Below are 57,671 nucleotides of genomic sequence, written 5' to 3'. Positions count from 1 at the left end.
AATCTACTGCTGGTAAGTCAATATTTAATGTAGAAATTGTAGTAGAGTACATGGCATGTGTGTGCACCATTGCGTTAACATCTTCTCTATTTTGATAAACGAGTGAATGCATTTGATATTCACTAGAGGGTTTCCATTTCCCTTGGATTACATGTCCATTTAAATCCATTATTACAATGTCATCTTCTGTAATAGTATGATATTCAAGTCCACTCGGCGTTATGGCCATATAACCGGAATCTCTATTATAAATACTAATATTTCCCCCCGTTCCTACTGTTAAGCCTGTATCAATCAATTTTTTACCATATTCTACTAACGTTTCTCTTTCTTTTTTTAATAAACTCATTTCCATAACCTCCGAATGAAGCTTCTTTAATTATTTGTAGTATGTTTTGATTTACTATCAAACCATTGATTTAAATAACTTTTTCAATATCTGTAATACTAGTATCTCGCGGATTCCTTCTGTACAGACGGCGTTAAAGGCATCTTTAGCAAATGAGAAACATCTTCTTCCTTTACGCCAAGTTCAGCAAGCGATTGAGGAATTCTAATATCCTTACTTAATGAGCCACAGCCTCCATAGCTGCTTCTTTAGCTTCTAGTAAGTTTAATAATTTTACACCGATGACCTTAGCTATATCTCTATACTTTTCTTGTGTATCATCTGCGTTATATTTTAAAATTGGAAGAAGTATCGCGCAGGCTACACCTGGCTGCATATACCAAGCGATAAGTGAGTGTGCCATATAAATAAACATTAGAAAAGCCATACCCGCAATATATTTTAATTAAATTATCCAATTCGCTATTTCATTCCTTATAGTTGGATAAAATATGATATTTTTTGTTTTATTGTTTATTGCTAAATAACTCCTTTTTTAAGAATTAAATTACCATAGAGAGCTGTTTCACCTGTTAAAACGATGGCGAAGCAGTCCTTGGAGTGCTCATAAAACTCGAATCGCTCAAATTCCTTTATTTTAAACCGTGGATAAGCCAGTTCTAACTTTTCTTTATATTTATCCCAAATGTCAGGGATAATATCATCGCCTGGTTCTACTTTCATGAGCCCTGCCTGATAGTCCGAATAACTATCTAAAGGAAATAGTTTTAAAATACTTTCAAGTAGATCAGGTATGTTCAATCCGTCTGCTCGGACCACTCTTTTCCCTAATGCATGAGCAGGGTAATTTGCATCAGATAATACTATTTCATCACCATGACCCATTTCCATTAATACTTTCATCAATTTAGGACTGAGATTTTTAGGAATATTTTTCAACATGATTTAATTCCCCCACTTTTTTTATCCAATAATCTTCAATTTCTTCAAGGGTTTTACCTTTTGTTTCAAGAACCTTGAAGTGAATATAGAAAACAGCTATTAATGAAAGTGCTCCATAAATATAAAATACGTTAATACTAATCCACTCTAGTAATATTGGAAATGATAATGAAAATATAAAATTTAGTGCATATTGGGTGAAAGTTATAATTCCAACCCCTAAAGCTCTGGCTCTTAAAGGTAAAATTTCCGGTACATAAGACCAAAACACAGGTCCTAAGCCAAAACCAAACATAAACACGTAAAAGAAAATAAGGATGACAGCTATTGTTGCATTGTCTGAGAATAAAGGTAGCCCCAAACAAGGAATAACTTGTCCAGCTAAACTAATCATTAACATTTTTTTCCTTCCCAATCTGTCAATGAACGGCAGGGAAATAAGCGTTGAAAGAACTAAAGCAATTCCTACACCATAGTTTGCAACAATACTTGCGTGAGCTAGTCCCATATTGGCAAACATTTCAGGCGCATAGTAAACTGCCGCATTAATTCCGGTGAAAACCTGAAAAAATGTTAACGTAAATAGTAATAGCAAAACGGGACGAAACGTTTTAAATATTTCCTTCAAACCAGCTTCTTGTTTCTGTAAACTTTTTTTAATATCTGTGATTTCATGTTCAATTTCTTTATTTGAGACTCGAACTTTCTGTAAAACGTTTCGTGCTTTTTCTTCTTTGCCATCACGTATTAACCAACGAGGGCTTTGAGGACTAATTAACATCCCTATTGCAAAGACGACAGCAGGAACGACCCCCAAACCGAGAGTCCACCTCCATGCATCATTTACAATATTGTAGGCCCCTACAGCATAAGACGATAAAATCCCCACATTAACACTTAGCTGATATAAAGAAGACATCAAACCACGAATATGGGCGGGCGCAAGCTCAGACAAATAAATTAACCCATACATATTAGCAATTCCAGCAGCAATACCTAGCATGAACCGATACGCCATAAGACTATAGACATTTGTTGCAATGGCACATCCAATGGACCCGAGAATGAATATTACCCCTGCAATGATTAAAACATTACGTCGTTCAATCTTTTTTTCCAAAGCTGTGAAAACAATAATAGCAGGTAGAGCACCTAGTAATAAGAAACTTACCACTAATCCTTTTTCAGCCGCATTTAATCCAAACGCATCTGTTATGGAAGGAAGTGCTAAAGCAATGGCACCGGAATCATATCCATAAAGTAATCCTGCAAAACCTCCTAGAATTGCAAATAAATATACAATAGGAGCTGTTTTTGGTTTTGTCTTTGTCATTAAACTAACTCCTTTCATTTATAATTCGTTTTTATATCTAGATAATTTTGATACATCTTTTCATATTTTAAGGAAGATTTAGGCTCATACATGTTTGTGTCAAAAGAATTCTTAATAATACTAGTAAACTCACTTTGATTGTGAATTTTATCTTTAGCATACAATTGGGATAGAATGTTCCCTGCTGCACTAGCTTCAATAGGTCCTGCCACCACCTTTTTATTACATATATTGGCAGTCAGTTGACATAATAAATGATTTTGAGTTCCTCCACCGATCATATGAATTGTTTCCATCGTTTTATTAGTTACCTTCTCAATACTTTCAATTGTTTCACGGTAAGATAATGCTAAACTGTTTAAAACTGTATTAACCAGTTCACCTTGATTTTCTGGAATGGCTTGATTTGTTTTTGAACAATATTCCTGAATACGTTTCACCATATTACCTGGACTGGAAAATATGGTATCATTCACATTTATGATAGAAGGATCTGACCTTGTATTTAATGCCAATTCCGTCATTTTTTGATAGGAAATAACCTCTTTTTGATAACTCCAATTTCTCTTTAACTCTTGAAGAATCCATAGACCTGTTATATTTTTAAGAAGACGGTTCGCTTTCCCCAAGCACCCTTCATTCGTTAATCCCTGTTTAAATACTTCCTCTGTTAAAATTGTATCTTCTGTTTCACATCCTACTAAAGACCAAGTTCCACAGCTGATAAAGATAGAATTTTCCTTATTTTCGTAAGGAATAGCCAAAACCGCGCTTGCTGTATCATGAGAAGTTCCGGCAACTACATCGAATTCTTTAAGTTGAAAATCTGTTGCAATTTGCTTTGAGATTGGACCAATCACAGTTCCGGTAGCAGTAATTGGTTTAAACCATTTTTCAGGAATATCTAAGTCCTCAAATACTCTCGTTGACCAATTTCTTGTTTCTCCATTTAAAAGTCCACTTGTGCTAGCAATAGTAAATTCATTTGTTTTTTTGTCGGTTAATAAAAAATTAAATAAATCCGGCATAAACAGAACGGAATCAACTATCTCTTTAAGATATGGTTTTTTCTTAATATCAGCATAAATTTGTATCACCGAATTAATGACACTCGGCTGGACGCCTGTCTCCATGAAGAAGACCTTTTTAGTTATTGTTTGATAGAAATCTTCCTCAACATCGTACATGCGTTTGTCACGATAACAATGCGGAAAAGAAATGATGTCACCGTATTTATCCAGATAGCCGTAATCTACCCCCCAAGTGTCTACACTTATACTTTGTATCGAATCATCTTCTTTTGAAGCTATTTTTATTCCATGTTTTATTTCTTGAAAGAGTTTTAAAATGTCCCAATACAAGCTATTATTAGCTTGTATTGGGCTGTTTACAAATCTATAAATCTCTTTTAAGGAAATTTTCTCTCCATCAAAATAACTTTCCATCACTCTTCCAGAATTAGCTCCTAAATCAATGGCTAAAGTTTTATATTGAGTCATATGATTCACTCCTACTTTTCTTAGAAAACTTTGGCTTGTCGCCAAGTCTTTAGCAAAAGCTGTAGTTTTTCTTATACTATAAATCCTAAAATTTTATCTTTCCTGTAGTATAAAAAAGCATGGTTATTTATAGAGTGGCCCAAAATTTGTACATGCACGATAATCAGCGCTCTCCAAGTCCTCGGTTCCTAATAAAGACCATGCACGAGGGCGGAAAATATCTTCTTCAGGAACATTATGCATATTGACTGGAATTCTAAGAATAGAAGCCAAGGTAATTAAATCTGCACCTATGTGACCATAGCTAATCGCACCATGGTTAGCTCCCCAGTTATTCATTACATCATAAACAGATTTAAATGCCCCTTTTCCTGTAAGTCTTGGAGCGAACCAAGTTGTAGGCCAAGTTGGATCTGTCCGTTCATCTAATGTTTTATGAACGTCTTGCGGCAAATCAAGTGTATAACCTTCAGCGATTTGCAAAACAGGACCTATTCCTTTAACAAGATTGATTCGTGTCATCGTTACTGGCATATCCCCTTTAGTCAGATAATTTGTCGAAAAACCTCCCCCTCTAAAGTATTCAACCGAAGCTGGACGGAATTCTGTATTGGCTAACATGGCGTTTTGTTCATCTTCCGTAAGCTCCCAGAAAGGCTTCATGACTGGTTTACCATTATCGGTTGCTTGTCCAGTTCCATCTAATGTCGCAGATCCTGAATTGATCAAATGAAGGAAACCATTTTCAGCATGACCTGTCATTTTTGTTCCCGTAACACTTTCAACAGCTTCGGGACTCCAGTAAGTGCGAACATCGGCAAAAATTTGTGGTGTATTGGTTAATAGATAATTGAATAACATACTTACGCCATTCAGGCTATCATTTTCTGTTGCAAAAACATGTGGTGCACGGCGACCATTCCAGTCAAATTGAGTGTTTAAGAATGTTTCTAAGAAATCTCCATTCGGAAAATGGTCTGTCCATTGACGTTGCCCTTGAAACCCACCCACAATAGCATTATGTCCTTCAGCCTCTTCAACAAATCCTAATTCTGCCAATCGTGGATTTCCTACCAATAAATCACGAGCAATTAAAAACATTTTTATTGAAATTTCCCATTGTTTATCTTTTTCTTCTTTAGATAGTTGTAATTTAGCTGGGTTATTGTCTTTCCCTTCTTTACAATTTTCCTTAACCCAATTTATTGCTTGTTTAAATTCTTCTTTATCGTATATTTCTTCGTCTATACGACGAACAATTTCACTCATATCGACATATTCATTACGCATTCCTAAGAAGTCTTGAAAAAAGTCTTCGTTGACAATGGATCCACCTATTCCCATAGCTACAGATCCAATAGATAGATAAGATTTTCCTCTCATAAGTCCTGAGGCAAGAGCTCCTTTAGCAAACCGAATTATTTTTTCAATAACATCCTCAGGGATTTCTTTACTTTCTGCATCTTGCACATCTTTCCCATATATACCAAAAGCCGGAATTCCTTTTTGCGCATGAGCTGCTAAAACAGCAGCAAGGTAAACAGCACCTGGTCTTTCAGTTCCATTAAATCCCCAAATTGCATGTGGAATATCATGTGTCATATCCATTGTTTCACTTCCATAGCACCAACATGGCGTAACAGTGATCGTTCCACATATATTTTCCTTTTTGAATTTTTCATGAGATTTTGCAGCTTCATTAACGCCCCCAATTGTTGAATCTGAAATAACACATTGAACAGGAGAACCATTGGGATATTTAAGTGAACGACTAATCAATTTTGCAACGTTTTCTGCCATAAGCATTGTTTGTTCTTCGAGTGACTCACGAACACCTCTTCTACGTCCATCAATTGTTGGGCGAATACCAATCTTAGGGAAGCTTTTACTATTGTCCATTTTCATTCTCCTTTTAATAAATATCTTTTAATAGTGATATACTAAACTCATAGAAAACAAAGCTGTTTTTTTACAGCGCTTTCAATTAACTATCTGTTATTCGAATTTGTGCTAAACCGATTGTATCGGTGGATTAGCATGAATTACAGCCACCTTCTTCATGATTGTTCATTAAATCACTTTAATAACTTCTCTTTCCCATCTAACTCTCTTTCTTTCACTTCAACCCTTCTTTACAACTGAGATCATAACTTTACAATTTTAATTGGCTTTGCCAAAGGTGTTATGTTCGTTAGTATAACGTTTACATTTCGTGTAAATCTTACAAGTTAATTAGGACCATTCCATTCTCCTATTTATGAAATTAATCACATATTTTCTACTCGCTTATATTTATCATCCCTCTCACATAATGATATTTCGCTGTTCATTCATGCACATACCCTTTCAAATAATGATATACTGATTACGATTCTTATTATATAGCTCACAGGTAACGTCTGAGAATACTTGGTGTAGAAGATGAATTTTCATCATCATACTTGTTCTTAATTATTCATTTTCATTCATATTCATTCAAAGAAAACGCTTTATATTTACTTTTTTCGTGTTGTGTCTTTAAATAAATTCAAAATAGTTCATTTAGGTGGGGATATCGATGTTAAAAAATGAGCGCTTAGAAAAAATCATGAATATATTAAAGACTAGAAAAGTAATTTCTACAGAAGAACTCCAATCGAAAGTATATTGTAGTCGATCCACGTTGAGAAGAGATTTAATTGAATTGGAAAAAATGAAACAAGTAAAACGAAACCACGGAAGTGTTTCACTTGTTTCATCGGAAAATATAGAGTTTTCTTATATTTCGAGAGTAAATGAGAAAAGTCAAGAAAAAAAATACCTGACTGAAATTGCTGAGGATTTTATAGGAAATAATCAAGCTATTTTTTTGGATGCAAGTAGCACAGTGTATTTCTTGTGTGAAGTATTTGAAACGAAGTCCAATCCAATTGTTATAACGAATGGATTACAAACAGCCCAAAGGTTAAATATGTTTCAGAATGTGACGACCTACTGTTCTGGAGGTGAATTAAAGTTTGCTTCCAATGCAGCGGTCGGAGAACTTTCCACTCAATTTTTCGATCACTTCAAAGCTGATATCGCTTTTATTTCATGTAGAGGTGTTAACACGGAGGGATTATTTGAAGCAAATCAGCGACAAGCCCTGGTAAAACAACGAATGATTAAAAATGCAGATAGCACCATCTTATTATGTGATCATAGCAAATTTAATACATCTCATTTTTTTAAACTAGCTGACTTTCACCTAATTGATTCTATTATTACGGATAGAAAACCTGATAAGGCAATTTTAGATAGGATGACTAAAAGTGGCTGTGAAGTACTCTGGTAGAATCAAAGTTTAAAATAAACCTTTTGTTAAAGTTTTAAGAGCTTAGTAAGCGATCTTTCCATTCTTAAAGGTAGTGATAACATACTGTTAGGAATAATGGATCTAACATATTGCTCATCCTCTACTATTCTGTGATGATAAGGTCAGCAACTAGGATTTTCATGATACAATTGCTATTAGAACATTCCATAAAGTATTTATACAATAGGTGATGATGGAAATGATCCTTTTACAGACTTTGCTTAACTACAATCATTTGTGGAAGAATATTGTTTAACTCATTTAAAAACCGAATATCTTTTAATTGTATTTTAATTCTAACCCAAAGCTATCCACGATGCGGAAATGAGGGTAATCACCTAAATAAGTAAAGAAGCTGATACAATGGACTTTCATTATATCAGCTTCATCGTTTATAAATTTACGTCCCCATTATTTGTATATCGTAGTACCTGTTTTACCTAAAATCGCTTCCTTAGCTTTATTTAATGAGGTGATGATTGCTTTTCTTCCTGAACGTCCCTGCACAAATTGAATGGCGGCCTGAACTTTAGGAAGCATACTGCCGGGTGCAAAATGCCCTTCAGCAATATATTTCTTTGCTTCAGCAATCGTCATTTGTTCAAGATCTTGTTGATTAGGCTTTCCGTAATGAATCGCTATTTTCTCGACAGCAGTAAGAATAAAAAGAAAATCAACATCTAATTCATTTGCCAGACACTGACTAGCAAAATCTTTGTCAATTACCGCATCTACTCCTTCTAAAACATTTGCTTCCCTCTCAATTACAGGAATACCACCGCCACCAATGGTAATCACAATATGTCCGGCATCTACTAAATCAGCAATAACTTCTTTTTCTGCTACTTTAATTGGAAGAGGAGAAGGGATTACCTTGCGATATCCTCTTCCGGCATCCTCCACATAGACATCATTTGTTTCTTTCATTAATTTTTCCGCTTCATGTTTAGATAAAAAGGATCCTATTGGTTTAGTCGGATTTTCAAAAGCTGGATCATCCTTATCGACAATAACTTGGCTAATAATAGTTGATACAGATTTACGGATTGACCGATTTAATAGTTCTTCTCGTATGGCATTTTGTAAATGATAGCCAATATACCCTTGACTCATAGCTCCGCACTCTGCAAATGGCATTTTAGGAATATTAATATTTGTTTTGGAGCCATAGTCAAATGCTATATGAATTGCTCCTACTTGCGGCCCGTTTCCATGTGTAATAATAACATGATGCCCTTGCTCAATCATATCTACAATTGGTTTAGCAGACTCTCGTACAAGCTCAAGTTGTTCTTTGGGGGTATTACCAAGTGCATTACCCCCAAGAGCAATTAACACTTTACCCATTGATGCCACCCTCCCCGTAAACTTCATAAAAACGCATTAGTCCCTTTTCAAAACATTCCTTTGGTGGGTGAACAATACCTGCACCAATTTGACCAACTCCTGCAACTTTACTTGCCATCCCAGTATTAATAACAGGTAAAATTCCCGTCTCAATTACTTTTAATACGTCTATGCCAAATGCAGTGCCGCGGAAATCTAGTGTTGGAATGGAATAATTACTGTTTTCACTAACTGTAATATCATACATTTGTTCACTATAATGAATGGCATCTGCTACTTCACCACCAACAAATTGGACAATTGCTGGAGATCCACCCATTGCAAAACCGCCAATCCCCATCGTTTCCGTAATCGCACTATCACCAAGGTCAGGTGCAGCATCGTCTTCTGAGAAACCAGGGAAAAATAGTCCCTTTACAAAATTAGCTGGTGCAGTAAACCACTCCTGTTCACCAAGGCCGCTAATACGAATACCAAATTCTACACCATTACGCGCCATTGTAGTGACAACTGTAGAATAAGGGATACCATGTCCTGCATCTAAAGAAGCTTTACAAGCCGGCATAGAAAGGTTTAAATAGTAATGTTCATTATTCTTAATAAACTGCATTACCTCACGTAATTGTTCTTTATCCAAATCCGTTTGTAAAAAGTAATCGGTAATATCACGATAAAAAAGACTGGTAGAAGCTTTGTTACGATTATGGCATTCATCTCCCATATGCAATGCTTGGGCAGTAATTGATTTAAGATCTATGCCATCGCTTAATGCCAATGCTTTTTTCAATGCTTTTGCATAGACGTCTTTTATCCATTTCAAGCGATGAATTACATCTTCCGAAAAAGCGCCAAATCGTAGTACTTTCCCTAACCCTTCATTTACTGTACAATATGCTTTATTTCCGTGAGTTCTATTTTCAACAACATGAACTGGCATGGAAGGAGATACAATACCTGCCATCGGTCCAACTGCTGAAAGCTCATGACAGGGAGAAAACTCAATTTCTCCTTTTACGACTAAAGCTTTTGCTTCTTCTTCGTTATTGGCTAAGCCTTCGTAAATTAATGCTCCGATAATTGCTCCTTGAACTGGTCCAGCCATATTTTCCCATGCAATAGGAGGACCCGCATGAAGAATCATGTTGCTATGCATCCCCGGAATCACATTTTTGGCTAAGTCAATATCTACTAAAAATGGATGAGCCGCTTTTATTCGGGAGATCGCTTCTTTATTAGCATTGACTACTCTTTCATTATCTTGGAAATAGTCTAATGCATTAATTAATTCCATATTTCCTCCAGCAGGTGGCTGCCAATCAAGTTGAATTGCTTCTGTTCCTTGTAAGTCCAAATCATCTTTAAATGTTGATGTACCAATATTAATAACATGTAGCTTTTCTTTAAATAGATCTTGGATGTTACTCATATTAATTTACCTCCTTAACGAGCATCGTTGCAATTTTAGTTGCCATCTCATTACTGTCAGCTACACGTACCCCTATAGCTTCAAGCTTCCTCTCTTGTTGTTGATAATCTTGCTTATCTTTTGAAGTTCCACATATATATGCAACAATTGGTAAATGTCTTCCTGCTTGTGCTGCAATTTGTTTTGCTTCTTGAAGAGACTCTAAGCTGACCCCAACCGGATCTTCATGTGAGCCGTATCCCAATTCAAAATCCAATAATAAAACAGCTGTTTCAGGATCTTTAGCCTCTGCAACAATTCGTTCATTTCTTAATGTTGGATCAATCATTGGATGTGGTTTACCTTTCGTAAATTCATCATCACCTAAATCAAGTAACGTGTGACCTGTAGTAGTATGAACTTCACTTAATTTTTCCGCTTGTTTTTTAGCAACATTACTTTTTACTTTTAATCCAGCATCACGAATGAGTGATAATGCTTCTGAAGTTAAAGTACCACCACAGAAAAGCCCTCTAATATATTGTTGTGAATCTGCTAATTTTTTCTGTTCAGCTTTTACCCAGTTAGAAGCTGCTTCATCAATTTCTGTATCCATCTCTTTTTCCGGATCAACCAATTTTACAGCTTTACGTGCAGCATCGATTAAAGTTGGAGAAAATATGGCTCCTGCCTCTTCAACAGCATGTGCATCTCTATCTAGGAAGCAGACAACTACCGGTTTTTGACATTTTTTAACCTCGGCCAGAATTTTTTCTTGAACCTTTGGAGCTGGCGGCTTAGAAATTAAGGTAATCACTTTTGTTTTTTCATCAGCTTCTAATGCTTTAAGCCCTTGCAGCATCATGATACCGCCAATCTCCTCATGAAGATCACGACCACCTGTTCCAATTGCTTGTGTAATCCCGTAACCAAGCTTGTCTATTTGCACCGTAACCTCTTGCAGTCCTGTACCTGATGCAGCTACGAGACCTATTTCTCCTTCACTCACCTTATTTGCAAAACATAATCCACTATGATTTATAATTGCCGTTCCACAATCAGGACCCATTACAAATAAACCTTTTTCCCTACCTAATTCTTTTAGTGATTTTTCATCCTCGATAGAAACATTGTCACTAAAAAGCATAACATGTATACCTTGTTTTAATACTTGTCTAGCCTCACGTGCAGCATACTCACCCGGAACAGATATAATAGCCATATTAGCTTCTGGCATCGCATTTATAGCTGCATGAATTGTTTTAACTGGTTGGTTACCATTTTTTTCTTTTTTGGACTTTTTAGCAGTTAATTCTGATTCAATAAATCCGATGACTTCTTCTACACGCTCATCCGTTACAGCTTTTACAGCAATAATTAGATCATTTTCTGTTGCAGCCTGTACCTCTTGTGTCATTAATCCAATATTATTTAATAGCTCTTTATTCATTTGTGTAGCCATTGATACAACCGCTTGTTCTACACCATCATATTTTTTAATTTTTCCAGATAAAGACATTAATGTAACGGAATCGTGATATGCATTCGCTTCTACTTTTACAATTGAAGCCATTCGTATTTCCTCCTTCATGATTTAAAGTAAAACTTCATTCAGTAATGGTTTTCTTTCATCCCCTGCTGATAAAATAAAGGCTAAAATCTCGGTCATCCTTAAAAAATCGCGAAGTATCGCTGTCGTTGATTTCCTTGTCCTTGAAAAAGAAATAACACTTTTTCTGCGTGCGAAGTATCGCTGTCGTTGATTTCCTTGTCCTTGAAAAAGAAATAATGCTTTTTCTGCGTGCGAAGTATCGCTGTCGTTGATTTCCTTGTCCTTGAAAAAGAAATAACACTTTTTCTGCGTGCGAAGTATCGCTATCGTTGATTTTCTTGTCCTTGAAAAAGAAATAACACTTTTTCTGCGTGCGAAGTATCGCTGTCGTTTATTTCTTTGTCCTTGAAAAAGAAATAAAACTTTTTCTGCGTGCGAAGTATCGCTGTCGTTTATTTCCTTGCCCTTGAAAAAGAAATAATGATTTTTCTGCGTGTGTAGTATCGCTGTCGAAGCTTTTCTTGTCCTATCAACCCAGAACACATTAGGCATGTAGGTGTCGTTATCTCCCACTTAAACTTCTTCGTAACTCTTGAATTAAAAATCTTACATCACCTTAGATGGGAGATAAAGGGGAAAACCTCTTAATTGTAGTTAATTCTTTATACGATTTTTCTCGTTATTGTTTTTACTCATTTTCAAAATACCTTCCACGAAAAATTTCCGTGTGCGATTGATCTCCGAATTTAATACAGTTAAAACCCTTTCAACATCCAAAAAAATGGATTAATTTGTTACTAATCAAATCTCTTATCTTCAAGCAAAATTTGCTGCTTTAATAATTGCCGGTATGCAAAGCTTACGCCGATTAACATATCGGTACCGGAAGTTGAGCCAATAGATAAAACTTGCTGTAATTGGTTCATTGGATGAGTATCGATATGTTCTAGTAAGTCAAGTAAAGCGTCATTGACATAACCTAAACAGCAATTTTCTAACATAAAATAACTAACATCTGTTGTTCTTCTTTTTAAAATGGATAAATCAACTTTGCCGTTGTTCATAAAATCCTGATATAAAGAAAAACCAAAATATTGCCATGTTGACAGTAAACCAATTAGAAAATCATCGCCTGATGGAGTTAATCCAACTCCTAAACCGGCAAAACGATACACAAATTTTTCTAGTAGTTGTTTTTCTATTTCTTCTGTAATGGTTTTAAGCCCATTTACAAATGGGCAGAAATAAATATTATCGATGCTGCTTTCACTTCCCGCTTCACCTTTTACAATAAAATCCTTCCAAGCAGATAATAGTCCACTGTCTTGTCCATTTGCTTCGATAAATGCATCGATATAAGCTAAATGTGACTCTGATAATTCTGGTTTCACTTGGGAAAGGGATGAAAGCTCCCTTTCCCACCTTTCTGAAGTCGTATAGCTCCATTTCCAATCTTTTATTTGAATTGCTTTATATCCTACTTTTTTGACATGATTACTGGGGTTTATAGATGAACACATAGCATTAAAGCTGATTTCATCTGTTGTTTTCATCATTTTTGGAGCTTGAATAATTCGATCTTTTGCTAGAGAAAAAAGCATGCTGCCATCATTGGAAACAAAATTTATAACTTTGTCAAAAATACTATGAACTTCTCCAATTTGTTCACCTGTTTGAAACTGGTTGAACCAATCAAGTAAATGCTTATCCATTACATGGATTTGGCAATGCTTATCTTTCATAAAAATCACCAATTATCTATGAATTAAACTCGTTTAATTCATCTTTATCTCGATAGAAGTAAAGTGCTAATAGAGTAATCCCCATTGCAAGATAACCTAATGCAGCTGTCTGACCTGCACCAAAACCAATTTCAGGAGCATGAATCAAGCCAACAAAGGATAGAGCAGCAGCTACAAAGCTATATACAGCAGCAAGTTTATACTTTTTATCAATTAAAAAAATGACAATTGTAATTAACATCATCGATACGAGAATATCGGAAGAACCTAGCGTATCCCAGCCGACATATTTAATACCATTATTGGCAAGTACATCAAAGCCTACTGTTGCTGCATCTGTACCTGCTGCAGCTAAAGCATTGTCGACCTGTTGAATAATATAACTTGCTACAAAAGGAGTTAACCCTAAGAACATTGCCGGCATATGTTCTACTTTTGCAGTACTATATGCTTGTGTACCAATCGTCATCGTAATATATACGAGGATTGGCAGTAAAGCAACTAATGGAATAATTGACATCATTAGCGGCAATAAACCGATAAAGGAAATAATGATAACCCCAACACCTGTCGCCATCGAATAACCTACACGAGCACCGGCCTTTTTCCATCCGGGATGTCCAATATAAATAATCGTTGGAAAAACACTTCCAAGTGCTGCTCCAAAAAGGGTTAACAATCCTGGAACAAGCAGTGATAAAGTCGTAGGGTATTTATCTCCACCAACTTCAGCACTCTCAATATTATCCAAACTTTCAAGAAAATCATAAATTGCTAAAGGTATAGCAGCAGCTAAAAATGGTGATAAATAGGCAAAACCTTCAGCCAAATGTCCTAATGCAAAGCTAGGATACGCAAGGGAGAATCCACTAGCTGCCTCTTTTACAGCAGCTACATCCATGTAACCAGTGACCCAAGCAAGGATCATTCCAATTAATATAGCTAATAACCCAGCTGGAATATTACCTGGTAATTTTTTATGGGCTAACCATCCAGCAAGAACAATGACTAATGTTATCAGCCCAATATAAGGGGTAGTAAATATTTCTCCCATTGGATTCATAGCAATATACGTTAAAGCAATACCTGCCAAGGAGCCTAGCAAGGCACTACGTGGAATATATTTTTGAATATAAGGACCGACAAAAGCACCTAATGTCATGATAATTCCTTGGACTAAATTCCAAGCAATACCTACTGACCATGCCAGCACCCAATCTTGGGTGTTGGCATATACTGGCAGCATAACAGCAAACGATACTACAAAATAATGCGGTACACTTAACCCATATGGCAGTGCAGTAACATCATCACGGTTTTCTCTTAATGATTTGCGTCTAGCTTGAATAGCGAAAAAGATTCCGCCAATCCCAATGGTAAGCGCAGCTGCAGGAACTATATGCCCATATACAATATCTCTCGGCATGTTGATGGCAACAAGCAGTCCGATTGCAGCAAGAAAGTTCGTTAGTACATTACTAAACAGTCCGAAAAATCCATTGATGTCTCCTTTTACAAACCATGGGGTACCAAGGATTTGTTTAGAGTTACTCATATTCTCTTCTCCTTTCTGCTATTCACTGAGTGCTTCAAGTAAGTTTTTTGATGGAGCAGTCCAGCCGAATATCCCACCTTGTTGATGAATCATGCGTATAGAATCTTCGTGATCTTTCGGGTCAAAAGCAGCTGAACAATCTTCTAGTAATAAGCAATCAAAGCCACGATCATTTGCTTCTCGAATCGTTGTTTGAACACAGACATGTGTAGTAACTCCGCCAACTAATAAATTTGTAATTCCTTTATTTCGCAAAATTATCTCTAAATCTGTCTGGAAAAATGCTCCTTTACCAGGTTTATCAATGATTACTTCACCTTCAACTGGAGTAAGCTCATCGACAATATCATGACCATATTCACCACGAACTAGAATTCTTCCCATAGGACCTTCATCGCCAATACCAGCTCCTTGCTTTCTGCCACGAGCTAATTTATTTGGCGGGCAATCAGATAAATCTGGACGGTGACCTTCACGAGTGTGAACTACAAATAACCCTTTTTCTCGAGCCACTTCCAACACATTTTTAATGGTTGGTATAATTGAACGAGTTAATGTAATATCATTTCCTAGTTTTTCTCCAAAACCACCTGGTGCACAAAAATCTCGTTGCATATCAATAATCACCAATGCTGTACTATCCAAATTAAATTCAAAGTTATAAGGTTTTGCTTTTACAGAAAATTGTTTACTCATTTACAATTCCTCCAATTTTTTTGTGTTTTGTTTCACATGAATAATTAGTAAAATTATCCCTACTACTGCATAGCTAATGGCTGTTTCCAAGCCAATACCTATACCAATTTCTTTATAATGAATAATGCCAAAATATGATAAAAACGTACCAACCAAGCATACAACTGCACCATTCTTAAAGTTTTGATCAATAATAAAAACAAGAATGCTTGACCATATCATACCAATGATAATAGCACCTGTTCCTAAACTAATAAGCCCGCTATACTCTAAACCGGCAGTTGCTATGGCAGCATAACCAACCTCTAGAGCCGATGTATCCGCACTTGTGAAAGCGGTATCAACAATGTTTTGTCCCCAATTAGCAATCCAAGGGATCATAGCTAAGATAACGGCTGGTGCATATTTCATATCGACATGCTGAAAAGCCTGAGCTCCGATAATTAATCCAATATAGATGAGGATTGGTACAATAGCTTCAAGCGGAATTATTGTTAACAGTAACGAAATTAAACCAAGCCAAGTTAAAACTAATACAGATAATCCAGTTGCCCATGTATAGCCGATTCGCGCTCCTGCTTCCTTCCAACCAACATGACCGATAAATACTGCAGTTGGAAAAGGACTTCCAAACAGGCTTGCTAATATCGTCGTTGAGCCATCAGCAATTAAAGCATGTTTGGTATTATAACTGTCACCTGCCACTTCTGCACTTTCAATATTATCAATGGTTTCAAAAAAATTATAAATCCCTAGCGGAATTGCAGCGATTAAAAATGGACCTGCTGCAGAAAAACCGTCAATAATTCGTTCTATTGAAAAAGTAGGTACATTTAGCTGTACTTGTTTCACAGACTCCGTAACAGCAATCATGTCCATATTTCCAGTCATCCATCCAATAATAGTACCTATGATGATAGCAAACAATCCAACTGGGATCCGAAACGGCAACTTCACTTTACCAAACCAACCAAGAAATATAATTACTAAGGAAATAAATCCAATATATGGGAGATCGAACGTTTGCATTGCTGGAGTCATAACGATAAAAGTAAGTGATACTCCTGCCAATGAACCTAACATAGCCGCTCTCGGCAATACTTTTCGTACTTTTGTTCCAATCAAGGAACCTGATAATTCAATAATTCCTTCTACAAACCCCCAGGCTAGCCCGGCAAACCAAGCAATATAAGGATCTCCCGTTTTCCAATACACTGGTCCCATAATGAGAAACACAATTAAAAACATATGGGGAACACTTGTACCAGAAGGTAACGCTGTGACAGTATCTCTTCCTTCCTTTTTTGCTAATCCATAAGCCATCCAGCTATATATAAAGCTGCTGGCAAAGATAGAAAGTCCAACTGCGGGAAGAATTTTCCCATAGGTAATCGTAGCAGGGATACCGATTGAAATATTTAGTAAACCTGCCATCACCAATAAATTTGTTAAATTATTCGTAAATAAACCAAAAAAACCATCAATATCTTCTCTATGCCACAATTTAATTCGACTGACTGCCCCGCCCATGGCGATTCACTCCCTTAAAATAGGGTTTTCTTTTTAAATCTGTGACTCTCATTATATTTAATTTGCTAAACTCTCACCTCTTTCCGTTTCTTTGTTACACTCATCATACCAATGATTGAAAGAGTATTCATTGGCAAGTTTCAACGAATAAAACTTTATTTATTGTAATTAATCAACAACAAAATCCATACTGATTGACAACGTTAAAAACATTGCCACAATTTTATATACTATTTTATGCTTATCTACTCTTTTGCGATTTTAAATATAGATACAATTGAAAAGCAACAGCCACTTGCATCATTTCTAAACCGTCTTCTCCTTCTATCCCCAACTCCTTTAGTTTATTAATTCTATAACGCAACGTATTGTAATGAATGTACATATCGTCTGCTGTTTTTTGTAAATTATAGTTATTTTTAATATAATATTTCAATGTTTCTAATAAATTTCCATTTTTCTGTTTATCATATGTGATAACTTTTCCTAATTTTTCTGTTACAAATGCTTCCAATACATCTTTATCCTGTACATAGTGAAATAAGCGAAATAAACCCATATCTTCATAAAAATAGACAAATGACTCCCCAGCTAACTTCCTTTTATAAATATCAAAAACTAATAACGAATTTTCATAGACCTCTTTTAACTGTTTCATATTATAAATAGTCTCTGAAATACTGATTCCAATATAACAAAGTTCTTTAAAATTGGAGATAATTAAATCACTTGCTCTTTTTAACTTTTGTTTTAACCTTTGCTCAAACACAATGCTGATAAAGCAAACTAAAGAGTCGTTGTAGTAAACCACTTGACAGTTACCTATTGGTGTATCCAGTACTTCAGATAAAATTCTTTCTATTAAACCCGAATCAAGCATTCGATAGTAAATCGATAATTTTTTTGCGCTATCCGTAATATTTGATTTTATGCTTAAAATAACCGTTGGAAAATAAAATGCCCATTTAAATACCTTTGCTTTTTCGATAACTTCTGTTTGTGATGTATAATGATTATTAAAAATATCTCTAATAAAGCTGTATAAGTAGTTCCGCTCTTTTTGCAGTAAAGCTTTTTCTGTTTGAAATAAGAAAGCTACAAGAAAAGACGCTTGTTCAACAGCGACAATCAAGTTTTCAGTTGCACCTTTTCCTTTATTTAAAAGTACAAGCAAATAACCAAACTTATTCTCTCCTGCAAAAATAGGCTGAATAAATAAATCATCTTTTTTATATGTGACATCATTAACTTGAACAGTGAAGTTCATTTTAAAAAGCGATGAATCGGTTGAATGATTAGCATAATTAAAATCTATATTATTTTCGTTTTGATCAATGGAGGTGACGATACATGTTAAGCTGTTATCCAGGATGATTACTGGAGCCTCTATGATATTTGCAATGGAGTAAACAAATTCACTTAAATCTGCTCCCTCCAATAATAAATTTAGCAATTTTTGATGAAGCCGATCCCGAAATTCTAACACAGAAGTTCTAGACCCTAAAAGTTCAGATAAAATTTGGTTCGTTAAATTAGATAAATTAGCATCATCTGGTAATTTCATTAATGGTAAGCTAAATTCTTCCGCCTGTTTGATCATACTTTTAGGGATTGCCTCTATATACCTTCCCGGCTTTATCGCTATTCCAGCAAGCTTTTGTTTTGCCAATCTAGGAATAAGCGAATTTATTTGCGTTTCGTCATCAGCAATTGGATATAGTGTGGTTAATAACAACCCATTTGCATCGATATAGGCATCTATATCTGGAACTTCCATAAAGTAAACATTTTCAACCCTGCGCTCTAAACCTTTACTTCCCGCTATCAGTTCTACTTGTTTAAATCTTTCCATTTCTAATACATCTTTAACAGTTATATACATCGATAATCTCCTTATAATTGTCTGTAAAGTGCATCACTATCCAGACAAAAAGTATTGAAATTAAAAAAATTATATGAGGCTTACTCAAGCCATAATACGCTAGATATCTACATAAAATCAAGATTCTATATAATTATAAAAACTTACTATTACATAGTCTATCTTTATTTTACTTTAATAACACTCAATAAAAAGCATTGCTATAATATTTAGAAATGGGGGTAAGACAAGACGTAAATCTTGATGACCCAATATGTAATGAAGAATGAAGATTTTTATAAATTTTCATACTGAAATCTGCCATTCAGTTGTTCAGCATTTAAACTTCATTTGAAAAATTTTACGACGTTTTATCATAACTAAAGATGGTAAACAAAAAAATTAGAAGGATCACACAGGAGCAAACTATTGAAGTAGTACTTTAACTACTACAATCTATACAAGCGCTAAAACCCGCGAGAAATATCTGTAATCATATAATAAATTGATGATTCAATCTTTTCTGGAATTGAGGTGAAAGAAGGAAAAGGACTGTTGGTTTTATTAAGGTGATTCAGTCTACCAATTGATAGCTAATTATAAGTGAAACTTCACCGATAGAGCACTTTTCCATAAGGAATTGTGCGAATAAGAAAATATGGCCTTACGAACCGACACTCCGACTCCTACCTAAGCTCAAGATAAGTCAGGAACTGAAGTTATACTATCCTAATTTAATATAACTTTGCCATAAAGCTATTTCTACTACTTCCTCCAAGGGAGCATCAGATACGAACGTTTATTAATTACATCATGAAAATATATAATGAAAAAATTCACATATAATATTCAAATAAACAACCTTATCTGCATGTTTGGTTACATTAATAACAAAATACTTAATGCTATAACTGCCATTCCACAAATAAGTCCATACATTGATAATTGTGCTTCATCCTGTATTCAATAACAAGCAGGAGTAATTCATAATGAAAATCATTACCGTTTTTATCATAGTACTATTTTTTACCTAAATCAATTGATTATCGATTTATTTGTAGACAATGAAAATGAATGAAAAGTTGTCGTTTTGTACGGATTCTTTTATCCATGTTATCTCTCCTTACACTATCGTTATTTTTGATCTCACCTATTTACCTTTTATTAATCCCCATCGCTATTACGATAATTTTTCAGCAGACTTACTAACTTTTTTAATGCTATACTTGAATTAAAAAAGGATGAAAATGTTGATATTTACAGAACAAGAAATCAAATGGATACGATCTGAAGTAACAGCCAGCGACAAAACAAAATACATTACGGATAATCTGTTAGCATTTATCTATGAGAAAAAACTATTTAAATTAATCGTTCCTGAAGAGGTAAATGGCTTCATGCTATCTTTTCCGGAAGCCATCCGTACATTTCAAGAAGCTTCGCGAATTGACGGAACGTTTGGCTGGTTAGTAACTATCGGTTCAGGTGGGGGAATGTTTGTCCCGAACTTTACGGAAGAAGTAGCGAAAATTTACTACTCACCCAAACAAGCGGTCATTGCAGGCAGCGGTTTTCCAGCTGGCACAGCGAAAAAAGTGGATGGAGGATATATAGTAAACGGAGAATGGTTTTATTGCAGTGGTTCACAATATGCGTCTATTTTTACTGCCACATGCAAGGTAGAATCATCTGGATCAGAAAAACACTCCCAGCTTCTTTCTTTTATCTTTGAACCGGAGCAAGTAAAAGTTATTGAAGACTGGAATGCAATCGGTTTAAAAGGAACAAGTAGCCATACCATTTCTATTACAGATCAATTTGTACCGGATTATCGCACATTTTCTATTATTAAAAAACAAAATAATAATTACTTGGATAACATATATGATTTTCCCTTTTTAATGTTTTCGGAAGCCTCCTTTACAGCAATTGTGTTTGGGATAGGAGAGCATTTTTTAGAAACAGTACAACATTTCTTGAAAGAAAAGAAATCATTGTGGGGGGATGATCGTTATACTTTGATAGATAAAATCTATAAACGTGAAAAAGCCCATTGGTGTAAAGCTCGAAATTTATTTTATGATCAAGTATATGACAGTTGGAAAAAACACCTTCAGAACAAAAGGCTAACTGTAAAAGAACAAGAGTATTTTGGCTTTACCTGTAGAAAAGCTGTTTCTACTGTATTAACTTGTGTAGATACCTTATTTAGATTAATTGGTATGCAAGCCGTCAAAGAAGAATCACTGATAAACCGAATTTGGCGGGATCTTCATACAGCTGCTCAGCATGCATTTCTTACACCGCAGACAAAAGAAGATATTTCACCTTTAACCTGAATTTTGTCATTACAAAACTAAAGGAAATACTATAGAAGATATAGTTTAGAAAACTTGGTAGTACCAACTTTCGTGCATGATTCCCTAGTCCTGCTTATACGTTGGACATTAAATTTTTTTACGTATTAAAACTGTCATGTTAAATGTTATGTTTTACTAACGTATGTCCTAATCACAAAACAATATTCTGTATCCTCTAAACGAGTGATACAGAATATTGTTATGAATAGCCTATTTTTTCTCTTTATATTTATCAAGGTAGATACACCTTTCATTTATCACCGTAGATTAGAAAATACTTTTGGTTAATAATACTCATTCTACTTTGTATGAACTCCAAATAATTATTTTATCCAAGCTTTGTTGCTTACTATTTTTAACATATAAAGTGAAACTTCATTCAGTAGGAGTTTTCTTCCATCTCCTACTGAATGGTAGTACCACAAGGGTATAACCTAAAGGCCTCCCTAACGATTCGGGCATTTAGGTGCCGTTTTCTCCCACTTAGATCCTTTTGTACCAACTCAGGATCTTAAAAGTGAGAGTCTTACGGCACCTTACATGCGGGATAAATTTTTACGCTGCTTCTTGTTTATTTACCTCGTATTCTTTGTTACGTTTTTTCATTTGCTTTATATACCAAATAAATAGTAAAATATAAGCACCTAGAGCTCCAAAAGCAGCTAGAATAGAGTTAAAATTAAAGTCTGCCCCGGCTTTACCTACTAAAATAGCGATAAACTTTTCCACTGGACCTTCTAAAGTGGAGTGGGTAATTAAAGCACCTTCTTCTAATCCAGCCGGGGCAGCGCCTACTGATGCAGCTGTCTCGGTTACAAACGGAGCAATTACGGTTCCGGACCATAAAAATATAGGAATCATAATCGTACCTATTAATATCATTCTAATAATCTTTCCACGGCAAACTACCAGCAATGCAGGTGTTAAACCAATAGCAATTATTCCTCCTAAGGGAAGGATCCCATTACCAGGTAAGATTAATGCTATACCCAGCATAATTGGTGCGAGAATATTAGCAGCCGCCCACATTTCAGCTCGCGCAGCCACGAAAGGCCAATCGATCCCAATATTGAATTTCCTGCCTTGCAAGCGGTTACTCATGAAATCTGTTATTCCCTGAGATATAGGTTCCATAGCCGAAATAAACCATGTTCCTACTATAGAAAAGAGTTCTAGAGAAACTCCGCCAATAAATGCTAATGTAAATATGGTTGTGGCGGGTTGTTGACCGAGTAATCCAACAAAAGCTCCTAAATAAATCCCAATTGCAAACTTACTTCCCCAAAAACCTATCTTCTCATTTAGCCAAGCTGCATCGAAATCATATTTATCAAGGAATGGTAAAAACTTTTCAAACAACTTATCAAAAAACATAATTAATGGATTGAGCATAAAGTTTAAATGCGTCGTTGTAGTTGGATTCGTGTCAGGCATATTCAATAAATCATTGAATGTCGGCTTCATTATATCAGCATTAATAAATTTCATTACTCCTAATACAATTACAAGGATTGTTGCTATAAACAAATTATCTGAATAATACATAACAAGAAGTCCAATAATTGATAAATGCCAAAAATTAAATATATCAACATCTAAAGTATTCGTTTTATTTATCACCAACATAATAAGATTTACAATTACTAGTATGAATAGAAAGAACAGCGTATACGCAGATCCCCATGTTATCGTTGCTAATGGTGCCCATCCCACATCCGTTATCGTTAATTCGATTCCTGTAGATTTAACAAAATCTTGCAGTGCAGGAGCAAAGTTTCCTGTTAAAATGTTTATTACTGCACCAATTCCGGTTAATGCAATCGCTAGTTTAAGACCTCCCTCAAGCGCCTTGCTTACCTTAACCTTCATAAGTATGGCTATTAATGATAACAAAATGAACATCATCGGAGCGGCACCTAAATCAATTAAGGGTTGAAATATTTTGTTTGCAAAATTAATTATACCCTCCATATTGTTAACACATCCTTTTTTTATATTAAAGATTAAGTGATAACGTTATTTATCGATCTTTTTGATAACGCTTTCTAATTCATTAAAAACTGGTGCTGCCATTGCAGGAATACGATAAAGAATTGGTCCAGCCTCTACAACTGGAATCTTAATATCAAAACCAAATTTCGTTTTAGAAATTGGTGTAAAAATATCATATTGATTCATCATCTCTTCTGTAATATCTTTTATTACTACTGCATCTACTTTTATGGTATAACCACGCTTCTTCATTTCTTCCTCAATTGCCGTTTTAATTTGATGACTTGAATTAATTCCAGCTCCACAAGCGGCGAGTATTTTTATCATTTTATTGCACTCCTTTAATTTCTATATTTTTATTGGTTAAAAATTGATAGATTTCTTCTTTATTATCTAGCTGTTCTAATTTTTTCATGTTTTCTGCTGTAGTAAAAAAACCCATTAATTCAGAAAGTATATTTGTTTGGTTTCCTTTTTGATTGTTAATAATAAAAAACAAATATTTCACATCAATTTCCTTGTCAGGTGCAATCATATTTTGAAATAAAACAGGCTTTAGCAGCTTCACCAATACGATACATTTACAAAGACAAAATTCTGGTTCCGTATGAGGTATCGCAACATTTGGAATATCTTTGGCTACAGGACTCAAATCAAGTCCGGTAGGGTAGTTATTTTCTCTCTCAATAATAGATTTAGTAAATTCCTCCTTTACCATCCCTCTTTCATGTAAAAGATTTCCAATAAGAGTAAATATCTCGCGTTTTTCTTGTACATTTTTAATAAAAATCAAATTCTTATCAAACAATGATTTAATCGCTTTCAAATAATCACCTCCTTTAACCTCCCTTGTTTAAATATTATTAATCTTGATACAATCCTTTATCCCACTTTTCAATAAATTCATCAAACATATGGTTAGCGTTTATTGCTTCTTCACTCATCGGAATGGAATCTATTTTACTGATTAGTGCTTTGTTTTCTGGTGTTGCTTCATAGATTGTTTCTAAAAAGACATCAATCGCATCTTCTATCATACCAATTCCAAGAATACGACCTCCCATAGCTAAAACATTGGCATTTAGATTTTGTTTCGCATATCTAGCAGTTTCAATATCTCCGACTAATGCAGCTCGGATACCTTTTACTTTATTTGCACTGATTGAAATACCTACTCCAGTACCACAAATGACGATCCCAAGATCTGCTTCACCTAAAACAACTTTTTCTGCTGTTTTTCTTCCAAAAATAGGATAATGAGTACGTTCCTTTTCATAGGTTCCATTATCAATAACCTTATGACCTTTTTTTGTTAAATAATCTGCTACATGATTTTTAATTTCAGTGACAATATGATCACATCCAATTGAAATTCTCATTTTAATCGTCCTCCCCTAGCACATTTTATTTAGCATATCTACTCTAATCTGGTGCCGACCTCCATCATATGTTGCTTGGAGAAACCTGTCACAAATACGCTTAGCCAACTTTTCTCCAACAATTCCTGAACCAATGGCAATAATAGATGTATTATTGTGACGAACCGTCATTCTGGCGGAGTGTTCATCAAAAACATTGGCACAAATAATACCTTTATATTTATTTGCTGTGATTGATGAACCAACGCCATACTCATCAACAACAATTCCTCTGTCAGCTTGAGCTTCATTTATCGCTTTAGCTGTTTTGGAAGCAGCCTCAACAAAATCGTAGTCTTCGCTTTTCGTTACATCGATGATTTCATAGGGATGATTTTCTAAATAATTTTTAAGTTTTTCCTTTAGTTCAAATCCAGCTTGATCACTTGCAATGGCGATTTTCATTTTTAATCCTCCTAAAGAGCTAGTTTATTATATTGCATTTATTTTTATAGAAAGTTGTATATTCAAACGGTAGGTTTTTATCGGTAATAATGGCAGTTATATCTTCGACTGGACAAATAACCTGAAATGCCTCGACCCCAAACTTCGAACTATCACTTACGATATATGTTTCTTTTGAATTACCTATAACGGTTCGCTGTATTGCTCCTTCTTCCTCATCTGCAGTAGTAACAGCATTTTTAAAAATTCCGTTTGTACCTATAAACGATTTATTCACTTTAATATCTTTTATCCAATTCATAGTGAAATACCCGATAAATGTTTTCGTTCGTTCTCTTAATCTCCCGCCAATCAAGACAACTTCAAATTTTTCCACATTCTGAAAACGATTAAAAATAGAAATGGAGTTAGTTATAATCGTTGCTGAGTTAACGTTAATATAATCGTATATAAAACCAGTAGTTGTACCAGGGCCGATAAATACAATGTCTTCATCTTCAATTAATTCAGCCGCTTTTTTGGCAACGTATTTTTTTTCTTCTACATTTAACATTTCTTTCTCCATGTGAGAGAGCTCAATATAATCATTTTTAGGTTTAAGTTTTGCGCCACCATGAATCCGAACAATTTGCCCTTGTTTTTCCAGATCTACTAGATCTCTTCTTATTGTCATCTCGGTTACATTTAGCTTTTTCGCTGTATCCGAAACTTTTATAAAGCCATTTTCTTTTATTAAATTGATAATTTTTGTCTGTCTACTTTCCTTCACATCATCACCACTCAATGTTCTAAAATGTTTGTTTTTGTTCTGTAATGTTATTATACAATGAAAGCACTTTCCATGGCAATAACTTTTAAATATTTTCACATTTTGTTTGAAATTGTTTCTAATAATTAGAAACAAACATCATAATTATATTTTAAAATCGGCCACATTTTTTCCTTCTTTTCTAATAGTTTGTAATATCATTAGATATTTTTAGCCATATGCTATTATCTCAAGCTTCCTCTCTTATTTTCTATATAACTCTGAAAGGTTATCAAATAGCATCTTAAATAGCGGTAAGGAAACATGCCCCTGCACCAGGGGTATGCCGACGCCTTTAGCGACAAGGCCGCTTTTAGTCGCCTTCCTTTAGATTCGAGACAATGTTAACTTATCGTAAAAGAAGTTGAATTTCACCAACAGCTCGGAGCGTATGATTTAGACGATGAAGCTACGTTCAAAAAAGCTATCCACTATTTCCAAACAGACATTGATGTCAGCTCAACAAGTGTTGGAACTACATAGGAAACAGTATCCCGTAATAGGTAAAACGGTTCGAAAATAGGCTGAAGCTGGATGCGGATAATTTAAAATTAGAGAAAAACCTGTTGGCAACTACCAACAGGTTTGCAATCACGATTTATTTTTTCATAAAATCTACTGTTTCTTCATTTTCTAACCAGATTTTCGTTTGACTAGGCTGGGTTTCTGCAATGATTTTTCCATAGCGTATGGAATGAGTTACTGTTGCTTGCCTGCGAATGGCTTCATATTCATTCACAGCATCAAGGACAATAAAGTTTGCTAGTTTTCCGGCTTCTATACCGTATTGATCTTCCATATGCATTGTTTTCGCACTGTTTATGGTGATAAGATCCATTGCATTGATGATTTGTTCATACCCCATTAATTGAGAAGCATGAATTCCCATATGAAGCACCTGAAGCATGTTGCCAGTTCCAAGGGGATACCACGGATCAAAAATATCATCATGCCCGAAACTGAGATTCAACCCTGCTTCTAATAATTCCTTGACACGTGTAAGGCCACGGCGTTTTGGGTAAGTGTCAAATCGCCCTTGCAAGTGAATATTTACTAATGGATTAGCAACAAAATTAATCTTAGACAATTTTAACAAACGAAACAGCTTATACGTATATGCATCGTTATAAGACCCCATAGCTGTCGTATGGCTTGCTGTCGCTTTCTTTCCGAATCCCCGCTCATAGGCTTCCAGTGCTACTACTTCTACAAACCGAGATTGCTCGTCATCAATTTCATCGCAATGAATATCAACTAGTCGATCATATTTTTCTGCAAGATCAAATACTATCTTCAGTGACTCCACTCCATACTCTCTCGTAAATTCAAAATGAGGAATCCCTCCAACCACATCTGCCCCCATTTTTACTGCTTCTTCCAGCAATTCTTTTCCTTTTGGATAGGATAAAATTCCTTCTTGGGGAAAAGCAACTAATTGGATATCTACATAATCTTCCATTTCTTGTTTAACTTCCAACATTGCTTTCAGTGCTGTCAGCTGAGGATCCGTTACATCAATATGGGTACGAACATGTTGAATACCTTGAGCAATTTGCCACTTTAGTGCCTGTTTGGCTCTCGTTTTCACATCTTCGTGCGTTAACATTTCTTTTCTCTGGGACCAGCGTTGAATTCCTTCGAACAACGTACCGCTTTGATTCCATTCTGGTTCCCCTGCTGTCAGCGTTGTATCAAGATGAATATGTGGTTCAATAAAAGGTGGCAGAACGAGTGAACCCTTTACATCTAATACATTTTCCTCATACTGATTATTATCAGCCGGTAACACGGAAACGATTTTATTATTTTCAACCGCAATATCCCACTTGCCATTTTTTCCCCGTAAAGTGGCATTTTTAATAATCATTAATGACTCACCTTCTCTGTATTTGATAGAATTACTTTTTCATCATTCATTTTAGTTACAATTTTTGTAACTACGACATGCACCATTGCAGAGCTGATTAAAGCATTAATCGGTGGAATTCCCGGCACAAAGGTTGCTGCTGCAATTCCACTAGCCCATGCAAGCATGGCTACCCAATTAAAAGATTTAAATTTCATGTCTTTAAATATTGGATAGTTGCCACGATGTAAAATAAAAAAGTCGGCTAGTATAATGGCTCCAATTGGCGGTAAGGCCGAACCAAGAACCGTTAAAAATCCAACAAAGTTATTATATAACCACATGGCGCCAATTGTACCAATGACTCCATTAACAATAACCATTTTATGCTTAGGTATCTTCGTAATATTAGATAATCCTAAACCAGAAGCATAAAGTGCATTGTCATTTGTCGTCCAAATGTTCAATCCTAGCACGATAATAGCTGGTAAAATTAAGTTTTGCATAAACATAACTTCGGAAATATCTGCCTGACCAGTTGCTATCGAGCCAATCGCACCAAACAAAAACATTAACGAGTTGCCGATGAAAAATGCAATTCCTGTAGCTATAACTGCTGAGCGTTTTTTTCTTGCAAATCTAGTGAAATCCGGCGTCAACGTTCCCGCACTAATAAACGATCCAATACAGATCGTAAGTGCAGCAGCTAAGCTGATTGCTTCTGCGGGCTGATAATTTAATAGTTCCTGAATACCACCGAGACTTTCAGTTGCTTTAAAAACAGATATCCCACCCAAGGTTGAGATTAACGGTACTGCAATAAAACTAACAATTGCCAATGCCTTCATACCGAAAAATGCGGTAAATGTCATCAGTAAACCAGCAATAGCAATTAACCAATAAATATCTATTCCAGTCACTTTTTGTACCGGAACAGCAAACATCGCTGTCCCAACTCCAAACCAACCTATTTGTGTAAAAGCGAGCAAAAAGGATGATAAATAGGATCCTTTTTTGCCAAATGCGTAACGGGTAAGCAAGTGTGTAGATAATCCTGTCTTTGCTGCAATATATGCTAAAGCTCCGGTATATAAACCAAGGATTAAATTTCCCGCAAATACAATACCGATAAACTGAATGAAGGTCAGTCCTTGACCCAATTCGCCACCAGACCACATACTTGCTGAAAAAAAGGTTAAGCCTAGCATTACTACAAGTGTATTCCAAAAACCTTTGCGATGAGATGAAGGCACTGCTTCTAATGAAAACTCTGTATCTCGTTTTTTCATTGATAATTCCTCCTGGTTTTCGGTACCACCGAGACCGGAATAAGCGCATAAAAAAACAGGCTTCCTGTCATATTATTTGACAAAAGAAGCCTGCTGATAGAAATCTTTACCTATACATAAAAGATCTTCACCATATCCGCTTTCCTTGTCAGCCTCACAGGACTGAATTAAAGGTACCTTATTTAATTAGTTATATTATGCAACTTAGTATTCAGATAGTCAAGAGTAAAATATTGTTATTTAACTAACCTTAATGATAATCAAATTTTTATTGTTTCAGCTAAACAACATCGCCTGTCCTTTTCCTTCCATCATGAAACCGAGTATACGTGATCAAAAGTCACCTTAAATAATTGGCTTTCTTTTTTATATAAAACTGTATTTTATTCTTTTAATGAAACAAATTTAAAAGAGTATTTTTTTGGATGGTAGTATACTTTGGAATATTCGAAAACCTGTCCATCTTTAAATACAGTAAAAGCTTTTAAAAACTCCTAGACAACAAAAGAACGGATAATACTCTGCAATAATGGCCTTTCGGGGTTTTCCGTTTTGGTATAGTTGTACCATTTGAGACTTGAATTCCGCTGAGATGCTTTTACCGTGAAATGATCGGATACAGTGCAGGAGCAAAAAAGATCATCAGTTAGTCTTGAAAGCTTTAGCCAGTATTCCACAGTATTCCAGCAAACCTGCAAGAAGTCTCTATTTTTCACACAGATCGTGGCATGAATTCGATAACCAGATAACTGATGAAGCATTAGCAGCATTTCAAATCGAACGTTCTCTTAGCACAAAAGAGTGTCCTTATGATAACGCTTTAGCAGAATCGACATTTAAATCATTCAAAACGGAGTTTATGAGTAATAGAAACTTCGATAGTTTAAAACAATTAAAACTGGAGTTAGCCGATTATGTGCATTGGTTTAAATATTGTCGTTTACATAAAGTCTAGGCTATCTTCCCCCTATAGAAGATCACCTTAAACGACCACCTGCTAAAGCAGGTTTGTAAGTTAAAAAATTGTCTAGTTAAGTGTTGACATACCAATACTAGCTGTTATTAAGCAACATCCCCTTTCTTTGTTGAAACCTTCAGAATTTTATAACCATCAGAGGAATAGCCTCCATAAGGTCCCCACCATTTGGGATAAATTATTGGAATGGCAGTCATAACGAACTGGATAAAGTTCAACCAAAACATGCCTGTTATAAGATAGTATTTATTAATGGGATGATGAAGAAAAAAGTAAAAAATAAAGGTGAAAAAAGCAGATATTAACGGCCCGCTGCTCGTAGCTATAACTCTTTGCAACTTTGTCATATCATTATCCTTTTCATATTTACAGATTCCGCCCATTCCCAAGACAATATGAAAATGTACCCGCCCTATTTTGAAACTCTCTTTATTGGAATTACTAAAATTACCTATATATATCCCTTGCCACTCCATCTTTAGTGGAACAAACAAATCCCAAGGCATGGCCTATTTCGTGAATAAGTGTTGTTAAAGGAGATCCAATTACATACAACAGCAAAAATACTAATATAATAATGTCATCATCCTCCTAATCCACTAGCATTGCATAAAAAAACAAGAATATTCAGTTCCAAACTTTCTGTGATTTTGAGCCAAAAAGTCAACACCTGAAGAAAGATGGCACTGTCCATTTGGTAAAAACATACAATTAACTTAAGGCAACAACGACAACAGCTGATTTACGGACTGGATCTTCCTTCAAACTTCCTAATCCAAAAGGATGGTTTCCAGAGCGCCTTAACCAGCGAGCAATTCGAAGTAGATGTAAGCAGTAGGTAATGAGCGCTAAAAACACTTAATTCTGTACAGCAGTTTCGCTCATTCCATAAAAGTGCTTACATGTTACTTCAGCCATTTAAAAAAGAGTTCAATTGCCCGGCGAGATAGGTAAATTTCACTGATCTCTTCGGCACTTGCATCAAAGCGATTCGTGATTAAACGAAGCAGATTTCCCTTTGTATCCATGACTTCAAGGAGACGAAAGACGTTTTCCGTGCGTTTTTGTGTCGTTCCGATGTAGATCATTTTATCGGTTAAACCGTACCATCATCAGGAAGTGAAAAAGAATAAACTTCACGAATGACGGCGTTCTTTTTCAGTCTTGAAACGAAGAAATAGCCATCATCTGTCATTCGATCAAAATCTACATAGCCGCGATCAAACACATACACGGCTTTTTTATCATCCACAAGAACTTTCAGTTGGTCCCTGTCATGTTCTTTCGCGGGCGTAATCACTGCCTTTTCTGGATAAACGGTGTCCTTATCCATGAATACTAGTCGTAAATGCAGCTTTACACCGGCTTTTGTTTTACGAAACGTTGCCCATAAATTTAGTGGAAGTGTACTGGAATCAATGATTTTCAATGGCATATGCTTTCCGTTTTTATAGTGATACGCTCTAATTTTCCACACGAGATCTAAGAAAAGGTTTGAAAGAATATACGGATTGATTTCCTTGTTCTTTCTTGATATTTGAGAAGTACTGATCGATTCGAACCCAAGTGTTTTTTGAAGCTCTTCTTCTAAAAGTGCATCACTCATTTCTAAGCTCTCGAATTCGTGTAGTTGGGCAAACAGTAAAAGTTTGATATAAGCCTTGATCGTAAACTTTTTTGTATAGTAGTCCTGTTTAGATTCGTTCACTTGTTCATTAAGTTTTTGAATATTAATGGGAGAAACCCATTTACCAAATGATGAAAGTAATGTATTCTTGTCCATACGTAGTCCTTTACTTTTGGATTTGGACAGGAACCACCTGTATTTCTATTGTAAAGGTTTTTTTATGAACTAGTTGTTTTTGAATATTATTAGTATTTTAAATCAACAGATACAACTAATGCAACGCAAATAAAAATATGTTGTCGAAATTTGCCAATTTTAAAAAATTTAAATATAAAATAACTTTTTGTTAATAGTATACATGATTATTATTTATGGAACGCAGCAAAAATTATTGCTACTACGCTAGTTTACCTAACAGTTTCATACTTCTTAATAATCTTTGGTTCATAATCCCAATTCATCCTCTAGCTCAGCTTCAAATACCTGTTGAATGGTATCCTTAAATAAACGCTTCATCATTTCTTGAACATCTTCTACAGTACAACTTTCCTTTGCCAATTCTTTAATCTTTTCTCATGAAAAAAGTCTTGCATAAATGACCATCTCCTTATTGGAAATTATATCTATTTTAACAAAACTTATTACACTCTCTTTCTTTTCACTAAATACGGTCCTCGTATTTGGCAAGTAACTACTTTTCATCAACTTCTATCATTGCCGCAAGCTTCTTTTGTAACGTTTCTCCATCCATTCAGGCTTCCCAAATTATTTAAATTCTTTATCGATTACTTCTTCAACCTCCTTAAACTCGACAACTTCATTGATATTCTTTGCAAGCTGACTAGCTAAATCCTTGGCTAGACGACGATGCTACTTTTCAAAAAAGTTATCCACCATGTAGAAACAGATTTAATTTCCTGGACAATAAAAGGATGGAAAGAAATTACTTTCCATCTTCATAAATCTAAAATAATTTTATACATTTATTTATTAAGTTTAATCGATTAATCATTATCAACCCTAATATTTTTTCCATTATCATATTAAGAATTACCTTCAATGCTAATTCATCTCTGAATACTAACACACCACTTAAGGAATAAATTCTAATTCAGATATTTTTTGCAATTCTTCAAGTAACTCTCTTTCCCCTCCGAATGCTGTCATCGCAACTCCGATTAACTGAATAAAATTACCGGTTACTTCTATTTTTTGACCATTTATAAACAGTTCTTTATCTATAGCTGATATTTGCTGAGAAACTCCTATACTTTGGAATAATTGTCCAATCGCTTGAACTAGGATTCCAGTAAAGACGTCTTGTTCTCCATCCATGTCTTCCTCATCTAGCGATAATAATTTGGAGGTTAGAATTGTCTCTGCAATCAGACCAAATGTTTGTAACCAGACGGCTGCTTCTATCTGCTTCTCAATATTTTTCTTTAAGTCATTTCTTTCTTTTTTTTCATCACTTGTAATTTTCTTTTTTTTGCTCTTATTCTGATTTTTCATTTTTACACCACCAACCCTCAATCCACTCCTCATGTAATAATCTATTCTCATTGGATTCATTTTGACTATTTGTTTTTCATTCTTCAACCGTACGAATACATCATACTTATAATATGTTAGAATGCTTGAATAGTTGCATCCGTATTCCTTTAAACATTTCACTTTTATGCTAAAATTTGTACCCTGAAAGGAACAAAAACTACTTTCAAAAAGAACCACCATGCAAAAACGGATTTCGTTTCCTAGAGCGTAAAAATAATTTCTAGTAGCTTTAAGACATTGTTCAAAAAGTCCAGTAAAAATGATATGTTGAATTTCTTCACACGTTAGAATGTAAAATTTGTTGAGAGAGGCGGTCGACATTTTAGTTCCCAATGTCTAAGAACAAATAAAACTGTCTTCTGCCCAAAGGCTTGAAACTAACTAAGTTGTCTTTACTGACTTGTTTATGACGGCTCCGTTTTAAAATACGGATCATTCTATTCACCAAATAACTAGTCTATTTTGCCATTTTCCCCCTGCTTCTAATAAATGGAAAAACAAATGTAAGCAAAGAAATGATAAATAAACCAATTGCAATTGGACTTTCCAATAAAATCATATAATCACCATTTGAAATCGTTAATGCTTGTCTTAACGATTGTTCCATCATCCCTCCTAATATAAAGGCTAAAATAAATGGCGGGGCAGGGAAGGCATACAAGCGAAATAAATAACCAATCAAACCAAAAGCAAGCAATAAGTATAGATCAAAAACATTAAAACTGATGGAGTACACACCAATCATACAAAACATAATGATCAATGAAATTAATAACGGGCGGGGAATTTTTAATATTTTCGCTATATATGGGATCAATGGTAAATTTAAAATTAATAAAAAGATATTTCCGATATACATACTTGCCACAACTCCCCAGAACACTTCTGGATGATCTTGAAACAACAGTGGTCCTGGATTTATTCCTAAAACAAGTAACGCTCCAAGCATAATAGCAGTTGTTCCTGAACCTGGAATCCCTAAACTAAGCAATGGAACAAATGCCCCACTCGTTGCAGCATTATTTGACGTTTCAGGTGCAGCAAGCCCTTTAATCGACCCTTTACCAAACTCTTCAGGTCTTTTTGAAAAACGCTTTTCTACTATATAACTAATAAATGAAGCTATGGTCGCACCGGCCCCTGGGAGAACTCCCATTATAAAGCCAAGCGGAGAGTGTCGTAATAACGGTCCTCTCATTTCTTTAAAGTCTTGTTTTGTTAACCTTAGACTTCCAATATGTTGCGTTTTTGTTAAACTGTCATTATTTCGGTTTTTTATTAGAAATGCAACTTCCGCTAAAGCAAATAGCCCTAAAGCAACTACAAGAAAATCAATTCCTTCTAGCAAATTTGAATTTCCAAACGTAAAACGCGGTGTTCCAGTTTGGGCATCAATTCCTATAGTGACTGCCATAAGTCCCAGTACACCGGAAATCAATGCCTTTATGGCAGAACCATCCGATAAACTAGATATAGCCACTAGCCCCATGAACATTAAAGCAAAATATTCCACGGGTCCAAAAGAAACAGCTACCTGCGCTAAAGTTGGTGCAAATAACATCAATAATATAATGCTGATAGTTCCACCTGTAAAAGATGCTATAGCAGCTATAGCAAGTGCTTTTCCTGCTTTTCCCTGCTGAGCCATCGGATACCCATCAAATGATGTGGCAACTGTACCTGAAACCCCTGGAGCGTTTAAAAGTATAGAAGAGGTTGAACCACCAAAAATTGCTCCATAATAAACTCCTGCCATCAACACCATAGCAATGGTTGGATCCATACCATAAATCATTGGTATCATGATTGCAATGGCTGTAATAGGACCTAAACCGGGCAACATTCCAATCAATGTACCAATTGTAACTCCAATGAAAACGAAAAATATCCCATCCAAGCTGAAAGCAACTTGAAAGCCTTGCAATATCCCTTGTACTGTGTTCATTACTGTCATCCTTCCTTAACACCTAAAATGGCAAAATTCCACTAGGTAAATTAATTTGTAATAAATAATTGAAAATATAAAAGATGACAACTGGAAACAGAATGGATACAATTACATTCACTTTAAAATTTTTATATCCTAGTATCCAGGAGCAACTAAAAATAAATAACGCCGTAACAATGACAAACCCGATTACCTCTAGTAAGGAAATATAAAGAATTATTAAAGCTGTTAATAGAAGGAGGATTACTAATTCATGTCTAGATACATGATTAGTCTTGTTTTCCTGTTCATCTGTATTTGGCCCAAAAAATAAAATAATCGATAAAACAATTAATAGAAACCCTAACAGTTTTGGCATTAAATCAGAGTCAACTGGTACAAACGGATATGACGGCAGCTGATAACTTAAGATTAAATAACCAATCGCCAGTAAAGTAAGGATAATGCTTATTTTTCGTTCTGCAGATTTCAGCATATGCTCTATTCACCACACTTTCATTCATTTTTATAGAGCCAATACTGATCGCTTCAACATTGGCTCTTCTGTAAATCATTGCGATAAACCAAGTTCTTCCATTAATTCTTTTAGTTCTTCTGTTTGTTCTGCTAAAAATTGTTTATACTCTTCATGTCCCATAAACATCTCCGTCCAGCCATACTGACTGCGAATTTTAGAGAATGATTCCGATTCACATAGCTCTTTAAACTTTTTTTCATAATATTGAATAGCGCTTTTATCCATATTTGGTGGTCCAAAGAACCCCCTCCAATTAATAAACGTCGCATCAATACCCTGCTCGGCTGCAGTTGGAAAAGTAGACAAAACATCTCCTTCTAATCGTTCAGGGGAGGTTACACCTAAAACTTTAATTTTTCCAGCTTTTACTTGTTCCACTGTTTCAGCTACTCCGGTAGAGTAAACATCAACACTGCCATTTAGAAGATCCGTTAATGGTGATCCCTCTTGATTTGATACATATTTAATTTTCGTTACATCAACTCCGGCTTCCTTAGCGATTTTCACAAATTGCATATGATCCATGCTCCCCGGGGAAGATGCGCCTACAACTGTAATACTTGTTGGATCCTTCTTCATATCTTCAAATAGCTCATTTAGATTGTCCCACTTGGCATCCGCCCTAACGGCAAATGCAGCATAGTCAGCTACCAAATTAACAAGTGGCGTGAAATTTTCATATGTTAATTCTGTTTGTCCATTAAGTGGTACAAATATAAGTGGCGGTGATGAGATGAAAATATTATGGTTACTTCCTTCAAGGTTATGAATATAAGTCCAAGCGATTGCGCCGCCGCCACCTTCTTTATTTACGACCCCAATATCCTGATCAATAATTCCTTCTTCACTAAATACTTTAGCTACAGTTCTCGCAGTAGTGTCCCAGCCTCCACCAGCACCTGCCGGAGCAACAATTTCAATAGCTTTCTCAGGCTTCCAGTTTTCTTCCCCACTCGTAGATTTTTGTTCTGGATTACATGCGGAAAGAATAATTATACAAATGAGTAAAAACAGTAAAGCAAATTGCTTTTTCATCAGACTCCTCCTCGTATATTATATTAGTTTTAATAAAAGTTCGAAAATTATCATATAATAGATAATTATTAAAGAAAACGTTTACAACATTATTCACATAAAAAACAAAAAGAACATTATGTTCATTTTGTTTATAGTAAGGAATCAAGTGATTTCGTTCAGTTGTAATTCTCCTTCTGGAGTGGGAATCTTACACCAACTTAAATGCAGGATAAATATTTTCCAGAAATCATTTTTATGCCTCAATAATTCACGTTCCCAACTTTTTTATGAAATGATATATATCCTTTCTGGACGGCCAACTATCCCATATTGAAGTTCTGCTTTCACTTCTTTCATAGACGTTAAATACTCTAAATATCGTCTGGCGGTTGTTCTAGAAGCCCCCATTTTTTCACTCATCTCCTCTGCTGTTATCCCTTTTCGCCCTTGTTTAATTATTGCTTTCACCTTTTCCAGCGTTAATGGATCAATGCCTTTGGGTAAATTATTTCTTACTGCTTTTTCCGTTTGAGAAGCTTTAGCCATAAATAGTTGATCTACTTCCTTCTGACCAACACAAACATGCGATTGAATAAGTTTTCTTTTTTGCTTATATTTTTCAATCGTTTCTAAAAATCGTTCCATTTTCAGAGGCTTGATGATATAGTCAAACACACCATAGTTTAATGAATTCTTCACCATATCAATATCTGTAGCCGCAGTAATCATAATAATATCTATACTTGATGATAGATTTCTTATTTTAGGTAATAAATCAATTCCAAGTATATCGGGCATATAAATATCGAGTAGTAATAAATGAACCTCCCTATCTTGAATTACCTTCATCGTTTCTTCACCATTTAATGCCTTACCTACCACCTTTACATCATCTATTTGTGATAAAAACTGCTCATGAATACTGGCAACGCGAAAATCATCTTCAGCGATTACAATTTTAATCATACAAATCTCCCCCTTGCTTCGGTACAAATATAGTAACAATCGCCCCGCCTGTCTTATCATTCTTGATTTCAATTGCACCTCCTAATCTATTAACTGTATCCTGTACAATCGCCAACCCATATCCTCGATCCTCTCCCGTTTTCGTTGAAAAACCTTTTTTAAAAATACTTTCTTTTGTTATGATACCCTTTCCATTATCGGCAACTTCAAAAATAATGTCATTTCCCACATCAGTTGCAAAAAATACTACCTTTTTTATTTCATTTCCACTAACTGCCTCAAATGCATTGTCAATAATATTACCTAAAATAGCAATTAAACTAGAAATATCGATGTGTTTAGGTAAAGGGGAAAGTGAACTATTTTGATCAATTATGAACTCCATTTTCTTTTCAGAAGATTTTGCGATTTTCCCTAGTAAAATAGCTTGTACATTATTATCTTTTATTTGATCGAATAAAAGATGATTTTGTTTGGAGTTAACTCTCAATTCCGCTTGTATCATATCTACAGCCTCTTCATGTTTCCCCAATTGCATCAGACCCGATAGTACGTAAAGTTTATTAGCATATTCATGTGTTTGCGCTCTTAAATCTTCGGAATACTGTCTAACCTCGGAAATAGTTTCAATCATCTTTTTCACTTCTGTCTTATCGCGAAAACTTGCTACCGCTCCAATTATTCTTCCATTTTCTTTGACAACTTCCCTGTTCATAATAACTAAACGATCATTAAGATACATTTCTTGATTTTCTTCATTTTCACCTGATTTCAAAAAATCCTCTAGCAGTGTATTTGGGAAAATCTTCTCAATCGGCTCATAAAGATAATGATTATTACACCCTAGCATATCTATGGCAGGCTGATTTATCATTGTAATTCGCCCATTTTCATCAATCGCTATAATTCCTTCTTTAATCGAGTGTAAAATCGCACTTCTTTGCCGATAAAGATTGGCAATCTCGAAAGGCTCTAGACCTAGCGTATCTTTGCGAATATTATTTGTTAGTATAATTCCACCAATAACCCCTAGTAATAGACCGACAAGCGAAACATTGCTAATAACACGAATCTTCCGATAAATTTTAGCATATATATCCTCAAACAAGTAACCTACCGAAACAATTCCCATAATATTACCATTATCATCAAAGATTGGAGTATTTCCACTTAATGCAGCTCCTAAACTTCCTTCTGATCTAGAAATATAAGATTGACCAAAAATAAGTGCTCGATAATTATCACTTTCTTGCCTCTTTTTTCCAAGCAATAAATTGTCAGGATGTGCATAAATAACCCCATCAGTATTTTTGATTACAACATATTCAGCATCAACTTGCATCTTTATATTATCCGCAATAGACTGTAACAAACTTATCCGGCTTTCCTTCTTAAAAGCTTCTTTTACTGTTGGCATAAAAGAAACCGTCTTTGCTACTTGCAGTGCCAATTTTCCCATATTTTCTTCTGTTTGTTTTTTTCAATCATGATGTAAATACCTGATATTAAAATAATAATAGCCAAAATTAATGAAACGATTAACGTTAGTATTTTGGTCTTTAGAGAGATAACTCTTAATTTTAGCATTTTTGTAAACCTCCTATGATTGTTAATAGACTACTACGCTTATTTGAAAGTAAGTTTGACTAGAACAAGCCTCTAGTTCAGGTATTGTGCCTATACTCAAAAAGGAAGATAAAGAATGTGAAACTGAATGTATACTGCTAGGCGCTTGCTCTTCATTCTGGAATTACAGGTGTAAAAAACAAAAGAAAGCGTTAACATAATAATTGAATCATGATATATTATATTTGACTTTTGCTAACGATGGCAAAAGTGGAAAGGATTGATGGAAATGAAGAAACCTACTATCAAAGATGTTGCTAGATTAAGTAATACCTCTGTTCGTACAGTATCCAGAGTATTAAATGAACATCCTAATGTAAAAGAATCCACACGAAAAAGGGTCAAAAGTGTTATTGAAGAACTGGATTTTAAGACCAACCTTTTAGCCAAGGGACTTAAGGAAAGAAAAACCAATCAAATTGTTATCTTTGTTGATCAACGTTCTGGTGACTATTGGGGTGCCTACCACAATGAAGTATTTCATGAAATACACCGTATAACAAAAAAAAGTGAATATCGATTAGTTTTATCCCCATCTTCTCCAGATAGCTTTAATAGTAATGAAAATGATGGCTTTCACCTAGTAAAGCATAATCTATGTGATGGCGCAATTATCTTTGACCCTGTAAAAGACGACCAGAGAATAATGTATTTAAAAACGAATAAGATACCTTTTATATTGATTGGGGATAGTCAGCATGAATTTGAAGTTCCATATGTTGGTATAGACAATGTACAAGTGGGATACTCAGGAACCGAAGTATTGTATACAGAAGGATACAGATCCATCGCGCTCTTACTGGGAAATACTAAATCAATTATTAATAAAAAACGCGAGACAGGGTATAGAATTTTTTGCAAAGAACATGGATTAAAAGAAACAGTTTACCATCATGTGTATAGTTTAGAAAATGCATATAAAACCACTACAGATATTTTACGTACTAACCCTATTGATGCAATTTTTATATCCGGAGATGAAAGAGCACTTGCGGTCTACCAAGCGATTAAGGAGTTCGGCTTAGCAATTGGAAAAGATATCGGCGTCCTGGGTATCGATAACATTAAAATGAGTAAATATTTTTATCCACCTTTATCTACTATATCCCAACCAAAATATGAAATTGCACGTGCAGCTGTAGATCTACTAATTCACCAAATGACTTCTAATAAGAACAGCATACATCATCCTGAACTAAAACCAACACTTGTAAAAAGGGCTTCTTATTAGTTTTAGTTAAATTGGTAACCTCATAGTATAGTTGACTTTATTTCCATCAAAAATATTATTAATTGGAGGAACTTAAAATGAATTATATGAAGTACAGTAGTGAAGTAAAATCCGCAATAAAGTCCGGAAAGCCAATAGTTGCACTGGAATCAACGATTATTTCTCACGGTTTTCCCTACCCGCAAAATGTTGAACTTGCACAAAAAGTAGAATCAGTTATACGTAAACAAGGAGTTGTGCCTGCAACCATCGCTTTAATTAATGGTAATATCTGTGTAGGTCTTAACGATACTGAAATAGAATTACTTGGTCAATCAACAACCGCTTTTAAAACAAGTATCCATGATATTCCTAGGGTACTATCAAGTAAAAAGGTAGGCGCAACTACAGTTGCAGCAACTATGTATGTAGCTGAACTTTCTGAGATTCGTTTTTTTGCTACCGGAGGATTGGGGGGAGTTCATTATGGTGTAAATGAAACGTTTGATATTTCGGCCGATTTGCCAACGTTGGCAAAATGTAAAGTATGTGTAGTCAGTGCTGGCGTAAAATCTATTTTAGATGTGTCAAAAACCGTTGAATACCTTGAGACAATAGGTGTACCGATCTATGGTTATGAAACTGATAAGTATCCTAACTTCTACACACAAGATAGCGGATTGACAGTAGAAAAAATAGATAAGGCATCCCTTGTTAAACTTCTGAAAACACAAGATAACATGAACTTGAACTACGCTACTTCCCTTGTTGTTCCCATTCCAAAGAAAGATGAACTTAATCCAACCTTAATAAACAAAATTATCGATGATGCATTGAATGAAGCAAAAGAAAAAAATATAACAGGAAAAAAGGTAACTCCCTTCCTTTTAGATAGAATTCGTAAATTGACAAATGGAAAAAGTGTCGCTGCCAACATTTCTTTAATGTTAAATAATGCCAAAATTGCAGCTATTATAGCAAAGGAGTATGCAAAAAAATGATAACTGTAATTGGTGATTTAGTAGTAGATATCATAGTGAAGAAAGGAAAAACAAATTATGGAACTGACACAAAAGGAATGATTCATTTTAAACCTGGTGGACAAGCCAATAATGTTGCAGCTTATATCAGCAGAGAAGGAATAGAATGCACGTTAATTGGTAAAGTTGGAAACGACCCGTTTGGGGAATTTTTAATCCAAAAAAGTATAAAAAGTGGAGTTCAACCTAAGATCTCTAAAGTGGACCAAGATAAAACCGGATCTATTATTGTTATGATCAACGAAAATAATGGTGAAAGGTCAATGATTTCAGATAGAGGAGCAAATTTAACTTTAAATGATAAAGATATCCCTAATGATTTAGAAGCTGATCTCATTTATTTATCTGGATACAGCTTTTTTGACGAAAATACGAGAACCGCTGCATTTAAAGCAAAAAACCAGGCACAAATGATGGAAAAAATGATAGCTTTAGATCCTAGCTCTATTTTTTTTCTAAAAGAACACAAGAAAGAATTTCTATCTTTTATGAGAGGAATTACTTTTTTCTTTCCAAATTACGAAGAAGGTGTTCTATTAACCTCTCAATCTGAACCATTTGAAATCATTAAAAAGCTAAAATCGATTGTTAAATATCCAATTTTAACACTGGGTGATCAAGGATGTATATACTGGGATGGAAAATCAATTAAACATATACCTGCTCTAAAAGTTGAAGCTATCGACACTACAGGTGCAGGAGATTCTTTTGTAGCTGGATTTTTAGCAGCTTACCAAAAAAAACAAGATATAAATCAATCAATAAAACATGCTATAGAGCTTTCATCAACAGTTGTTACATCTATTGGCGCTCACTCTTTTTGAAAGCGCTTTATCAGTGTGGTGGAGGTGCTCTAATAGCAATATATAAACTGGAAACTTCTGACGGGATAAAGCGAAACTTCATTCCGTGGAACACGGAATGATTAGTTGAACCAATCGGACATTTAGGTGCCGTTTTCTCTCACTTCGACTTCTCATAAAGGGCAGGTCTTACTGCCCAGTGACCTACAGAAGAAAATACAACCTGTTCTTAGATATATCCACTTGAATACTTAAGATTAACTACTCCCACTCTAATTTTGGATCTTTTGTTACACAGTCGATATGTACATCTGTATTAATCGTACCACCAAATGTATGATTTGAACCAAACGCAACATGCACGGTATTATATGCTTTTTCGTCTTCTAAAATATTTCCAGTCAATCTCGCTTTATAATTCGTTCCAATCCCGAGTTCTGCAAGCATTCTTCCTTGTTCCTCACCGAGTAATGCTAGTAATTTCTTTCCTTTTTCTCCTGTAGCATGGATAAGTTTTCCTTGTTCAATCGTTAGTGTGATTGCTTCATTTAATAAGCCTATTCCAGCTATTGAACCATTGATTTCAATTGAACCTTCTGCCATTCCTTCAATTGGAGCAATATATGCTTCACCGGATGGAAGGTTTCCCGATGCACTTGTTCCTCTAAATACCCCAGTACTAGCTATCCCTCGTCTTCCTTTGATCGAAATTTCTAACTTATTTGCCTCTCCCGTCAAAATCGTTACAGATTTGGCAGCTGTCAATTTTTCCACCATCGCTATCGTTTCTTCTTCTACCCGGCTGTAATCGGCACTCATCGCGCCTTGCAAGAACATATCCTCTGTAATACCAGGCAATGTAATAACACTAACTCCTTTAGCATTCGCTTCTTTTCTTGCCATCGTATGCGTTAAAGAATGCTTTGTAAGGCAAAATACAAGCCTGTATCGCAGCATAAGTTCAGCAGCTTCTTTTGGTGGCTCTTCTCCTGACTTTGATCGATCCTCCATCATATAGAAAGTAGATGTCCACCCATCTTTTTTTAATGCTTCATTAAATTTTTTGGCTAATTTTTCTGTCGTTCGATCCGTTAGAACAAGTATTTTTTCAGCTTTTTCAATCTGGATATTATTCTTCATTAGTCGATTTACGGTTTGCTGAAATGCTTCCATGTTTATTTCCTCCCTCTCTCTCTAGAAAAGTATACACTAATTAAAACAAAAACTAATGCAAATACGGTTCCTGCTACTAAATTTTCATTTAATAATAATACACCTAATAAAATTGTGGTAATCGGCATTAAATAAGTTATTAATAAGGCAAAGATAGGACCTGCTTTTTGCACAAGATAAAAATACAGCAGATTGCCAATTCCTGAATTAAATACCCCTAACATCATCAATGCACCAAAATTTTCAATGTCCATAAAAGCTCGGTAACTGGATGGCTCGATGAAGATCATAAATAAGCCTGAATAGACACTTCCTGTAAGCAACGAAACGAACGAAATTGTATACACCGTTACATTCCTTAAATACTTGGATGTGAAAATTGCAGATAACGCATATAAACTAACTGCTAATAATAAAAGAATCGCACTGCTGAAGGTAAAGTTAATCTTGTCAGAGGTACCTAAAAAGAAGGCTACTAGTATTCCACTAAAGCCAATAAGCACACTAAATATTTCCTTTTTACGAAGCTGTATTTTTAAAATAAAGAAGCTGAAAACCATGCCCCAAATTGGGCCAGTCGCATTAAGAACCGCACTTATTGTAGTATCAAGCCCTTTTTGACTAAAGCTCATAAATACCCAAGGGATACCTGTACTTAATAAAGTAATCCCTATTAACGGGAGGAAGTTTTGAAAATCCTGTTTTTTTCTCCTCCATAAAAAGAAGGGGAATAAAGTCAAACCTCCCAACAGACAGCGATAAAATACGATAGAAACAGGATGAAAGTCCGGTAATACCATTTTTGTAAAATAGAAGGTAGAACCCCAAAGCAAGCTTAAAACAAATAAAGCAATGACAGGCATTTTTTTATCTCCATTTCCTTGTTCTCCGGACGTGGAAAATAGACTCGGCATTTCCGAGTCTATTTTCCACGTATTCTAGAGCGACCCGGGCAGTTAAAGTGCGCGGCAGGATAACCGGCAAACCGCTTCCTACTATCGCCATTTTTTTGTGATGTTCATTATACCCCATACAATCGAGCACGATAAGATCTGCTCCATGCTGTTGCAAGCGTTCAGCAGCTCCTTTCACATCACTTTTTTCATAGGGAGGGGCAACTTCAGGTACTAGCGTTAAGTTACAATTTGCCCATTTTTCAATTAAAGTCTCCCTCTGTTCTTCTAATGGAATAATTAACCCTAATGTCCCAGTTGTTGAAATAGCTTGTACCGTATAAGTTAGAACTGGTCTGGATAAATAATTGGTTTGTAGCTTTTAAAGTCGGGAAATCACCTGTACAAAGCATAATAACTACTTCTACTCTCATTTCTAATTTAGTGAGTTCTCTTTGTAAAAGCGAGAGAAGCCTTTGTTTTCCTATCTTTACAGCTCCCCATTTTTTAATCTTGATATATAAGTTTGCTCCGTTAAATCAATCTGGCGATATCAAGCATATCTTCCATTTCCAGCATATCTAATGCTCCACGCTCGATTAGCTTTATTTCCTTACCGAGTATCTTTTCGAAAGAGGCGCGTTACGTCCGTTCTTGGGGACTGACTAATGGTTAACAAACCTATTATACCTTTACTCATTTTTATTTCCTGCCTAATGTTTGTAAATGCTCCATGGAGCCATATTTAGCTTCTATACGGGCAAATTCATCCACATCATAAAACTCAAATTTTCTCTGTGTATACTCTTTAGCAACTTCAATGCTAAAGCGTACTGCTTGAGCAATGTCGACTTCATGACTAGCACCTGTTCCACATCCAGGGACCGCTGTTTTTGTCGTAATTGCTAAACCAACGACAGGTGCACTTGTTGCTACGGACGGTTGTAAAATACTATTGATATGATATATATCATTACCGTATGGAGTAATATCTTGTGTTGTTACAGCAAATGTTACTGGTAAATCACCTGTTGTCATTTCCATAATACGAATTAAATCATTGCTAAACTTTAAAATATATCCAGATTTTACAGTCGGGGATAAAGCAATTCCTCGGTGATTAAACACCTTATTGCCTTTCGTTGTATCAATCGAAATAATAGCATCCATTTCAGGTACTACTTCATATTGATTCATCGTTAAAATATCAACTGGAGATCCCATAAATTCAACTGGTTCATGTGGCTGAGTTGGTGCATTTGGGCAAATATGAGTAGTTACGTACACGTCACCCGGCAGCCGATCACCTTGTTCCACCATAGCTGCTAATTTTAATGCTGTTGCTACAGCAGCGACTGCACCGTCACCATCAGATACTAGGCCAATCCGGCTTGGTCTTGCGCCTAATCCTCCTAGTCTGCCAACAATACCCAGTGTCGGAGCGGAACCTCCACTACTCTTTCCTTCCGTTCCTTTAATGATAATTTTAACAAAGTCCGTAGAACCTTCTTCACCAGTAACTGTAGTATACGAAGCTTCTACATGCTCTTTATCGGCAAATAAATCTGTTACCAGCTTACCGCTTACATATGAACTATCTAATAATTCCAAAGCTTCTAGTGTGTATTTTAAAGACATTTTCTAAACAGCTCCTTAAACAATCTTCTTTTGAATATAGGGTTCAATAACTTTTAGCAATTTTTCATTAAACATAGTTGTACTAAGCTTCAAATTTTTCTTTGGTATGGTAATAACAGTAATTTCCATTCCGTCTTCAATTTCTGCACTTACTAACGGCATACCTGTATTTGTATCAAATGTCATAATCAGATCTGGAAAGGTACTTCTTCGATAGCCTAATATTTCTACTGTCATGTATTCATTCCAGAACGTTAACTCAAGGTCATGATCTACATGTATCGTCCCAATATCAAAACCACCTGTTTTATTTAAGGAAAAGTATGTTACGACACCTGAATGAATAATTCTTCCTTTTAGATGGCTCGTTACTTGCTCAATTCGTTGTAATCCGTTAGGCGTCGATAAAAACAGTTCTCCAAGTTCCATCGCCTGGCTAATTCCACCGATGGCAGCATGGTCCTTGACATATTTTATCTGAACTGGATTTCTGCATACCGCAACCATACCACCTGCTTGAACGGATACAGAGCGGACAGTACTTGCTGCTGTATCAAGCCTGGCAATGACTGTTCCCTTTACCTCTTTTGCTCCTTTTCCGCCTGCAAAGGTCTGAATCGAAACATAGTTTGATACTTCTGACAGATTCATCGAGCCCATCGATCCCGTTGGATGAGCTCTACCATTACTAGGTGCATCTAAAATCGGTAAGCCCGTTGCTGCTGCTTGCAGCCAGCCATTAATCGTGGTACTTGCCCCATTTTCATTCGTCATTAACGCTTTAATCGGTTTGTTACATTCCATTTGCATTCGTTCTACGGTTTCAATTAACTGTTTAGAATTAATATACATCTCTTTGGCGGAAGGGGCGCCAACTAATGAAACACACGCTACATAATCATCATCTTTCAATTCATCAACAGTAATCAATTCCGGATGGTTGTTTTCTAAGAAGGCTAACTCCGCTTTCTCCAGACCATCACGAATCCAGCCTCCTCCACCCCCACCTAAAATACAACCACCATATACAGCATTTTTTGCATCATTTCGCGTTAATAATTTTCTTGTCAATTAGATACAACCTCCCCTTATTTTACTTTCCATATCGATGAAAAGAAGCTATAAATAGCATCCCCAGCAATAAACCCAGCAGCTGTTGTATACATCGTACTTTCTGCTTCTGGACCTTTAACCTTCAGCACAATCGTACGAAGTAATATTCCAGCCATTATAGCCCACCCCGCAATTGGATTAATGATTAAAAGACCAGTTGCTAAAAGAATGCCCATTTGTCGTTTTGGCCCGCCAATTAACTGAATGATTGCACCAGGAATGGCCCAAAGTAATAAAAGCATTCCTACATTGCCAGATAGACCGGACTCTATCGTAACGGCATATGTTCTATACAGGCGGCACTAAGTCCTTGGCAAAAAAGTTATTTGCAAACACCTCTATATGCTTTTGTAAATACGCTTTAAGGCGAATCGTAGAAAAACCGGTACAAGCAAATAAAATTACATCCGCACCAGCTTCTAAAGCCTTATTGATGACCCGAAGCAATTCAGGCTTGGCATACTGTTGAAATAGGTCTGTCGTTTTTCGCAAACGTGGCGAAAACGCATAATTATAAAATGTTTCACCTAATTGTTTTTTCATTGTCGGTGGAGGTTGCTCTGTTATACCAACTACCGCTACTTTACTTCCCACCATACTCGCTGCATGTGCTCCACATATACCTGCGCCGAATACTGGAATATTCACCGCTTGCCTTGTTTCTTCAAGTCCTGGGTCTTTAGCACAACTAATCGTAATCGCATCTATTTGCCCATCCTTGGCCATTTCTTGTGCTAAAGCGACAATTTTAGGTATAGCGACCTTTTCCGATTCATCATCATAAATGCCATTTGGTTGGGAAGCAATACAGCTCGACTTAGACCGAATCCCATATAATTCAGTCAAACGATTTCCATGCTCCTGTAAGACTTGATTGTCTTTTGTAGTTAGTACTCTTATTATTCCTAGCATACATTCACCCCTTTGTATGATTATAAATTTTTAAACAATTCGCAGGAATGGAATAAGTGGGAAAAAATCAATCTCAAAGTTTTCCCATATTTTCTTTTTTATAGTGTGTGTTCAAGAGAAAGATAAAGTGAAACTTCATTCAGTAGGAGTTTTCTTCCATCTTCTACTGAATGTTACTACCGTAAGGGTATGACCTAAAGGCCCTTTAACGAATCGGGTATTTAGGTGTTGTAATCTCCAACTTAGACTTGTTGCAGTATGGATTCTCCAATTCTTGAAGTGGGAGTCTTACAGCACCTTATATGCGGGATAAATAGCAAGAAAGTCGAAGCGTCAACTATTTTCCAAAACCAAAGAGAAAATTCATTTTATCTCTTCCTTAATGATCGTTTTTCTATTCGGGGAACTACCTTAAAATTGAAACAAATCTAACTTAACACGAAACAACTCAATCTCAGAAAACCAATATTCTAAGCTTATAAAAGGATTGTTGTTTCTGAACAAAAACCGGAAGCACTCGGTTAACGGCATAGATTAGAGACCTTCTAAAGCGATAAAGGAAACATGCCCTGCAGGCAGAGGTATGCCAACGCCTGAGCGGCAAGCCCGCTTTCAGTCGGCCTTCCTTTAGATTCGAGCCAATGTTGACTTATCCATAGGAAGAAGGTCGAAGTTTGCTAGCAGCACGAACGCTTAAACTGGACAAAGATACGCTTCAAAAAAAAGGGGACTCACCAGTCGTAGAATTTTATTTTTATTAGAAAAACTTGGCTTATCGCCAAGTCTTTATGGCGAAAGCTGTAGTTTTTCTTATACTATAAACCATAAAGTTTTATACTTTCCTATAGTATAAAAAATAGCGGCATTCTTATCCGAAATGATAAGAATGCCGCCACTGTTAAACGAAATTTAGTCATCCTTACTATCATGGCTATTTTTCTGTTAACAAATTATACATAAATGGTTTACGATCACGTAAATAAGAAATTTCAGTGCGATATTTAAGAATATCTTCAAGATCAATCTCAATAACCTCGACTGTTTCTTTATCGGTAGGCAGCTCTTTTATAATCTGCCCACGTGGATTACATACCTTACTTTTTCCAAATAAATGCAGTCCATGTTGGTCTCCAACACTATTTACACCAACTGTAAATAATACATTTTCCAAAGCGCGTTGGGGCAGATTTAAATCCCACATATCCTCATCTTCTATTCTCCATGCAGAAGGCACAAAGATAATATCTGCTCCTTGTAAACAAAGACTTCTAGATACCTCAGGAAAACCAGCGTCATAACAAATGGCAATGCCGATTTTTCCAAAGTCTGTATCAAATACAGGGAACTCAGATCCTTCTTTAAAGTAAAATCGCTCCAATGCCCATAAATGTGCTTTTGCAAAGCTTCCAACTATATTTCCTTCTCTATCAAAAACCAAAGCAGAATTATAAGCCACTCCTGCTAATTCTCTTTGTTCAACAATCGGAGCAATGACATATACGTTATTTTCTTTTGCTGTTTGGCTCAATACTTCTACACTTTGTTGAAAATATTTTAAGCCTAATTCATTTGTTTTTTCCTTAAGGTATGCCAAATGATAGCCGGTAGAAAAAAGTTCTGGAAGACAAACAATATCACTTCCTTGCGATGCTGCCTGCTTAATAAATTTTGCAGCTTTTTGTAAATTAAACTCTACATCACCTAGCTTTGCCTCCATTTGAATAATGCCAATGGACACTTTTTTGGTCAACGAACTCAACTCCATTCTGTTTTTCAATTAGATAACACTTTATTGTCAAATGCTTTTTCTAAAGCGAAATACAATAAGCCAGCTACAATAATAGAATTAATTGGTGCAATTCCAAATCCCCATTTTGAAGATAGGTATGAAACAACTACCCCGCCAATCCAGGCAAAGATTGCCAGCCAATGGATTCCTTTTCGGATAACAAGCTTCTTTTTCTGAATAATATAATACTCTACCCAAATCACACCGGCGATTGCTGATACAGTCATACTCAGAAAGCTTAAAAATCCTTGAAAGACACTAATAATATCAAATGCCGCTAAAATGATACCCACACTTCCTGCAATTAACGTTAAATAAATTCGTTTTACATTTGGAAAAATATTTTTTAAGGCTAGTCCACCTGAATAAGCATTGGCTAAATTCGTAGACCAGGCAGCAAGGATTAATACGACAAAAGCTACCCAGTTAAATCCTAATGATTTCAATACTTCCGTAATATCTGTATTCAATGCGTTAACAGACATTATTCCGGCTGCAACTTGTTGAAAAAATGTCACTAATGCTACAGCGACAAATCCCACAATAACGACATCTTTAATTCCGCGTGTATAGCGGAGATAATCAGGAGAAATAACTGCACCTACAATAATTAAGCCTACAACAATATCAATGCCCTTAATCATTGTTATTGGGTTTTCCGGAGTATAATCAAGTACTGGACTAATCCCTCCGCCTTGATCAATCGCTTTAATCAGTGCCCAAACAATTAATACAATTAGTGGTGGAATCGCAATATAATTAAATAATGCCATCGTATTAAACCCATATGCTGCAACTACCACCATCAAAATTCCTATAATGATCACCGTTAATGTTAAGTTGATATTAGGAAATATTTGCTTTATTGATAGTCCAGCAACCCCGGCTTGAATACCAAACCATCCAAAGCTGGTAATTCCAAGGATTAAAGAAATAACCCAAGTTCCACCAATCTCTCCAAATGGCCCTTTAGCTATAACATACGTATTTACCCCTTCACGGCTGCCGATATTTCCTTGAATAATGAGAATTGCCATAAGAATAAGATTTCCAATAATGGAGACCCAAATCAAATCCTTTAATGTTAAACCGGTTATTAATGTACTTCCTACCATTAAAGCAGAAATAGCGATATTTGTCCCAAGTACGTTAAATAATGGTGCTTTCCAACCAATTCGTTCGCTTAGTGGAACAGGCTGTAATATTAAATCTTCTCTTTCTTCCATATAATAATCCACCTTTATGCTTAAATTTTTATCTCAACATTTATCAAAAGCGTATTAAAAATTCATTATAGTGAGTGACATCACGATACTAACATGCTGTTCAAATCCAGCAACCAAACGACGAAATATAGAGAAAAGGTAATCTCTTATATATGTTGCAAATTGATATCTAGGAACAACAAACGGAGAAGTTCAATGTGTCACGATTACCTTGCACGAAAATAACATTTAAACACCACGTCGATTCCATGTTATGAATTTTCTGTTTTACGATAAGTACCTGTACAGGCTTCTGTTCCAGATACTTAAGCTTAGAAAAACTTGGCTTATCGCCAAGTCTTTATGGCGAAAGCTATAGTTTTTTTCTTATACTATAAACCATAAAGTTTTATACTTTCCTATAGTGGAATAAAAGCTAGAAGCACTCAGTTAACGACGTACAAACCCGAAGAACTTCTAACGGGATAAAAGAAACATGCCTCTAAACAGTGGTATGCCGACATTGGGTGGCAAGCCCGCTTTTGTCGGCTTTCCTTTAGATTCGAGCATATGTTGACTTATCAAAAGAAGAGGAGCGAAGTTTGCTCCAGCTTTAACCCCTAAGCTAGATGATGGTAATTTTCAAAAAAGTTATCCAAAGAAATATTCCCTAAACAATCAAATACTTTTTTAAAATCATCTAGAAAATAATAAAATTTATTAGTGCATGTACAAAAAACAAAGCATAGTTCAAGTGGAAGGTCTTACGGCTCTTTACATGCGGGATAAGCCAGCAGCCAACAACAAAGTGTACATTTTTGATCATCTCGATTATTTCAATAGCTCACCTGCTGCCTTTACACTTATACGTGTTGCATTACCTGGTAAGTAAGCTAGTGGGACATCTTCAATTTCAACAATTTTGCAAGTATCAGGATTTGCACCAGCAGCGATTGCTTCCTCAATCGCTAAGTGTTTCGCTTCTTCAATTGCCTCAAGACGTCCGAATTGATCTAATGAATAAATACGTTCTACTTGTCCACTAACCTGACTTATCGCTGACCCAATAGCATTAGCAACACCAAAATTTTCAGGTTTATAAACGTGAGAAGCTCCCTTTAATTGCTCAGGAAATAAAACACTTCCACCACCAACAAGAATGACAGGTTCAGGTTCTCCACTTGTTTTCATTTGATCAATGGCATTCTCTACCATTGCTATCATTTGCTGATAAATTTTTTCCAGCAATGGAACATCTAAATGTGCAACATTATTGTAATCTCCAATATTTGCTTTTCCTAAGAAAACAGCAATATCCGTAGCTGTTAACGTGTCACCGCCAAACACCATTGCTTTTTCCTTCAGACGATATCCAACACTATCTGGACCAATTGTAAATGTATTATCTTCCTTAATGCGTATGATTGTTCCGCCGCCTAAACCAATTGAAACAAGATCAGGCATACGGAAATTAGTACGAACTTTACCAATTTCAACAGCTAACGCTGATTCACGCGGAAAAGTGTCTACCAATACACCTACATCTGTCGTAGTGCCCCCGACATCGACAACAATCCCATTATCAACATCTGACAAATAAGATGCACCACGTAGACTATTTGTTGGTCCACAAGCAATTGTGTAGATAGGGTACTTCATAGCATATTCCACTGACATCAGCGTGCCATCGTTTTGTCCAAAATAAACTTGACAGTCGATTCCTTCCTCATGTAGAGCAGCGATAAATCCGTTAGCCATTGCTTTTGCAACATTAACTACAGAAGCATTTAAAATCGTTGCATTTTCGCGCTCAATAAGACCAACACTACCGATTTCAAACGACAAAGAAATAGGAATCTCATCACCTAATACTTCTTTTACAATTGCCTGTGCAGCTTCTTCATGATCTTGAGTTACAGGCGAAAAAATCGAAGTAATCGCTACAGAATCTACCTTTCCTTTCATCTTTCTAGCAGCATCATAAATTGCTTGTTTATCTAATGGAACAATTTCTCTCCCGTCATATTCATGTCCGCCGCGAACAACATATACTTCGTTACCTAAGTGTGACTGTAGATCTTCCGGAAATCCGATAAGCGGTTTAACAGCCATACTAGCAGGAGCGCCAATACGGATAATCCCAACTTTATTTAAATGTTTGCGCTCAACGATGGCATTGGTACAATGTGTAGTACCAAGCATAGCATGCGTGATTTGTTCCGTTGGGATACCGGCTTGTTGCACAACTTCTTTTAAAGCTAATAAAATCGCCTCACTGACATTGTCTTGTGTAATTATTTTTGTCGCTGAAATTACTTCCATAGCTTCATTTAAAATAACCGCATCTGTGTTTGTCCCACCTACATCAATTCCAATCCGATAAAAACTCATTTTACATCACCCCCTCGCTGGTTATTATTTCAATTGGTATATATTCTAAATCATAGCCGAAATATCTTGGACCAACCGTTTCGATCCCCTTTTCTGTTCTCCATTTTTCGTGACAGGCAATGCCGATTACTGTACATCTCACTCCATATCTTAGCCCTTCTGTCGTAAATGGCTGTCCAGTTTCATTATCAAGCAGACAAATTAAATCAGGAGTAATGCAAACAGGCTTGCCATTTTCTGTAGCGAGTAAAAATTCATTTTGAAAGTGTAGGGATAATGTTTTTCCCTTATCTTCATTCATTCCTTCTATTGTTGCAATTCCTCTGGCAAAACCTGTCGATGTTTTCCGGTCTATGTCTATTACCTTTCCTTCAAATAAAGAATAGCCACTTGTAAAAGATAATACTTCCTGAATCGGATTTTGTTTTGATTTTCTAATAATTTTTCCAATCCCTTCAGCAAACGTTAAACTTTTAGCTACACCACTATCCTTCACTTGCTTTCCAGACATGGAGTATTGAGCAACTGTAGAAGACCCCCCCATTTGAACCGTTATGTTACGAGCAATTCGTTCTGACCAATGATTATCAATAGTATGAAGAATGGAAGTATTACCTCGTTCGTCAGCGATGACTAAAGGACTATTTGAAATACCATCTAGATAGAATGTAACCATTTGTAGCTCTGGAAAAGCTCTTCCCATACCATCAACATTGATAATTGGCAGACCAAGGCGAGCAGCAATTGCTACCGGAAGCAATGAATTTACTCCACCAATTTCAATCGGCATCGTTGCAAAGATCTCTCTTCCTAAGTGTTCTTCCATAAGTTGAAATGCATTTTTCGCTTCATTTTCTCCAGGTGCTTTTTCAAATAATACAGTCGGAGCTCCCATCATGCCAATCGGTACAACAAGAGCATCGTCTGGTACTTCATCAACCTCAAGCATTTTTACAGGACCATGCTCTTTAATAGCTTGTATTGCCATTAATTCTCCAATATAAGGATCACCCCCGCCTCCAGTACCAAGTACCGCAGCTCCAACCGCAATATTCTTTATTGCATTTTCATCCAAATAACGCATTACAAAGTCTCCTTAATAAAGTTTTTATTTTAATTATTTCGAATATTAATATTAAGTCCGGGTGGTCTTTATATATGATGAATAAATAAAATATTCACGGACTTTTCTTTTTAAAAAATCGTAATATCTATCCATCCCTTTTTATAATTATAAATTTTTTAACAATTCTCAGGAATGGAATAAGAGGGAAATAAATTCGGGTTAAGTTTTCTCACTTTTGCCATGGCAAAAAGGCAAGATCTATAAAATTTCCTGAGTATTTGTTTTTTGTTACTATTTAAACTGTGTAAAAAAGCAATATTTTTTCCAAACAATAAACGGTTCAGTGGGAATTTCCCCTATATCCTGCTGATAAGTAAAACAAAAGCTAGAAGCGCTCGGTTAGCGATGTACAAACTGGAAATCTTCTGACTGGATAAAGTGAAACTTCATTCTGTGGAACGCCTTTCCCAAGGAATAAATCGGGCATTTAGGAGCCATAATCTCCAATTTAAACTTCTTTCGTATTCCCTATAATCTTGAAGTAGTAATTTTACGGCATCTTACATACGGGATAAAGTAAAAATTCATTTAAGGAGTGTTTTTCTCCTTGAAGAGGAACAAACGCTAAACTCGAATGTTCTTTAAAAAAGAAAAGTGTTTGCTTTTTCTGCATATAATTTGCTCGCTGTCGTAGCTTTCCTTGTTTTTAAAAAAGAAAAACGCTTTTTTTCTGCTTGCGATGCCTATTCAAGCAGTCTCTCTAGTCCTTGAAAAGGAAAGCACTTTTCTGCGTGCGAAGTATCGCTGTCGTAGCTTTCCTTGTCCTTGAAAAGGAAAGCACTTTTCTGCGTGCGAAGTATCGCTGTCGTAGCTTTCCTTGTCCTTGAAAAAGGAAAGCACTTTTTCTGCGTGCGATGCGTCGCTGTCTGTCGTGGTTTTTTCTTGTCCTGTCGCCCAAACGATTGGGATTTAGGAGCCATTTCTTTCATAAAGATGGCAAACAGATTTTTCAAATAAGAGAAATACGGCTCCTTAAATTCTGGATAAGGAAAACATGCCTCTAAAACAGGGGTATGCCGACGTCTAAGCGACAGGCCCGCTTTTAGTCGGCCTTCCTTTAGATCCGAGACGATGTTGACTTATCGTAAGAGAGCGAAGTTTGCTAGGCTGCCGAGCGCTTAAGTTAAACGGATACAAGATATCTGCCGTGTAAGTATACCTACAGGTCTCTAAAATGAAAATTGATCATATCAGATCTTTAATCATTAGACAAAATTTTAAAATAAAACGATTGTCGGCATCATTTAAGTCCATATTTAATAACTGCTCGATTTTTTGTATTCGATAATTTAGTGTACGGCGATGAATAAATAATTTTTCTGAAGCCTTTGACACATTACCATTTTCATTTAAATACATTTGTAATGTTTCCACCAAATCATTATCTTCTTGAAGTAATGGAAATAAAACATTTTGTGTATATCTTCGAGCAAACAGATCAGAAGTTAATTGGAGAAGAATTTCATAAATACCTAGTTTATCATGTGTATAAATCGTATGTTCCGGCTTTATTTTTAAACCGATCTCCATTGTTTTAGTTACTGTATGCACGTGCTCCTCAAAGCTGGTTGGTGTTTTAATCGATGGGCTAATGGCAACGCGAGTAAAATTCCAGCTGTCTTCTCCATTAAATCGTTCAATAATTTCATTCCATTGAGTTATAATTTGACCATATGTTTCTTCTTTACAATACAAGAACAAATAAAATTTATTATACTTCTCAAAAATAAAGTTTTCACAAGTTGTTAACTGATTGACGAGCCCATAGAGTTCTTTTCTAATTAAGCTTGAGTAATCAATAACTTGATGCTTTGGATAGTTCGTTAGTTTCAACCAATTCCCATAAAAGTTAACAATTATTGCAGTTTTCGTTGCATTGATATCGTCCAGGTGCAATAAAAATTGTTCAATTGCCTCTAAATCATCCTGTCGATTTTTTTGTAAATATAGTTGGTCACTGATAAAGAGCTGACTTAATTTATTCGCCACATTGTTTAAATGATTTGGTGAAACATCTTGAAACAATTCTTTGTCAGTATAGGAAATATGCAAAATAGCAAACAAACTATTTTTCCATATGAGAGGAAGAAGAATCTTTCTGCGCAACCCTGTTTTATAGAATACTGCATATTTATTCGTTAAGACGTCATTCTCCCATCCAGTAACTTCTTTGATATAATCAGAATAGTAGGGCTTTGAAAACAGTGAAGTGGATCTCCGCCAGCCATCCGCATGAAATAGAGCAGCTGCATATAACAAACGACCGTCTAAATCTTCAATATATACAGGGGATTTAACAATTTCAGCTATTTGATTCAATGCTTCTGGTAAAGAGGAAAAATTGGTTTGTTCAATTTCATACAATGGGTGCTGCAATTCTACCGTTTTTTGCTGTTTTTCCAAATATAGTTGTTCATATAGGGGTGTTAAAACACTAATATAAGTGACATCCTTTGGAATGGTTATAATTGGAAAATTATGCTGATCTGCTAAATGAATGATTTCAATTGGGATAGAAGTAATAAAGCGTCCTAGTTTGACGACGATTCCAGCAGCTTTTTGGTAAATTAAAGCTTGGACAATCTCAACTTGCCTGTTTGGCAAATCCTTAATCGAATAAAAGGTTGTAACAACCAAAACCCCAGACGTTACCCAACTTTTTACCTCAGGTACTTCCATCACTTCAATAGCTGTGATATCACGAGATATACCTTTTTCACCAGCGATAACTTTTCCTTTTGCTAACCCACCAACCAACAATGCATCCTGTATTTTCATAAGAATTCTCCCATTCTAAACAAATTCTTAGTTGAAATATTAGTTTTCCATAGTTTGTATACTTATTATGATAGTGTAATTTGCCTGTAAATGAAACCTGTTATGC

Annotated in this window: 48 protein-coding genes and 3 pseudogenes (1 of these 51 cut by a window edge); 6 read left to right on the top strand and 45 right to left on the bottom strand. The window is 35.6% G+C overall.

What is annotated here, in order from left to right; translation table 11 throughout:
- From KQI21_RS08565 to KQI21_RS08540, 6 genes are all read right to left on the bottom strand, one after another.
- Positions 1–349: the 5' portion of an L-fuculose-phosphate aldolase gene (locus tag KQI21_RS08565; RefSeq protein ID WP_253291367.1), read on the bottom strand. It extends 311 nt beyond the left edge of the window; only the first 349 of its 660 coding nucleotides appear in the window; its start codon is at positions 347–349; its stop codon lies off the left edge, out of view.
- A 217-nt stretch (positions 350–566) separates the two neighbouring features.
- Positions 567–776, bottom strand: a complete 210-nt coding sequence (locus KQI21_RS08560) for a hypothetical protein (RefSeq protein ID WP_216483782.1) — start codon at positions 774–776, stop codon at positions 567–569.
- Between the two features lie 92 nt (positions 777–868).
- Positions 869–1,291 carry an L-fucose mutarotase gene (gene fucU, locus KQI21_RS08555; protein WP_216483781.1) on the bottom strand — a complete coding sequence of 141 codons (423 nt, stop codon included), beginning with the start codon at positions 1,289–1,291 and terminating at the stop codon, positions 869–871.
- Positions 1,272–2,624 (bottom strand): sugar porter family MFS transporter, encoded by a 1,353-nt coding sequence (locus KQI21_RS08550; protein WP_216483780.1) that lies wholly within the window; start codon positions 2,622–2,624, stop codon positions 1,272–1,274. Before KQI21_RS08550 ends, fucU begins: the two co-directional genes overlap by 20 nt.
- Positions 2,625–2,638: 14 nt before the next feature.
- Entirely contained in the window at positions 2,639–4,123 is a 1,485-nt protein-coding gene (locus KQI21_RS08545; protein ID WP_216483779.1) for a rhamnulokinase, read from the bottom strand.
- 123 nt (positions 4,124–4,246) lie between these two features.
- The gene (locus KQI21_RS08540) at positions 4,247–6,022 is read right to left on the bottom strand and encodes an L-fucose isomerase (RefSeq protein ID WP_373687641.1); all 1,776 of its coding nucleotides are present in this window, start codon (positions 6,020–6,022) and stop codon (positions 4,247–4,249) included.
- A 658-nt stretch (positions 6,023–6,680) separates the two neighbouring features.
- Between KQI21_RS08540 and KQI21_RS08535 the strand changes: the two genes are divergently transcribed.
- Positions 6,681–7,436 (top strand): DeoR/GlpR family DNA-binding transcription regulator, encoded by a 756-nt coding sequence (locus KQI21_RS08535; protein WP_216483777.1) that lies wholly within the window; start codon positions 6,681–6,683, stop codon positions 7,434–7,436.
- 432 nt (positions 7,437–7,868) lie between these two features.
- On the opposite strand, the gene arcC is transcribed toward KQI21_RS08535, so the two are convergent.
- The 9 genes from arcC to KQI21_RS08490 form a co-directional block, all read right to left on the bottom strand.
- On the bottom strand, positions 7,869–8,804 hold the full coding sequence (gene arcC, locus KQI21_RS08530; RefSeq protein WP_216483776.1) for a carbamate kinase: 936 nt from the start codon (positions 8,802–8,804) through the stop codon (positions 7,869–7,871).
- Entirely contained in the window at positions 8,797–10,230 is a 1,434-nt protein-coding gene (locus KQI21_RS08525; protein ID WP_216483775.1) for a YlbE family protein, read from the bottom strand. The genes arcC and KQI21_RS08525 overlap by 8 nt, the downstream gene beginning before the upstream one ends.
- 1 nt (position 10,231) lies before the next feature.
- Positions 10,232–11,782, bottom strand: a complete 1,551-nt coding sequence (gene fdrA / locus KQI21_RS08520; RefSeq protein ID WP_216483774.1) for an acyl-CoA synthetase FdrA — start codon at positions 11,780–11,782, stop codon at positions 10,232–10,234.
- Positions 11,783–11,803: 21 nt separating this feature from the next.
- Positions 11,804–12,313 (bottom strand): hypothetical protein, encoded by a 510-nt coding sequence (locus KQI21_RS08515; RefSeq protein WP_216483773.1) that lies wholly within the window; start codon positions 12,311–12,313, stop codon positions 11,804–11,806.
- Between the two features lie 245 nt (positions 12,314–12,558).
- Entirely contained in the window at positions 12,559–13,503 is a 945-nt protein-coding gene (locus KQI21_RS08510; RefSeq protein ID WP_216483772.1) for an oxamate carbamoyltransferase subunit AllH family protein, read from the bottom strand.
- 16 nt (positions 13,504–13,519) lie between these two features.
- Complete coding sequence (locus KQI21_RS08505) at positions 13,520–15,058, bottom strand: SulP family inorganic anion transporter (protein WP_216483771.1); 1,539 nt, start codon at positions 15,056–15,058, stop codon at positions 13,520–13,522.
- Positions 15,059–15,076: 18 nt separating this feature from the next.
- Positions 15,077–15,754, bottom strand: a complete 678-nt coding sequence (locus KQI21_RS08500) for a cysteine hydrolase family protein (RefSeq protein WP_216483770.1) — start codon at positions 15,752–15,754, stop codon at positions 15,077–15,079.
- Entirely contained in the window at positions 15,755–17,284 is a 1,530-nt protein-coding gene (locus KQI21_RS08495) for a xanthine permease (RefSeq protein ID WP_216483769.1), read from the bottom strand. It lies immediately after the preceding gene.
- A gap of 241 nt (positions 17,285–17,525) precedes the next feature.
- Entirely contained in the window at positions 17,526–19,166 is a 1,641-nt protein-coding gene (locus tag KQI21_RS08490) for a PucR family transcriptional regulator (RefSeq protein ID WP_216483768.1), read from the bottom strand.
- A 1,229-nt stretch (positions 19,167–20,395) separates the two neighbouring features.
- On the opposite strand from KQI21_RS08490, the gene KQI21_RS08485 reads away from it, so the two are divergent.
- A complete protein-coding gene (locus tag KQI21_RS08485; RefSeq protein ID WP_216483767.1) occupies positions 20,396–21,484 on the top strand; it encodes an acyl-CoA dehydrogenase family protein in 1,089 nt (362 codons plus the stop codon).
- A gap of 576 nt (positions 21,485–22,060) precedes the next feature.
- Here KQI21_RS08485 and KQI21_RS08480 read toward each other — a convergent pair.
- The 8 genes from KQI21_RS08480 to codB form a co-directional block, all read right to left on the bottom strand.
- Positions 22,061–23,476 carry a PTS galactitol transporter subunit IIC gene (locus tag KQI21_RS08480; protein WP_216483766.1) on the bottom strand — a complete coding sequence of 472 codons (1,416 nt, stop codon included), beginning with the start codon at positions 23,474–23,476 and terminating at the stop codon, positions 22,061–22,063.
- Positions 23,477–23,521: 45 nt separating this feature from the next.
- Positions 23,522–23,824 carry a PTS sugar transporter subunit IIB gene (locus tag KQI21_RS08475; protein ID WP_216483765.1) on the bottom strand — a complete coding sequence of 101 codons (303 nt, stop codon included), beginning with the start codon at positions 23,822–23,824 and terminating at the stop codon, positions 23,522–23,524.
- A 1-nt stretch (position 23,825) separates the two neighbouring features.
- On the bottom strand, positions 23,826–24,323 hold the full coding sequence (locus tag KQI21_RS08470; protein ID WP_216483764.1) for a PTS sugar transporter subunit IIA: 498 nt from the start codon (positions 24,321–24,323) through the stop codon (positions 23,826–23,828).
- Between the two features lie 37 nt (positions 24,324–24,360).
- Positions 24,361–24,876: a galactose-6-phosphate isomerase subunit LacB gene (gene lacB, locus KQI21_RS08465; protein WP_216483763.1), complete on the bottom strand. Its 516-nt coding sequence runs from the start codon at positions 24,874–24,876 to the stop codon at positions 24,361–24,363.
- A gap of 15 nt (positions 24,877–24,891) precedes the next feature.
- On the bottom strand, positions 24,892–25,320 hold the full coding sequence (gene lacA, locus KQI21_RS08460) for a galactose-6-phosphate isomerase subunit LacA (protein WP_216483762.1): 429 nt from the start codon (positions 25,318–25,320) through the stop codon (positions 24,892–24,894).
- Positions 25,321–25,339: 19 nt separating this feature from the next.
- Positions 25,340–26,089 carry a DeoR/GlpR family DNA-binding transcription regulator gene (locus KQI21_RS08455; RefSeq protein WP_216483761.1) on the bottom strand — a complete coding sequence of 250 codons (750 nt, stop codon included), beginning with the start codon at positions 26,087–26,089 and terminating at the stop codon, positions 25,340–25,342.
- A gap of 637 nt (positions 26,090–26,726) precedes the next feature.
- Positions 26,727–27,995 (bottom strand): cytosine deaminase, encoded by a 1,269-nt coding sequence (locus KQI21_RS08450; protein ID WP_216483760.1) that lies wholly within the window; start codon positions 27,993–27,995, stop codon positions 26,727–26,729.
- Positions 27,995–29,263 carry a cytosine permease gene (codB, locus tag KQI21_RS08445; protein WP_216483759.1) on the bottom strand — a complete coding sequence of 423 codons (1,269 nt, stop codon included), beginning with the start codon at positions 29,261–29,263 and terminating at the stop codon, positions 27,995–27,997. The genes KQI21_RS08450 and codB overlap by 1 nt, the downstream gene beginning before the upstream one ends.
- Positions 29,264–29,915: 652 nt before the next feature.
- Here codB and KQI21_RS08440 point away from each other — a divergent pair.
- On the top strand, positions 29,916–30,218 hold the full coding sequence (locus tag KQI21_RS08440; RefSeq protein ID WP_216483758.1) for an IS3 family transposase: 303 nt from the start codon (positions 29,916–29,918) through the stop codon (positions 30,216–30,218).
- A gap of 107 nt (positions 30,219–30,325) precedes the next feature.
- Here KQI21_RS08440 and KQI21_RS08435 read toward each other — a convergent pair whose 3' ends face one another.
- The 9 genes and pseudogenes from KQI21_RS08435 to KQI21_RS08400 form a co-directional block, all read right to left on the bottom strand.
- Complete coding sequence (locus KQI21_RS08435; RefSeq protein WP_216483757.1) at positions 30,326–30,586, bottom strand: hypothetical protein; 261 nt, start codon at positions 30,584–30,586, stop codon at positions 30,326–30,328.
- A 395-nt stretch (positions 30,587–30,981) separates the two neighbouring features.
- Positions 30,982–32,022, bottom strand: a pseudogene (locus tag KQI21_RS08430) (IS4 family transposase).
- A 294-nt stretch (positions 32,023–32,316) separates the two neighbouring features.
- Positions 32,317–32,459: pseudogene (locus KQI21_RS17060) on the bottom strand (IS256 family transposase); the annotation flags it as partial.
- Positions 32,460–32,958: 499 nt separating this feature from the next.
- On the bottom strand, positions 32,959–33,378 hold the full coding sequence (locus tag KQI21_RS08425; RefSeq protein WP_216483756.1) for a hypothetical protein: 420 nt from the start codon (positions 33,376–33,378) through the stop codon (positions 32,959–32,961).
- 499 nt (positions 33,379–33,877) lie between these two features.
- Positions 33,878–35,365, bottom strand: coding sequence for a tripartite tricarboxylate transporter permease (locus tag KQI21_RS08420; RefSeq protein ID WP_216483755.1), 1,488 nt, complete (start codon positions 35,363–35,365; stop codon positions 33,878–33,880).
- A gap of 22 nt (positions 35,366–35,387) precedes the next feature.
- On the bottom strand, positions 35,388–35,843 hold the full coding sequence (locus KQI21_RS08415; protein WP_216483754.1) for a tripartite tricarboxylate transporter TctB family protein: 456 nt from the start codon (positions 35,841–35,843) through the stop codon (positions 35,388–35,390).
- A 75-nt stretch (positions 35,844–35,918) separates the two neighbouring features.
- Positions 35,919–36,920 carry a tripartite tricarboxylate transporter substrate binding protein gene (locus tag KQI21_RS08410; RefSeq protein ID WP_216483753.1) on the bottom strand — a complete coding sequence of 334 codons (1,002 nt, stop codon included), beginning with the start codon at positions 36,918–36,920 and terminating at the stop codon, positions 35,919–35,921.
- A gap of 267 nt (positions 36,921–37,187) precedes the next feature.
- Positions 37,188–37,868, bottom strand: coding sequence for a response regulator (locus KQI21_RS08405; protein WP_216483752.1), 681 nt, complete (start codon positions 37,866–37,868; stop codon positions 37,188–37,190).
- The gene (locus tag KQI21_RS08400) at positions 37,861–39,327 is read right to left on the bottom strand and encodes an ATP-binding protein (RefSeq protein WP_309245527.1); all 1,467 of its coding nucleotides are present in this window, start codon (positions 39,325–39,327) and stop codon (positions 37,861–37,863) included. The genes KQI21_RS08405 and KQI21_RS08400 overlap by 8 nt, the downstream gene beginning before the upstream one ends.
- A gap of 396 nt (positions 39,328–39,723) precedes the next feature.
- Between KQI21_RS08400 and KQI21_RS08395 the strand changes: the two genes are divergently transcribed.
- The 3 genes from KQI21_RS08395 to KQI21_RS08385 all read left to right on the top strand — a co-directional run bounded on the left by KQI21_RS08395 (position 39,724) and on the right by KQI21_RS08385 (position 42,568).
- Positions 39,724–40,725 (top strand): LacI family DNA-binding transcriptional regulator, encoded by a 1,002-nt coding sequence (locus tag KQI21_RS08395; protein ID WP_216483751.1) that lies wholly within the window; start codon positions 39,724–39,726, stop codon positions 40,723–40,725.
- A gap of 77 nt (positions 40,726–40,802) precedes the next feature.
- Entirely contained in the window at positions 40,803–41,705 is a 903-nt protein-coding gene (locus KQI21_RS08390; RefSeq protein WP_301281742.1) for a pseudouridine-5'-phosphate glycosidase, read from the top strand.
- Entirely contained in the window at positions 41,702–42,568 is an 867-nt protein-coding gene (locus KQI21_RS08385; RefSeq protein WP_216483749.1) for a carbohydrate kinase family protein, read from the top strand. The genes KQI21_RS08390 and KQI21_RS08385 overlap by 4 nt, the downstream gene beginning before the upstream one ends.
- Before the next feature lie 240 nt (positions 42,569–42,808).
- Here the strand turns inward: KQI21_RS08385 and KQI21_RS08380 are convergent, their stop codons facing one another.
- The 13 genes and pseudogenes from KQI21_RS08380 to KQI21_RS08320 all read right to left on the bottom strand — a co-directional run bounded on the left by KQI21_RS08380 (position 42,809) and on the right by KQI21_RS08320 (position 57,565).
- On the bottom strand, positions 42,809–43,720 hold the full coding sequence (locus KQI21_RS08380; protein ID WP_216483748.1) for an aminopeptidase: 912 nt from the start codon (positions 43,718–43,720) through the stop codon (positions 42,809–42,811).
- Positions 43,721–43,722: 2 nt separating this feature from the next.
- Positions 43,723–44,583 carry a DMT family transporter gene (locus KQI21_RS08375; RefSeq protein WP_216483747.1) on the bottom strand — a complete coding sequence of 287 codons (861 nt, stop codon included), beginning with the start codon at positions 44,581–44,583 and terminating at the stop codon, positions 43,723–43,725.
- 4 nt (positions 44,584–44,587) lie between these two features.
- Positions 44,588–45,101: pseudogene (locus KQI21_RS16760) on the bottom strand (AroM family protein).
- A gap of 214 nt (positions 45,102–45,315) precedes the next feature.
- The gene (locus KQI21_RS08360) at positions 45,316–46,251 is read right to left on the bottom strand and encodes a DUF1177 domain-containing protein (RefSeq protein ID WP_216483746.1); all 936 of its coding nucleotides are present in this window, start codon (positions 46,249–46,251) and stop codon (positions 45,316–45,318) included.
- 15 nt (positions 46,252–46,266) lie between these two features.
- Entirely contained in the window at positions 46,267–47,322 is a 1,056-nt protein-coding gene (locus KQI21_RS08355) for an S-methyl thiohydantoin desulfurase family protein (protein WP_216483745.1), read from the bottom strand.
- A 17-nt stretch (positions 47,323–47,339) separates the two neighbouring features.
- On the bottom strand, positions 47,340–47,606 hold the full coding sequence (locus KQI21_RS16130) for an OPT/YSL family transporter (protein WP_309245526.1): 267 nt from the start codon (positions 47,604–47,606) through the stop codon (positions 47,340–47,342).
- Positions 47,607–47,652: 46 nt separating this feature from the next.
- A complete protein-coding gene (locus KQI21_RS16125) occupies positions 47,653–48,276 on the bottom strand; it encodes an aspartate/glutamate racemase family protein (RefSeq protein WP_309245525.1) in 624 nt (207 codons plus the stop codon).
- Between the two features lie 931 nt (positions 48,277–49,207).
- Positions 49,208–50,026 (bottom strand): nitrilase-related carbon-nitrogen hydrolase, encoded by an 819-nt coding sequence (locus tag KQI21_RS08345; RefSeq protein WP_253291365.1) that lies wholly within the window; start codon positions 50,024–50,026, stop codon positions 49,208–49,210.
- Positions 50,027–50,049: 23 nt separating this feature from the next.
- Entirely contained in the window at positions 50,050–51,291 is a 1,242-nt protein-coding gene (locus KQI21_RS08340) for a cytosine permease (RefSeq protein WP_216483744.1), read from the bottom strand.
- Between the two features lie 810 nt (positions 51,292–52,101).
- A complete protein-coding gene (locus tag KQI21_RS08335; protein WP_216483743.1) occupies positions 52,102–53,661 on the bottom strand; it encodes a hydantoinase/oxoprolinase family protein in 1,560 nt (519 codons plus the stop codon).
- Position 53,662: 1 nt separating this feature from the next.
- Positions 53,663–54,745 carry an S-methyl thiohydantoin desulfurase family protein gene (locus KQI21_RS08330; protein ID WP_216483742.1) on the bottom strand — a complete coding sequence of 361 codons (1,083 nt, stop codon included), beginning with the start codon at positions 54,743–54,745 and terminating at the stop codon, positions 53,663–53,665.
- A 725-nt stretch (positions 54,746–55,470) separates the two neighbouring features.
- Complete coding sequence (locus KQI21_RS08325; protein WP_216483741.1) at positions 55,471–55,740, bottom strand: hypothetical protein; 270 nt, start codon at positions 55,738–55,740, stop codon at positions 55,471–55,473.
- 232 nt (positions 55,741–55,972) lie between these two features.
- The gene (locus tag KQI21_RS08320) at positions 55,973–57,565 is read right to left on the bottom strand and encodes a PucR family transcriptional regulator (RefSeq protein ID WP_216483740.1); all 1,593 of its coding nucleotides are present in this window, start codon (positions 57,563–57,565) and stop codon (positions 55,973–55,975) included.
- Positions 57,566–57,671: the final 106 nt, after the last annotated feature.

The sequence above is a fragment of the Virgibacillus proomii genome, assembly GCF_018916875.1.
Taxonomy (GTDB): domain Bacteria; phylum Bacillota; class Bacilli; order Bacillales; family Amphibacillaceae; genus Virgibacillus; species Virgibacillus proomii_B.
Note: the sequence above shows the minus strand (reverse complement) of the source record. Positions and strands in the feature narration are given on the sequence as shown.

Excerpts from the sequence above, each read along its gene's own strand:
- KQI21_RS16125 (WP_309245525.1), bottom strand. The coding sequence starts at position 48,276 with ATGCTAGGAATAATAAGAGTACTAACTACAAAAGACAATCAAGTCTTA.
- KQI21_RS08390 (WP_301281742.1), top strand. The coding sequence starts at position 40,803 with ATGAATTATATGAAGTACAGTAGTGAAGTAAAATCCGCAATAAAGTCC.
- KQI21_RS08495 (WP_216483769.1), bottom strand. The coding sequence starts at position 17,284 with ATGGGCGGGGCAGTCAGTCGAATTAAATTGTGGCATAGAGAAGATATT.
- arcC (WP_216483776.1), bottom strand. The coding sequence starts at position 8,804 with ATGGGTAAAGTGTTAATTGCTCTTGGGGGTAATGCACTTGGTAATACC.
- KQI21_RS08320 (WP_216483740.1), bottom strand. The coding sequence starts at position 57,565 with ATGAAAATACAGGATGCATTGTTGGTTGGTGGGTTAGCAAAAGGAAAA.
- KQI21_RS08475 (WP_216483765.1), bottom strand. The coding sequence starts at position 23,824 with ATGATAAAAATACTCGCCGCTTGTGGAGCTGGAATTAATTCAAGTCAT.
- KQI21_RS08550 (WP_216483780.1), bottom strand. The coding sequence starts at position 2,624 with ATGACAAAGACAAAACCAAAAACAGCTCCTATTGTATATTTATTTGCA.
- KQI21_RS08415 (WP_216483754.1), bottom strand. The coding sequence starts at position 35,843 with ATGCTGAAATCTGCAGAACGAAAAATAAGCATTATCCTTACTTTACTG.
- lacB (WP_216483763.1), bottom strand. The coding sequence starts at position 24,876 with ATGAGAATTTCAATTGGATGTGATCATATTGTCACTGAAATTAAAAAT.
- KQI21_RS08420 (WP_216483755.1), bottom strand. The coding sequence starts at position 35,365 with ATGAACACAGTACAAGGGATATTGCAAGGCTTTCAAGTTGCTTTCAGC.
- KQI21_RS08435 (WP_216483757.1), bottom strand. The coding sequence starts at position 30,586 with ATGACAAAGTTGCAAAGAGTTATAGCTACGAGCAGCGGGCCGTTAATA.
- KQI21_RS08425 (WP_216483756.1), bottom strand. The coding sequence starts at position 33,378 with ATGAAAAATCAGAATAAGAGCAAAAAAAAGAAAATTACAAGTGATGAA.
- KQI21_RS08505 (WP_216483771.1), bottom strand. The coding sequence starts at position 15,058 with ATGAGTAACTCTAAACAAATCCTTGGTACCCCATGGTTTGTAAAAGGA.
- KQI21_RS08360 (WP_216483746.1), bottom strand. The coding sequence starts at position 46,251 with ATGTCTTTAAAATACACACTAGAAGCTTTGGAATTATTAGATAGTTCA.
- KQI21_RS08525 (WP_216483775.1), bottom strand. The coding sequence starts at position 10,230 with ATGAGTAACATCCAAGATCTATTTAAAGAAAAGCTACATGTTATTAAT.
- KQI21_RS08410 (WP_216483753.1), bottom strand. The coding sequence starts at position 36,920 with ATGAAAAAGCAATTTGCTTTACTGTTTTTACTCATTTGTATAATTATT.
- KQI21_RS08400 (WP_309245527.1), bottom strand. The coding sequence starts at position 39,327 with ATGGGAAAATTGGCACTGCAAGTAGCAAAGACGGTTTCTTTTATGCCA.
- KQI21_RS08380 (WP_216483748.1), bottom strand. The coding sequence starts at position 43,720 with ATGGAAGCATTTCAGCAAACCGTAAATCGACTAATGAAGAATAATATC.
- KQI21_RS08560 (WP_216483782.1), bottom strand. The coding sequence starts at position 776 with ATGGCTTTTCTAATGTTTATTTATATGGCACACTCACTTATCGCTTGG.
- KQI21_RS16130 (WP_309245526.1), bottom strand. The coding sequence starts at position 47,606 with ATGCTTTTATTACTTTGGGCCATTCCTGGTGCAATCATTCAGTTAATT.
- KQI21_RS08395 (WP_216483751.1), top strand. The coding sequence starts at position 39,724 with ATGAAGAAACCTACTATCAAAGATGTTGCTAGATTAAGTAATACCTCT.
- KQI21_RS08490 (WP_216483768.1), bottom strand. The coding sequence starts at position 19,166 with ATGTATATAACTGTTAAAGATGTATTAGAAATGGAAAGATTTAAACAA.
- KQI21_RS08480 (WP_216483766.1), bottom strand. The coding sequence starts at position 23,476 with ATGGAGGGTATAATTAATTTTGCAAACAAAATATTTCAACCCTTAATT.
- KQI21_RS08405 (WP_216483752.1), bottom strand. The coding sequence starts at position 37,868 with ATGATTAAAATTGTAATCGCTGAAGATGATTTTCGCGTTGCCAGTATT.
- KQI21_RS08515 (WP_216483773.1), bottom strand. The coding sequence starts at position 12,313 with ATGCCTAATGTGTTCTGGGTTGATAGGACAAGAAAAGCTTCGACAGCG.
- KQI21_RS08340 (WP_216483744.1), bottom strand. The coding sequence starts at position 51,291 with ATGGAAGAAAGAGAAGATTTAATATTACAGCCTGTTCCACTAAGCGAA.
- lacA (WP_216483762.1), bottom strand. The coding sequence starts at position 25,320 with ATGAAAATCGCCATTGCAAGTGATCAAGCTGGATTTGAACTAAAGGAA.
- fdrA (WP_216483774.1), bottom strand. The coding sequence starts at position 11,782 with ATGGCTTCAATTGTAAAAGTAGAAGCGAATGCATATCACGATTCCGTT.
- KQI21_RS08545 (WP_216483779.1), bottom strand. The coding sequence starts at position 4,123 with ATGACTCAATATAAAACTTTAGCCATTGATTTAGGAGCTAATTCTGGA.
- fucU (WP_216483781.1), bottom strand. The coding sequence starts at position 1,291 with ATGTTGAAAAATATTCCTAAAAATCTCAGTCCTAAATTGATGAAAGTA.
- KQI21_RS08450 (WP_216483760.1), bottom strand. The coding sequence starts at position 27,995 with ATGATTATTAAAAATGCCACTTTACGGGGAAAAAATGGCAAGTGGGAT.
- codB (WP_216483759.1), bottom strand. The coding sequence starts at position 29,263 with ATGAAAAAACGAGATACAGAGTTTTCATTAGAAGCAGTGCCTTCATCT.
- KQI21_RS08535 (WP_216483777.1), top strand. The coding sequence starts at position 6,681 with ATGTTAAAAAATGAGCGCTTAGAAAAAATCATGAATATATTAAAGACT.
- KQI21_RS08510 (WP_216483772.1), bottom strand. The coding sequence starts at position 13,503 with ATGAAAGATAAGCATTGCCAAATCCATGTAATGGATAAGCATTTACTT.
- KQI21_RS08335 (WP_216483743.1), bottom strand. The coding sequence starts at position 53,661 with ATGAGTTTTTATCGGATTGGAATTGATGTAGGTGGGACAAACACAGAT.
- KQI21_RS08330 (WP_216483742.1), bottom strand. The coding sequence starts at position 54,745 with ATGCGTTATTTGGATGAAAATGCAATAAAGAATATTGCGGTTGGAGCT.
- KQI21_RS08500 (WP_216483770.1), bottom strand. The coding sequence starts at position 15,754 with ATGAGTAAACAATTTTCTGTAAAAGCAAAACCTTATAACTTTGAATTT.
- KQI21_RS08385 (WP_216483749.1), top strand. The coding sequence starts at position 41,702 with ATGATAACTGTAATTGGTGATTTAGTAGTAGATATCATAGTGAAGAAA.
- KQI21_RS08375 (WP_216483747.1), bottom strand. The coding sequence starts at position 44,583 with ATGCCTGTCATTGCTTTATTTGTTTTAAGCTTGCTTTGGGGTTCTACC.
- KQI21_RS08540 (WP_373687641.1), bottom strand. The coding sequence starts at position 6,022 with ATGGACAATAGTAAAAGCTTCCCTAAGATTGGTATTCGCCCAACAATT.